Genomic DNA, 57671 nt, shown 5'->3' on the forward strand with positions numbered 1-57671 from the left:
GATCTTGCGATGTCGTCACCGGCGACATCGCCATATCCCTGGGCAGATCGGCGGTTGATCCGCCGACGCCGGATCAAACTCAGAGGTGACCAGGTGACCATCGCTGCATTGTCCCCCGATACCGCCAACAGGCGACACCTCGGCAGATTCGATTTGTCGACGCCGCTCTTCGTGCTGCTCGCAGTGGTTCTGTGTGTGCTGGTCCTGCTGCCTTTGTTCTGGCTGGGATACTACGCCCTCACCAACAAGGCCGGTTCACCGACCCTGGCGAACCTGGCCCGTCTCTTTACCGATGCCACAATTCGCCGGGCCTTCCTCATATCGCTGGGCATGGCTGGTTGCGTCGGCGTGTTCTCTTGCCTGGTGGCCACACCACTCGCCTGGCTCGTCGCGCGCACCGACATGCCGGGGCAGCGCCTGGTCCGCAGCCTGGTGACGGCATCCTTCGTGACGCCGCCATTCCTGGGTGCCATTGCCTGGGCGATGCTGGCCGCACCCAACAGCGGCATCCTTAACAACATCTACCGCTGGGCATTTGGCCTCGATCAATCGCAGGCGCTGTTCAACATCTACACCTTCACGGGACTGGTGTTCGCGGTCACCTGCTACTCGTTCCCCTTCGTCTTCACGCTTGTTGCCAACGCCTTCGACAAGGTGCCATCGGATCTCGAGGAAGCGTCGGCGATCCTCGGCGGCAAGCCAGGCACCACATTGCGGCGGGTGACCCTGCCGATGGTGCTGCCGGCGATGCTCGCCGGGTCTCTGGTCGCCATCGTCCAGGCCTTCACCATGTTCGGTTCGCCGGCTATCCTGGCGCTGCCGGCCGGGTTCCACGTTCTCACCACCAAGATCTGGAGCTTCTTCCAGTTTCCTCCACGGCTTGATCTCGCGGCAGCAAGCGCCGTGCCTTTGCTTGTGGTCACAATGCTCTTGCTGTGGGGGCAGAGATGGCTGCTTGGGCGCCGTGGCTACACCGTGCTCGGCGGCAAGAGCGGCACCCCCCGGCGTGTGAAGCTGGGCAACTGGAAATGGCTGGCGGGCGCATACGTGCTGTTCATCCTGTGCGTGACGATCCTGTTCCCCTACCTGGCCTTGCTCAAGGTGGCGCTGACCCACAACATTTCCGAACCGCTCAGCTGGAGTTCCTTGACGCTCCATAACTTCAATTTCGTGCTTTTCGAATTCTCCAGCACGCGGCTCGCCATCTGGAACACCCTGATCCTCGGCCTCGCGACGGCAACGATCGCGACCGGCATAGCCCTTGTCGTGTCCTATCTGGTTGCGCGCCGCGCGGTGCCGGGCGCCTCGCTGCTCGGCATGCTGGCGACCGCGCCGATTGCGATTCCAGGCATTGTGCTGGGCGTTGGTCTTTTCCTGGCCTACGCCAATCCGACTTTCGGCCTCTACGGCACGCTATGGATCCTGCTGATCGCATTCCTGACGATTGAGCTTCCGGCCGGTTACCAGCAACTGTCATCGGCCTTCCATGGCGTCCATCCGGAACTGGAGGAAGCCAGCCGGATTCTCGGCGCCACCCGCCTGAAGACCCTTTGGCAGATCACCGCGCCATTGTTGCGCACCAGCCTGATCGCGGCCTGGTGTTTCGTCTTCATCGGCACCATCCGGGAATTGTCGGCGACGGTCCTGCTGACGACGGCGCAGACCAAGCTGGTCTCGGTCATCATCTACGACCTCAACGAAAGCGGCGACTACGGCGCGATTTCGGTGCTTGGTATTCTGCTGCTGGTGGTTTCGTTCACTGTCGTCTTCATAGCCAACAAGGTCCCGGTTCTCGGCGGCGCGGCGCCCAGGAGTGGCAGTTGATAGGATACAGCTTGGTTCCACAGCAATTATCGGCGTTTCGCTTGACAAGAGGAAGTATCGTCTCAGTCATGGGCTCGATTGGACGCGTCGGCATCAATTCGATGAGGGAGACCAAACCATGGATGATGCGCAGGCAACGCGTCGGTGGCCATCGGGGCCGGACCAGGCAAGCGGCATATCCCGTGACGCATTGAACGGAATTTAGGCCCATGGCTAACGAAACCGAGAACATGCAGGGATTTTCGCCCATCGACTTTTTGCGCACGCGCTCGCTTGCCAATGTCGTGCAGCACGAAATAGAGCGAATGATTGTCGAGGGGGAATTCACACCCAACGAGAGGATCAACGAAAACGCCCTGGCCCAGCAACTCAAGGTCAGCCGGGGACCGATCCGCGAGGCGTGCAGCGCGCTGGCCGCTCTTGGCCTGATCCAGGTGATCCCCAATCGCGGGTTTTTCGTACGCGAACTCAGTGAAGACGAAGCCCGTGATGTCTCGGAGGCCCGTGCCTACATCTTCGCCTGCATGACCATGAGCGTTGCCGAGAGGATCACCGACGCCGAGGTCGCCAGGCTGCGCGTGCTCGTCGACCGCATGGACGCGCTGGCCAAGACCGGTGAGGTGAGCCAGTACTACCCGGTCAATCTGGAATTCCATTCCGAACTGGCCAGGATGTGTGGCAACGCACGCCTGGCGCAGATCTATCTCGGCCTCGCTCGTGAGCTTCATATCCAGCGTTATCGAGCATTGGCGAGTGGCGACGTGCTCGACATATCCAACCGCGAGCATCGGGCAATAGTTGAGGCTGTTGCCGCCCGCGATCCGCAACAGGCTTTCACGGCCGGGCGGGCGCATATCGTCAATGGCACCTCGCGAACGCGCAGGGCCAGCGTCGCTTTGCGCCACGGCTCCGACTGACCCCCACAGGGGCGACTCTCCACCCCATACCTGTAGTCGAGGTCGAGGACGGATACCGCGACAGCATTTTGTATGCCGGCGGTAGCGACTGTCCGACGAACTGAAAACTCGGTTGCCCTGTCGACAAAAAATTGTTGACAGTTTACCAAAACTGCCTTCCTACTCTTCTGCATCAGGCGGCCATGACATGGAGTCGAGCTTGAACTCGATGCCTGGTTGGGCCGCTACAATTTCGATGGAGAGGACTATCAATGCACGACACCGCACCTGCAGGTCTCACAAATTATGTGGCGGAATTCGTCGCGTCGGCCACTCCGGAAGATCTGCCGGACGACGTCGTGGCCCTTGGCAAGAAGTCGATACTGGACGGCATTGGGCTGGCTCTTTCAGGCTCGGTCGCGCAAAGCGGCGACCTCGTCCGCCGCCATCTCGATGAACTTGGACTGATGCCGGGCGCCGCGACAGTAATCGGAGCGGGCCGCAAGGTTGCACCGCGCTTTGCGGCATTCGCGAATGGTGTCGGCATCCATGCCGATGATTATGACGACACCCAGCTGGCCGTCGCCACGGATCGCGTCTACGGCTTGCTGACCCATCCCACGGCGCCGGCATTGCCCGCGGCCCTGGCCATTGGCGAACAGGTGGGCGCCTCGGGCAAGCAGGTCATGCTGGCGTATCATCTCGGCGTCGAGGTCGAGTGCAAGATCGCCGAGGCCATCGCGCCCCGCCACTATCAGACGGGATTTCACGCGACGGCCACCTGCGGAACGTTTGCCGCGGCCGCGGCTGCGGCGTGGCTTTTGCGTTTCGACGCGAAAACCACGGCTCGTGCGCTTTCGATCGCAGGCAGCCAGTCGGCTGGTTTGCGTGAGAATTTCGGCACGATGACCAAGCCGTTCCATGCCGGGCGTGCATCGGAAAGCGGTGTCGCCGCCGCACAGTTCGCCGCCCATGGATGGACTGCCACCGACAAGATACTGGAGGCCCCGCGCGGGTTCTTCCAGGCGGCCGGCGGCGGTTACGATGAGAACGCCATCCGCGGACGCCTCGGCGCTCCCTGGACGTTCGCCAACCCAGGCATCTCGATCAAGCCGCATCCCTCGGGGTCGTTGACCCATCCCGGCATGACTGAGATGGCGCGCCTCATCCGTGAGAATGACATCAAGGCCGGGGAGGTGAAGCACGTGCGCATCGGCACCAATTCCAACATGCCGAACGCCCTGATCCATCACCATCCGCATGATGAGTTGCAGGCCAAGTTCTCCATGGAATTCTGCATGGCCATCCTGCTGCTCGACGGCAAGGCCGGGCTTGGCGAATTTACGGATGCGGCAACGCAACGCGACGACGTCAAGGCCATGATCGACAGAGTGGATTTCGTCATCGACGAAAAGGCCGAGAAGGCAGGCTATCACAAGATGACAACGATCATCGACATCACGCTCAATGATGGCCGCGTCATCCATGGCGAGGCCGATTTCGGCAAAGGCAGCCCCGCCAATCCGATGAGTTATGAAGAGGTCGCCGACAAGTTCCGGGACAACGCGGCTCATGCCCGCCTTGCTCGTTCGGCAACCGACGAGGTCGTCGCGCTGGTGCGTGACCTCGAAGAACAGCCCTCGCTCGAACGCTTGATGGCCCTGGTCGCCAAGGCCGGCTGACGGTCTTCGTGGCGCTGCGGCGCAGCCGGCATTCAGAAAGGTTGGTTCGATGGCCCATCTCACGATCGGCATCCTCAATGGCGATGATATCGGACACGAAATCGTGCCCACTGCCGTGCGCATCGCCCGGGCCGCCGCGGCGCGAACGGGTCTCGACATCGACTGGCGACCGATGCCGATTGGCCGCTCGGCACTCGACACACACGGCTCGACGATGCCCGACGGCACGCTCGAGACGCTTTCGACACTCGATGGCTTCATACTCGGTCCGATCGGACATCGCGCCTATCCAAAGGTGATTGGCGCGATCAACCCGCATCCCATCTTGCGCAAGCACTTCGGCCTTTTCGCCAACGTCCGTCCGACCCGCTCGTTTCCCGGACTTGGCGCGCTGTTCGACGATGTCGATCTCGTCATCGTTCGGGAAAACAATGAGGGCTTCCAGCCGGATCGCAATGTGGTTGCTGGTTCGGGAGAATTTCGTCCAACGCACGATACGACCATTTCGGTCCGCGTCATCACCCGTGCCGGCAGCTATCGCGTGGCCAAGGCCGCACTCGAACTTGCCAGAACCCGGCGCAGGAAGCTGACGATCGTTCACAAGGACACCGTGTTCAAGCTCGGCTGCGGTATGTTCGTGGAGGAGTGCTACCGGGCCGCAGAGCAGTTCCCTGACGTCGCTGTAGATGAGGTGATCGTCGACACCTTCGCCATGCGGTTGCTTCGCGATCCCCAGACATTCGATGTCGTCGTCACCACCAACATGTTCGGCGACATACTGAGCGACGAGGCAGCAGGCCTCGTCGGCGGCCTCGGCATGGCGCCAGGCCTGTGTATCGGCGAAGGCAACATAGCCATGGCGCAGGCGGCGCACGGGTCTGCTCCCGATATTGCCGGAAAGGGCATCGTCAATCCCTATGCGATGGTCGAATCCACCCGCATGCTACTGGAGTGGCTCGGCCACAACCGCGGCATTGCCGAGGCGCTCGCCGCGGCGTCCATGATGGCGCAAGCCACCATTGCCGCGCTCTCGCGGCCCGAAACGCGCACGGGCGACATACGTGGGATCACCAACACCGAAGGAATGACCAGCGCCATCGTCGCTGCCATCGAGAAGGAATCTGAAAATGTCCTTGCATAAGATCGCTGTCATCGGCGGCGATGGTATCGGCCCGGAGGTGGTTGAGGCCGGCGTCAAGGTGCTGGAAACGCTGGCAGACGTCGAGCCAGGCCTTGCCTTCGATTTCAAGCGCTTTGACTGGGGCTCGGACTATTATCGCCGCAACGGCCGCATGATGCCGCAAGATGGTCTGGCTCAGATCGAGGGCTTCGATGCCATCTATTTCGGTTCGGTCGGTGATCCGAACCTTCCCGACGATATCACGCTCTGGGGTCTGCGTCTGGCCATCTGCCAGGGGTTCGACCAATACGCCAATGTGCGGCCGACGCGTCTCTTACCCGGACTGACGGGTCCGCTGCGGCCAGAGCTCGGCAAGCAGATAGACTGGGTGATCGTCCGCGAAAACAGCGAGGGCGAATATGCCGGCGTCGGCGGTCGCGCCCATCGCGGCCTGCCGATCGAGGTCGGCATGGATGTCGCCGTCTTTACCCGCACCGGCATCGAACGGATCGCCCGCTTTGCCTGTGACCTTGCCATGTCGCGCCCCCGCAAGCTGCTGACCGTGGTGACAAAGTCGAATGCACAGCGCCATGGCATGGTGCTCTGGGACGAAGTCGTGCGCGAAGTGGTGCGCGACCACCCTGGTCTGACTGTCGACTGGATGCTGGTCGACGCGATGACACAGCGCATGGTCAACAAGCCTGGCAGCATCGACACGGTCCTGGCGACCAACCTCCATGCGGACATCCTGTCCGACCTGGCTGCAGCACTTGGCGGGTCGCTCGGCATCGGCTCGACATCGAACATCGATCCGTCGCGCAATCGTCCGTCGATGTTCGAACCCATCCATGGTTCGGCCTTCGACATTACCGGCAAGGGCGTTGCCAATCCGCTTGGATCGTTCTGGACGGCGAGCTTGATGCTGGACCATCTGGGTGAGCAGGCTGCATCGCGACGTCTCATGGTTGCGATCGAAACCGTTACCGGTCGAGGAGAATTTCTTAGCCCGGATCTCGGTGGCGCAGCCAACACCGCCGAAGTAACGGCCGCTGTGATTGCCGCGCTTTCGGGCGTGAACAGTCCAGGATCCTGAGGCTTACCCGCACAGATGTGTTGTGGGCGCGGCGACTGTTCCGTCAACCACCGAGGCCGTCGCGGATCGCGCTGAAATAGCGGTCGGTTCCGACCTGTCCGCCCTTCAGCGCAACCTCCAGTCCGTCGATCGCCGCAAAGCGCGAATGGGCGACGCATAGCGGGGAGCCTGGCGAGGCAGGCAGCGGCATCCGCACCGTCAGCGCGTCGATGCCCATCTGGCCGAGCGCATGGCTCGATGTATCGCCGCCGGCGATGACCACGCGCCGCAGTTTCTGTTCGATCGTCAGTGCGCGAAGCAGTTCGCCCAGACCGCGGCCGAGCTTGTGGCGGGCGCCTTCCTGCCGGTCGATTTCGACGCCCCTGTCGGCGGCGGGGCCAAGCGCGGTGTAGAGGATGACGCTGCGCCCGGCTTGCAGGCTGGCGCGGCCGCTTGCCGCCGCACGCGCGATCACCTGCTCGGAAGCCTCCGAAACCAGTTCGACAGGATCGACCTCGATGCCGTCGAATCCGTCGCTCAGCGCATGCCGGATCTGTCGTTCGGTGGTCGGCGAGCAACTGCCCGATACGACGGCGATCCGGTCGGCAGCACCCGGCGGCGTGAAGCCTGGTCCAATGCTGACGATGTCATTCGAAGCCCATTCGGCCAGCAGCGCGTACTCGATGCCGGACGAGCCGACGACAAAGGAGCCGCCTGGCTTGCGGCTGCGCCAGATCTCTTTGCCGGCCAGTGCCTGGGTCCCGTGGCTATCGACGTCGACAAGCACGATGGCCGCGCCATTCGCCACGAGGCGATCGAATGCCTGCGACCGTGACGCGGATTGCAGGGTCGCTAGGTCAAGCAATCCCGAGGCAAGCCCGGTCTGCCGCGACAGGTGGATCAGCAGGTCGGATTCATCCATTGGCGTCGTCGGGTGGCGGCTCATCACCGGATGGCGGTCGATGCGGAAATATTGGTCGCGATAGGCGGCGAACAGGTGTCCAAAGGCGGTGTAGCGCTTGAGCTGCGGCGCGCCGACCAGCAGCGGCACGCTGTCCTGACTGAACACCGAGCGGCCGATGTCGATCGCCCGGCCGATGCTGCCGGTCGTTGGGCTGGAATCGAAAGTCGAGCAGACCTTGTAGTGGCAGATCGCGGCGTTCAGCGTCTTCAGCCAGGTGAAAGCGTCCTTGAGATGCGTGTCCATCCAGTGCGGCGTCTCGCTGCGGCTGGTGCCGGCCAATCCGATGGCCCGGCAATGTGGGAAACGCGAAAGTTGGGCTTCGTCCGGCTGGCGCATGAACAGCACCGTCTGCACGCCGCCGAGTTCGAGCGCTTCCATGACATCGGTCGAGCCGGTGAGATCGTCGCCATAGTAGCTGAGCAGCAGGTTCCGCATGGCGTCAGGCCGCCCTGCCATCGCCGAATTTTTCGATCGACCGCGCCAGTTCGGGATGAGTCAGGGCGAAGTCCGCCAGCGGAATGCCGTCTACCGCCGCTTGCCAGGCTTGCTGCACGGCGCGGACGCCGGCGCCCGGCCCGTCCGGATGGCTGACGATGCCGCCGCCGCAGAGATAGAGCAGATCGACCGTGCGGCCGGTTCGCTGGTAGGTCTCCGGCGCCTGCCCACCCCATTGGCCCGAGCCCGCCACGGGCAGGGCGCAATCATCGGGCGAGAAGATCGGCGTGGTCACCGCCTTGAAGGATTCGACGAAGGATGCATCCGGCTCCCAGTATTTCGAGGCGATGCCGTTGATCTGGAACTGGTCGACGCCGAGCAGCCGCCAGAATTGCTGCCAGACCTTGAAGTCCATGCCGAGGCCGGGGTGGCGGGTGAGGATGTCCCAGCCATTGCGGTGGGCGTGCAGCACCAGGCTGGAGCGCTTCCTCAGGAAGGCCATGCCGCCGAAGCCGATCGAATTGATGTTGACCACCGCACAATTGCCGCCGGCCTTCGCCACCAGATCGTGGTTGCGCATCATCTCGTCCGGGTCGGCATGCGAAATGCCGAAGGCATACATCACTTTCTTGCCGGACTTCTGCTCATGGTCGAGGATCAGCGGCATGATCGCCTTCACTCGCTCGGCCAGCGGCGAATAGGCCGGGCTCATCAGCTTCTCGTCGTCCTTGATGAAATCGACGCCAGCTTCGATCAGCTCGCCCACCATCGCCGCCGTCTCGTGCGGCCTCAGCCCCAGCGCCGGCTTGACGATGGTGCCGATGATCGGGCGCTCCTCGACACCAGTCAACCGGCGGCTGCCGGCGACGCCGAACTGCGGGCCTGGGTGCGCGCCGCGGAATTGCTCCGGCAGCTTCATGTCGACGATGCGAATGCCGGACAGCCCTTTGATCGAATAGGTACCGCCGATGGCGATGGTCATCAGCGCCACAAGGTCTGTGCCGATGGCGTCGAGCGGAAATGCGATGTCGACATCGGCGCGCTTGAACGGTCCATGGCCGGCTTCCGGAATGGAGGGGTGCATGGCGTCGGGCAGATGCCGGATCGCCAGAACGCGCGCAGCCACCCTGGCCTTCAGCTCCTCGGTCTCGCCGGGCAGCGCAACGAAGGTGCCGGTCGATTGGTCGCTGGCGATCTTGGCCGCCAGCACCTCGATGATGTCTGATGTTTCGATGCGATAGGTGAGGGTGATCATGGTCCGCCGTCTCAAGCCCGGGCGTTCGAAAAAGGTTCACCGATGCTCGAAATCTGGTATAATGAGTACATAAGTATTGCAAGAGATATCCGAGTGGAAGTTTGGTCGGGTCGACCCGACCGCAATTTCCGGGAATTGTGGCGGCAGTGTTAGATAGGCCGGATCAAGGGAGTGATTCGTGACGATGAACCGTTCCGAACCGATTGTCCGGCGTAAGCTTTCCGACGAGGTCTTCTTGCGGCTGAAGCGCCTGATCACCAGCGGCGAACTGATGCCGGGCGATGACATGCCCTCGGAGCGCGAACTGATGGAACGCTTCGAGGTTGGCCGTCCGGCGATCCGCGAGGCGATGCAGGCGCTGAGCAATATGGGGCTGGTGGCGATCTCGCATGGCGAGCGCGCCAAGGTGCTGCAGCTGACCGCCAAGTCGATCATCAGGCAGGTCGACGGCGCAGCCAAGATCATCCTGTCGTCGTCGAAAGACACGTTGGAGCACCTCAAGAACGCCCGCATCTTCTTCGAGCGAGGCATGGTCAGGGAAGCAGCCGAAAAAGCCACCGCCGAGGATGTGCAGCGGTTGCGCGCAACCGTTGCCGAGCAGCGCAGCTTTCGCGGTGATTCCGAAGCCTTCATATCCGCCGACATGAAGTTTCATACCCAGATCGCGGCGATTTCGGGCAACCCGATCTACGTCGCCGTCAGCGAGGCGATGCTGGGCTGGCTGAAGGAATATCACACCGAAATGCTGATCTGGACCGGCAAGGAAAAGTTCACGCTGACCGAGCATGAAGAGATCATCGGCCGCATCGAGAAGAAGGATGCCGACGGTGCCGAGAAGGCGATGATCAAGCACCTCGAGCGCTCGCGTGCGCTCTATGTGATGAACTCCGAAAAGTGAATCCGCAGGTTCAGCCGAACCGGGTGATCGCGTAGGGCGTCATCACCAGCTGGCCTCTGCCCAGCGCTGAAATGTCGACCGGCACGTCCTCCGCTGTCAGGTTCGCCAGCCACACGATGGTCTGACCGGAAGCGGAGCGCCCGGCCAGCGCCACCACCTTGGTCTCATCGCTCGTCGTTGCCGCAACATGTGCGAGGCCGGCCAGTTCGCAAAGCCCCTTGATAGCCCTGAAGATCGGCCGGGGTGATCCTTCCGCGACTGGCTCGCCCGGTCCCGCCAGCACGCCGAACGGCCCTGTCGAGCCGGAGAGCGTCAGCATCTCAAGCCCCGCCGGTGCGACGCGTGCCGCATAGCCGATCGTCCATGCGGCACCGAACAGGCCGGCATGGCGCGGGTCGCGGTCGGCCATGGCAATGCGCTGTCCCCGGGGATTGGACTTGGTCGCGCCGCCATAGGGGTTCTGACGCATGGCAATCGTCGACGGGCCGATCCGGTAGGGTGTTTCTCCGAAGATCGCTCGCACCGATTGGGTGATGAAGGGCAGCGTCTCCAGCGATTGCATGACGCTGAGATCGTTGGCCGCGTGCACGAGCGGGCAGGTGCAATGAGTGACGAAGTCGAGCAGGTCTGCCGGCACGCGTTTGCGGTTGAGTTCGGTGAAATAGCTGAACATGCCGCCGCCGAGGCGGATGTCGGGGAAGGCGCGGCGGGCGGTGGCATAGACGGTTTCCAGCGGCGGGCACTCCGGCCATGCGCTCCCCGGCGGCGTCGACTGCCGGTCGACCGAAGGCGAGACGGCGATGGCCGAAAGTTCTAGCCCTGCCTGGTGCACCAAGCTGGCGACGGCTGAAAATTCAGCCTCGAGATCGCCCACGCCGGCAACGACGCATTCGAGCGTCGTCCGGGCCGGGTAGGCTGCCGCGAGCCGGGCAAAGGATCGCAAGGCGTCGAGCCCATGGCCGCGCGTTGGATCGTAGTGAAACAGCAGCTGTTGCGGGCCGAGTGTCGACAGCGTCAACAGGGTCGCCGGTGCCGTCTCGACATCCTCGGGATAGATGACCATGCCGACATCGGGCAGCTTCCTCGGTCCGGCCTCGCCGAGCTTAACGCGGACCGGTTCGCTGGCCACGGCGGCAGCCGGTGCTTTGCCTTCACCGGTGATCAGCAGGCTGATTGTCTGGCGCAGGGGCTGGCCGGCCGGCAGCACATAGGGCCACGGCAAAGCGAGTGGCCGCACATAGGTCTTGTAAGAGGCATCCGACCAGTTGCGCTGGTCCTCCATTTCGAACACGTCGCCTTCCATCCGGCATTCGGCACTGACGCCCGGCCGCACCTCATGCGTGATCGCACGCAAATCCCTGAAGGGCTGCCACGGGTCGATCAGCAGCGGAAGCTTGGTCGCGACCGTGGTGCCGTCGGTGTGCTCGACCGTCACCGGGCTGCCGGCGAGGCCGGCGATCGGATGCAGGACGCAGAAGCCGCAGCGATTGGTTTCGAAATCGCTTTCGGGAAGGGCGCTGACGTCGAAGACCAGTTGGCCATCGGAGGAGCCCTTGATGGTGGCGCGGAAGCCGAGCCGGCTCGCGTCCGGCCCGGTGCAGCTTGCCGAATAGCGGATCGAGAAAGTGTCATCGCCCTGGTCAATGACAAGGTCGGTCAGTTCGGGCTCGTAAGTGCCCCAGTCGCGATCCCTGACGATGTAGGCGATGGCCCGCAGCACTTCGGTACCGCCATGGCGGACGGTGCGCAGATTGCCGTTGACGAAGTCGGCGCTGAGCGCACCGGCGCTCAGCCGGACCGGCTCGACCTCGGTCGCATCCGTGCCGTAGAGGTGAAAGGTGTCGGCAGTCATCTGAGCAAAGTGTCGAGCTGCACCGGCTCGCGGCTTGCAGCACCGGCGTAGGCGGCCTCGACCAGTGCGAAGGTCTTGACGTTGTCGGCGCCCGAGGTCGCGGGCTCCGTTCCCTTCGCCAGGCAGTCGACCCAGTGCTGCTGGATGGCAACGACGCTTTCCTGGATGTTGTGCCAGGGACGCGATGCCCAGGGCAGCAGCGGCGGCGAGACGTCGCTGACCGCCGTGCCGCTTTTGCCGGTGGCGGTGAGCCGATACCCCTGTGCCAGTCGGATCGTGCCATCGCTTCCGTCGATCTCGATCAGCGTTTCGGGAAACGGTTCGACGGCAAGCGTCGTGGCGTAGCTGCAGTCGACCACCGACGTGGCGCCATTGGCATGGTCCATCAGCATGGTCGCCACGTCCTCGCCGGCGATAGCAGGGTTGATGCGCGCCGTTCGCGTCGTGATCGTCGAGACGTCCCCCAGTAGGAAGCGGGCTGTGTCGAGGATGTGGATGCCGAGATCCTCGATGATGAAGCGCTTTCCCGTTGCCAGATAGGGCTGGCCGGAAAACACGTCAAAGGCGGAGCGGAACGAGATGCGCCCGAAGAACGGCGTGCCGATCTCGTTGCTGTCGAGTACGGCGCGCACTGCCTGGATTGGCGACTGCCAGCGAAAATTCTCGTGCACCATCAGCGGCACGCCGGCATCGGAGCATGCCTTCACCATCGCCTTGGCATCGGCAAGCGTTGGCGCGAACGGTTTCTGACAGATCGTCGGCACGCGGTGTTGCGCCGCCATCTCGACCAGCGCCCGATGGCTGGGCGCCGTGGTGGCGATATCGACGAAATCCAGGTTCTCGCCATCAAACAGGGCCATCGCGTCGGAGTAGCGCCTGGTAATGTCGAACTGGTCGCCGACGATCCTCAGCCGGTCGGGATCGCGGTCGCAAATGGCGACGATCGTGGCGCCAGCGATGTCGCGCCAGGCATGCATCTGATTGACGGCGAAGAAGCCGCAGCCGATCAGCGCTCCTCGCAATTCCACCATGCTCAGCCTGCCTTTGCCATCTGCATCAATGTCACGCGACTCTGCAGCCGGCGCTGCGCCTGGTCGACGACGACGGCGACAATGATGACCAGGCCCTTGATCACCATTTGCCAGAAAGAACTCACCCCCATCATCACCAACCCGTCCGAAAGAATGCCGATGACGAAGGCACCGACTATGGTGCCGCCAATCGTGCCGCGACCGCCCGACATCGAGGTGCCGCCGAGCACCGCCGCCGCGATGGCATTGAGCTCGAAACTTTCGCCCGTCGCCGGATGCGAGGCCATCAGCTCGGACGAGATGATCAGGCCGACGATTGCCGCGCAGAAACCGGAGAACATATAGACGAACATCTTCACCGTGTTGACACGGACGCCCGAAATTCGCGACGCCCGTTCGTTGCCGCCAACCGCGAAGATATGGCGGCCAAGCGGCGTGTATTTGGCGAGGTAGGCGGCCGCCAGCGCAACGAGGATCAGGATCCAGATCGCCACCGGCAGGCCGAGCAGCCGGCCGGCGCCGAGGAAGCCGAACCCGGTGGTGCCCAGTTCCGGCTTGCCGACAAGGTTGGGGAAGGTGCGTCCATCCGACGACAGCAGCGCCAGGCCGCGCGCGACATAGAGCACGCCGAGCGTGGCGATGAACGGCGCGACGTTCAGCCTGGTGATCAGCAATCCGTTGACGGCGCCGATCAGGATGCCGACCGCCAGCGTGATCAGCGCGATCTCGACGACATTGAAATAGATGGTGTAGCCGATCTGCAGGTCGATGCCGTTGAGCACGAGATAGCCGGCCACCATGCCGCACAGGCCGACGATCGAGCCGACCGACAGGTCGATGCCGCCGGTGATGATCACGAAGGTCATGCCCATGGCGAGGAACGCATTCAGCGCCACGTGCTTCGACATCAGGATCAGGTTGGCTGTCGACAGGAAATTCGGGGCCGCGATCGAGAAGAAGACCAGCACGGCGATCAGTGCGATGAAGGTCCTCGCCTTCATCAGCGTCAGCAGCAGCGAGCCGCTCGATGCGGAGGGAATAGCCGCCTTGGCCGGGATGTCAGTCATGGGCGGTGTACTCCGTGTGCGGGACCGGGCCGTGGCCAAGCGCCGAGGCGGCGACAAGCGCGGCCTCCGTCGCCTCGGCGCGATCGAACATGCCGGTCAGTTTTCCATTGCTCATCACCGCGATCCGGTCGGACAGCGCCATCACCTCGTCGAGGTCCGAGGTGGCGAACAGGATGCCCAATCCGTCGCGCGACAGTTTGCGCATGGTGCGGAAGACGTCGGCCTTGGCGCCGACATCGATGCCGCGGCTGGGCTCGTCCATCAGCAGCACCTTCGGGCCGGTGAGCAGCGCCTTGCCGATCACCACCTTTTGCTGGTTGCCGCCGGACAGCGACGAGACTTCCTGCGCCGGATCGGCAACCTTGATCGCCAGTTCCCGCACCATCTGCACCACCGCCTGCCTTTCGGGGCCGCCGCGGATATGAAACAGGCGGACAAACCGCGACAGGCTGGCCAGCGTCAGATTGCTGGCAACGGAGAGGATAGACACCAGCCCTTCGCGCTGGCGGTCTTCGGGGATCAGCGCCAGCCCGCGCCGGATGCGCCGCGTCGTGTCGCGCTCCTTGACCTGTTTGCCGGAAATGAAGATCGCTCCTGTGGCCTGGCCATGGCGGCCCATGATGCAGTCGAACAGCTCGCTGCGTCCCGCGCCCATCAGGCCGTAGATGCCGAGGATCTCGCCGGCGCGCAGCGACAGCGAGACGTGGTCGACCGCAAGACCGCCGGTCGCACGCGGCAGGCAGATGTCATGGGTGCGGAATATTTCTTCGCCTGGAACATGGCCATCGGCCTTGGCGAAATCCTTGGCGTCGGACCCAATCATCTGCCGTACGATCCACCGGGTGTCGACGTTTCTCATCTCCTCCTGGCCGGTGATTTGCCCGTCGCGCAGCACGGTGATGTAGTCGCCGATGCGGATCAGCTCCTCGAGCCGGTGCGAGATGTAGACGATGGCCACACCGCGCGCCTTGAGGTCGGCAATCACCTTGAACAGGATCTCGACTTCCGCGGAACTCAGTGCAGAAGTCGGTTCGTCCATGATCAGGATGCGCGCATCGAGCGAAACCGCCTTGGCGATCTCGACCAGCTGCTGCTGGCCGATGCGCAGATCCTCGACCAGCATGTCGGGCCGGATCCCGGCCTGCAGGCGTTCGAGAAATTGCGCAGCGCGGCGCTCCTGTTGCTTGCGGTCGATCTTGCGGAACCGGTTGGTGATCTCGCGGGTGGCGAAGATGTTCTCGGCGACGGTCAAATTGCCGAACAGGTTCAGCTCCTGGAACACCATGCCGATGCCGCGGTTCACCGCGTCGGCGGATGACGAGAAGGAAACTTCTTCCCCTTCCAGGAGGATCCGGCCGGCAGTGGGTCGTTCGACGCCGGCGATGATCTTCATCAGCGTCGATTTGCCTGCGCCGTTTTCGCCGACCAGCACATTGACCGCGCCCTTGCGCACCTCGAAATTCGCGCGCTTGACCGCGACCGTGCCGGAATAGACCTTGGAGACGTCCTCCAGCTTCAGAATGACATCGTGATCGCTCATGGCCGCGGCCCGATTTCTGCCTCCGCCGGCGTCACCAGCGGCAGGTCTTGGCTGCCTTCGAGCGTATAGGCGCCGAGAACCTTGGCGATGCGGCCTTCCAGCGCTTCACGCGGCAGCTTCGAAAGCACGGTCTTGTCGGCATACGCGTTGAACGCCTTGCCGAACTGGGCGAAGTCGATCTGGTTGGTGAAGTCGTTGAACTGGACGAAGTCGAGGCTGTCGCGCAGCGCCGTACCGCGCATGGCGGGACCGATCTGCACGCGTGCATCCGCCTTGCCGTCGCCGTCGACATCGATATCCATCGTCGCCGCGCGCGAGCCCGTGTTTGCGGCAACGATCTTGCCGTCAACACGAACCGCGAAGGTCCACGGCGAATTCGCCTGCTTGTTCGGGTTGCCGTATTTGGCGCCGGCAGCCGCCGGGTCGGCTTTCGCCAGGGCATGAACCTCGGGAAACGGTCCGGCTTTCTGCCTGAGATAGGGCACCACCTTCGCCGCCCACAACGCCTCGACCATCTTGTCGGGATTGAAGGCGGCAGCGCCGCCGCCATCACCCGAGGGGGTCGGCAGAACCTTGCAGCTGGCAAGGCTGATGCCGAGTGTCACGGCAAGGATCGGCCAGGTCGGCTTGTTCAGCATGGCGGTTTGTTGTTCAGCATGGCGGCCTCGGCATGATGGTCGGCATCCGCAGAAAATGGCGGCGAGGGACGAACCGAGATTCGCCCCTCGCTATTCATGTCACGCCGGCTCAGTTGGTCAGCGCGAAGGTTTCCAGCTTGGGGGCGTTGTCGCCATTGACCAAGAGGCAGTCCATCAGCTGCTTTTCCTTGGCCGGCGACTTCTTGTTCTTGATGAAGTCGTTGGCCTGCTCGACCGCCATCTGCGCCTGCGCAAAGGCCGGCTGCAGGACTGTCGCCTTGATGCCGCCCGCCGTGATTGAATCGCGTACGTCGTTCGATCCGTCGAAGCCGACGACAATGACGTCCTTGCGGTTTGCCGCGACCAGCGCCGCATAGGCGCCCATCGCCATCGTGTCGTTGCCGGAGATGACGCCCTTGATGTCCGGATTGGCCTGCAGGATCGATTCCATCTTGGCGTAGGCTTCGGTCTGGCTCCAGTTGGCCGACTGCTGGGCAACCATCTTCAGATCTGGATAGTCGTCGATGACGTCGTGATAACCCTTGGAGCGAATGCCGGCATTGGTGTCGGATTCCTTGCCGACGAGTTCGACGAAATTGCCCTTCTCTCCCATCAGCTTGACGAATTCCTGCGCGCCGAGCTGGGCGCCCTGGTAATTGTTGGAAACGATCTGTGCGACGGCAACGCCGGTGGCATTGATCTCGCGATCTATCAGGAACGAAGGCACGCCCGCGTCCTTGGCCTTCTGCACGGCGGCAACGGTGGCGTCGGCGCCGGCATTGTCGAGGATGATCGCCTTGGCACCGCGGCCGATCGCCGTGTCGATCAGCTCGGACTGCTTGTTGGCGTCGTCATCATGGACGAGCACCAGCGCCTCATAGCCGAGTTCCTTGGCCTTGGCCTCCGCGCCGACAGCTTCCGCCTTGAAGAACGGGTTGTCGTGCGAGGGCGTGATGATGGCAATCAGATCGGCAGCATAGGCTGGTGCGGCCGTGCCAAGCGCCAGCATGCCGGCAAAAGCCGCCAGTGTCATTCTGCGTGTCAGTTTCATGAAGTCCTCCCGTTTGAAAAAACAATTCAGGCCGCTGTCTGCATTTCAGACCGCGGATCGTCTCAGTTTCAAAAACCGTTTGTTTGCCGGCATCACCCGGGCCGTCGTGCCCCCGGCAGTCCTCCGCTGGTCCAGGCCACGAATTCCCTGCGAAGCCGTGGTCTGAGCTTAAGAAATAGCTAAGCCAACTGGTATGATGAGTCAATCACAAATTCAGATGATATGTACCTGATAAGCGCGTTTTCACGAGGGCGTCGACGGCCCAAACCCTCGCAAGCGCTGTTATCATCCAAGGGTCTCGGCCCTTCCGGCCGTTCCGCCTGAGCTTCGCTTCAGGTGATGCGCTGAATGCTGGCGGCAATCTCCTCCGGCTCAAAGACGCGCTTCCAGTCGTCGCGCATCAGCACCGGCTTTCCAAACTCTATCGCCTTGTTGCAGGCGTCGGAGAAGACGCCCTTGGTTTCGCCGAAGATGACAGCGCCGAGGACGTTCATATGGCCGAGCAGGAAATCGAGAGCCGCCTGTTTGTCGACGCCGCGCGCAACGACTTCATCGACGGCTTCCTTCATGACGACGAGCAGCGAGGCGCATACGGTCTCCGAAAGACCCGGCTCGAGCAGCGCCATCTGATCGACAGTGACGCGGTGCGAGCGCATCACCGGCGCCCAGATGATCTTGGCGATCGCCTCACCCTTGGCATAGTCCTCTTCCGGGCCCTGCATCAGCGCACTAACCATGTGCTGCTTGGCTTTGACGCCGCCGAAATAGTCCTTCTTGGCCGCCATGTCGGTTTCGTCGTTGAAGATCGGCGGATGACAGGGATGGGTGACGAAATAGGTCAGGTCCGGCCGCTTGGGCAGATGGCCGGCGAATGGTGCCGCGGCGTCGAGCACCACCACCATCGTGCCTGGCGCGAGTTTGCTCTCGATGCTTGCCGCGACCTTGCCGATATGTGTATCGGGAACGGCCAGGATCACCATATCGGCGCCTTTGAGTGCGTCATCGGCACTGACGGCATCGAAACCCAGCCCCGACTTCAGCCGCTCGCGGCCGGCCTCGCTGACCTCGACATGGCGTATCGTGTAAGGCGAGCCGCGAAAATTAGTCGACAGGCGGTAACCCATTTTCCCGCCGGCACCGAACAGTGCAATCGTCGTCATGTATCACTACTCCCAATGTCCAACGATGGATCAACCAATCGTCATGTTATCAACTGGTATAATCACTCTACCAAAGCTTGGCAATCTTCATCCGGCGTGGATGCCGATGATTCATGGACCATCCCTGGCCGGCATGCCTGGCGCTGGTCGAGGCTTGCTAGGAGTGCGCCGTCGCAGCGGCGCAGCTGGATGACGCAATCGGCGAGACAAGACCTCCGGGGTCTCTACTTGGCCCATTGCGGAACGTGCAGCAGGTCACGCAGGCGGATCGGCAAGCTGGACGAAGCGCCCAATTCGGCACAGCTTGCCTCCCAACGCCGGAGATACTCGGCGATCGGTAGACCGGTGCGGCCGGGCCAGCGGTTGAGTGCACCCAGCGCCTCGACGCAATCCGGCGCGCGGTCGTATTCGGCGAGGATGGTCACGGACATCGCCTGGGCGAATAGATTGAGGCCGGGTATTTCGATCTCGCTGCGATGGCCGGCGAACCACGCCGCGGCGTCGCTGGTGAGCCCCTGGCTGTCGGCAAGCGCGGTATAGCCTCGGATGATGTTTTCGCGATACTTGGCAATGGCATCGCCGAAGGCGTTGTCGCCGGCGAAGGGCGGGGCCTCCTTCCAGCTTTTCGCCAGACGCCCGAGCCCGCGCAGCGAATGGGCCTCCACCATTGCTTCCTCGAGCCACTGGCAGGGCGCCGCCGGCTTGGCGTCCGCCTGCCAGCTGTTGCAGAGTACATGGCCGAGCTCGTGGCCGAACTGGTAGGCGAGCTTCGACCAGTCACGCTCGCCGATATCGACGATGATCCAGGCCATGCTACTGCCGTCCGGATGCAGCCAGATCGCCGGCGTGCCGGAAGTGTGCTCGTCGACACGCAGCCGCGTCGGCTGGCGGTCGGAGAGCAGCCGGACGCCGTCAAGGCATGCATGCCGCATGCGCTCGACGACCTGATCTGCCGCGCCCTCCAGCATGCGGCCCCAGTCGCCGGCAAGCTCGATGGGTGCGGTGAGGAGGGTGGAGGGAGCGGCCATTGCAGGAGTAACGCCCCAGCAGGTCAACTTGGGCTGAGCAAATAGCATTGGTGCGCTTCCTGCGCCAAGGATGAAATCACGCCGTTTCATATTCGATCTGCCCTCCAAGCCCTTCTGATACCGCCTTTCAGCATGACGCTCGTCTTTGGCAAAATTCGGAAAGTCGCTTACCTTGCGATGGAACCAAGAGAGGCTATCGTCATGAATGCGGATCCTGATCGTATCGGCTCAGCCAGCCGCCTTTTCACCTCACATGGTACGACGTTGTTCGTCGATCCGAGCTCAAACGAACTCCGACATGGACCTTTTGAGGCCACTCCTTTCAATACTGTATTAATTCCAGAGGGCGGCGAATCAGATCCAAAACTCTCCGACGCATACTTCAATCAAGATATAGTTAGGCTTTCTTCATACTCAAATGGGTTTTCCTTCAAAAAGAATGATGGAAGTAACTATGACGATAGTATCAACTCATTTGCCCTCGTAATTTTTAACAGGAAGGAATTCGGGCTGAGGAAAAGCGGATTGTTCCTCAGCGCGGAACCGGATGGCCGCGTTTCGCTGTCGAGAACAGAGTGCAAAAGCTGGGAGCTGTTCCATTTTCGGCATGATGCTTCCGAGGTAAGCGGATCGATAGTTAGGCATCGAATTGACGGTCAGATAGTGAATTTCTTTATATCGAACCGAGCCGATTACATTCAATCGTTGCTGCTACGTGGAGATTTTTATGACCGCGAGGCGCTCAATCTCATCAGGCGTCAATGTCTACCGGAAAAAACATTCGTCGACATAGGTGCCAATATTGGCAATCACTGCATCTTCCTCTCAAAATTTTGTAATCCATCCGAGGTGATCGCGTTCGAGCCCAATCCAGCTGCGATAGCCATACTTAGGATAAATATGTCACTCAACGGATGTTCCAAAATCAATTTGGACCATCTTGGTTTGGCGCTGTCGTCAAAATCTGGGACAATGCGCGTACATTATCCATCAATCGGAAATATTGGTGGCGCTCAAATGTTGCCCGACGACCTTGGGGACGTAAAATGCATTCCCGGCGACGATCTTCTGTATCAGAAGCCGATTGGTTTCATTAAAATTGACGTCGAAGGTGCTGAATTTGAAGTGCTCAAGGGATTGAAGAATACAATCGAGCTCCGGCGGCCAAATCTGCTGGTCGAGGTTTGGCCTCAGGCTCGCAAGGAGCTCGAGGCCTGGTGCAGCGCTTTTCACTATATGATCCAGGAATCCCTACCTATGGATGACAACTACTTCTTGGTGCCCAAGGAACGGACTTGACCGCGGGAGTCGCATGGCAACGACCGCCGCCCGAATTGCATTTTTTGTTCCACTTCAGACCGACGACTGATCTGCCGGGCGCGGCACCCGCGTATCATCCGCCTGTCCCGTGGATTGTGCGCTGTTGGCGACCGTAAATCTCCACCTCGGAAAGATGGAGATACTCTTTGCGAGGGATCGAAATCCGAACGTAGCGTGCCTCCACAGGTAAGTCAGAGGACCACACCAGTGGCATTCCAGCGCTATATCCGCCGAAGATTTGACCGGGCTCAGTGCTGAATATCAGCTTCCAGAGATCGCCGTCATTCGAGCCTTCGACTACAATGGGCGACGTTCGGCGCTGCATCCATTCCGGAATACGGTCTCGGTTGAATATCCGAATGGCGAACACTTGAGAGGGTTCTTCAAGGTCTACCATCCACCACGGGGTTTCGATATTTTCAGTATGAAATCCAAGTGCTTTTGCTGGATTTCCATTTACTGCATTCCCTGCGTCTTCCTCCAAGGTCGATCCAACGGACCACTGGCTCAACGAACTTTGTGTCGCTCGCTTTTTGAGCGCGAGGTTGGGCATCGAAAGATCTATGGGAGGATGTCCATCGAATTGGCGAACTGGCTGATAGCCTCGCAGCCTACCAACTTCGAGATAGTGGTGCAGTGGATCCTCGAACCACCCTTCGCTTATCTCCATTGCAGCGTCGATGTATCGATGTGCGTACCAGATGGAATCGAAGGTGATGGCAGACCCCTGCGCGGTTCTCGACGGCAAGCCGCTGTCGTAATTTTCTCTCGGCACACGCAGGAATGGAGCGGAAGTCTTCAGCAGCGCAACCTGATTGCGCGATATCTCTTTCCATCTACCTGATATCCGGCGATGGTATTCCAGGCTCTGTTCCTCCGGGACTCCATAGTTCAACGGAAATAGAAAGTATCTATAACGAGGATCATCGATCGGCAGCAGATCGACCTCGCGATGATGCGCCGGGTTGTAGAAACCACTGAGCGGAAGGAAGATCGTCTGCGCTTGGGAAAGCCATGCCGCTAACCAGGAGAACGTGCTGACCGCAACGACAATGTTCTTTGCTGAACGAATCAAATCAAAGTCGGCCCTGGCTCCTTGGCTGTCGTAGAAGACAGCTTTTGGGAAGCGGGATCTAAGTTGTCGCACATACTCTGAATCGCCGAGCTGTCCGACAAACACCGGATTCAGTCCCGTCGAAGCGACCACATCCTCATAGAAATCTATTGGAAGAAGCGGATAGTGAGCTATGCCTTGTAGGATTTCGGCAGTTCGAATATTGATTAGTAGATCACCCTCGCCAATTTTCCGTTCTGGAGAACTGTATGGAAAAAGTGAGTGATAATCTTGAGGTAGGTCAAGGAACTCCATCCTTTGCAGATGGTCAGCCATCATTATTCGCACCGACTCGCTTCTGTTCGCAAGACGGCAAATCTCACCAACGTGAGGTCGAAAGGCATCCCAAGTCCACAAATCTATGTTATCAAGAAAAATCTGACTTTGCGTATCGTCTGGAATTTCAATCCCCCATTCCGGGATCGAAACGCCAACAACGCTGCATTGTTCAATGCGCTTAGACATTGCCAAAGCGCCAATATACTGAATCATCTTGTTCGCTACATTACCTCGATGCCTTAAGGCGATGACGCGCCTACGCGCAAAGTGGTGTTCTGGCGGCATCTGACTCATCTCGTTACACTTTCTGCGAAATTAGTAGTTTCTCTTCTCCACTTCAGTAAAAAATTGGGAAAATTTCGCATAGATTATCTTGAATGATCAACGGTTCCGGCACCAAGCACATAATAATTGACCAAATTGTCGATCTGAAGCGCGCGGTGCCGCGTCATATGCCTTGCTTTAACAAGACGCATTCCGGCAGATCTGATCTCGTCCACAGCGGGGCGGTTGCGGTCGTCCAGAATCCAATCCACCTTTTCCAGAAAATCCTCTCTCGCAGCAAAAATGCATGTTTCGTGATCTACGAAACCGAGTTCGTTCATTTCCTTTTCGATCAAGCGATCGGTCAAAAGCAATGAACCTGCCGATGCGATTTCAAAATTCTTGAGATGAATGTAGCGATAAGAATGGCCATCGCAAAAGCAGCAAAGGTATTTTGAGAGTTCCTCGTAGTATCGTACTCTAACAATGGCTGGGCTGTCGTCGTTGTATTCTCCCGCGTAGCCAGGATGATCCAATACGGCCACCTTGCTGGAGTCGAGACCGGCCGCATATTTCCTCAGAGGTCGATCCGCCGCGATGCTCCCCGACACGAGAACCTTGGAAATCGGGGTTTCATTGAACACGATACGCTCGAAGCCTTTGCAACCTTCCATCGCCGACGAATATGGAACCCAGTTCACTGCACGATGGGTGAAGTGGTTCTGAAACTCGTACGCATATGGGCTTATGACGACATCGGATGAAGCGACAAGGGAGCGCAGCAAAGTATCATAGCTTGGATTGTAACTTACAAGGTCATCTATTTTCAAAAACTTAAGTGCTGAAAAAGCATCGAGAGGTATGGATATGCCACCCTGGTAGGCTATCAAGAGAGCCGAATATGAGTTCAGGCGCTCTATTGTGCTTTCGGCGGCAAAGTTCGTCGATCTGCAATCTATGATGTCGAAGTCATAGTCTTCATTCAATAGCCGAACCAAATAGAAGTGCTCGTCTGCAAGATAGGACGATAGCCAGCCGATGTCGCAGATGACGGCCTTGCGGGGAGCGCGGGACAGCGTGTCTGCGGCAGCTCGAATGGTGGGATGGACGATGTGGCTTTGAATCCGGCTCTTGTCGAAATCGGCGTGGTCGGTTCGCCATTGGATCGTCTCCCGGCTGCTTTCCGTGCACCAGTTTTCCGAAGCGATGAACAATTCCCAAGTGCTGCAAACAGGGGCCCTGAGTTCCACGTGGCCATTAGGTATGGCCGACAGAAACAGGCCACCGGATCTCAGCGCCAGCAAACCACGTTCGAGGGGGATCAATTCGAGCGCGTCCGCATCTGCCGGCCGATTCTGCCGTTTCGCCTGTGAGGCGGTCAAACAGGCGTCATGAAAGCAAAGGACCGGTTCGGGCAAACCGATGCCGGCATTGAGCAACCGACCCTGCCGGTATCCGCCTGCCAAACGCATCTCCGGTTCAAAAAAGACGTTTGCCGGGACGCTTTCGACGGGGCCGTGTCGCAATTCGCCTGTAAGTTGGTCGACATACAGCACAGTGCCGAACGCTGTGAACAACCGCGCGGGTTTGAAAGACGGACCGCTCGTGTGGCTGCGCGCAAGCCGCAGTCGGTGTTTGATGAAAAAATCAACATTGTTCTTGAGCCGCTGATTGCCGGCATCCAGTTCGACCGCCTTTTGCCCCCATTCCACAGCTTGATCCATCGAATTGAGTTTCCATGCTGCCGTGGCGCCAAGCTCGTACAGCCGAGCCCCCCAGCAATGCGCTTCGTCCAGATAACTGCCGGTGCGGCGCGTCTTCTCGATCCCATTGCTGCAGGCCCAGAGCAGGTTCAGCCAGTCGGCCTTGCCATGGAACTCTTCGGCCATGTCCAGCCAGATTTCGCGCCGATGGGGGGCCTCCATCCGTGCTTTGTCCAGCCAGGACAATTTCTGCTCCGGTTGCATGCGCGCGATGTAGCGCATTGCCTCGGAGCGTTCTTCGCCCCATGTGCTTGTCGGCAATGCAAGGTAGTGCTCAAGCAGTTGGACGGCCCGCTCTGGCTGGTTGGCCCACATCAAGTCCCGTCCGAGCCAGAAGCATATTTGAGCGTCGCCGGGGTCCTCCTTATGTGCCACTTCCATCAGCGGCAGGTAGTTGCTCCTTGTTGGCTTGGCGAGGTCCTGCACCTCGAACATGACGATGTCACTGCTGTTCGTGGTGACTTCCCTGTCTCCGGTGAAGACCAGAGCCTCGTGGACGGGCCGCTTGAAGCGATATCCCCAGCGATGGTGAAAGTTCTTCGCCGGCCAGCTTCGCAGCGGTGTCGGGTCCTCGACACTCGATCTGTAGATCGTCTGGCAGTAAAGGGCTGTCGTCTCGGGGGTCCAGGCAGCCTCAAGTTTCGCCCGCCAGCCTGGCTCGAGAAACCGGTCCATGTCCATCGTACAGCATACATCAACGTCAGGCGGGATCAGGGCCATGGCGGCGTTGCGGGCGTCGTCGAAGCGCCACGGGCGGACTGCTATCCTGTATACTGTCACCCCCGCCTCGTTTAGTCGCTCCACTGTGCCGTCCGTGCTGCCGGTGTCGACCACAATGCGATAGTCGGCGCCGACGGCCGAATTGGCCCAGCGCTCCGCGTTTGCGGCTTCGTTCAAGGCGATGGTGTAGACCGCAACTTTCAAATCAAGCCCCTTCACTCAACGTGCGATGATACACCTCGCCTGGTGGACATGCCCGACGCGCCCTTGCGGATAGCCACCAGCCCACCGAGCAGCCTTGCCCGATTCAGCTCGTAGTGACTGTCGAAGAACAGGATCTCGGCGAACTGATCGGCAAGCGCGTTCACACCCAGCGGATCGACCGAGCGCGCGCTGCCATGCTGCTGGATCTCCCGCAGCAGGTTCTTGGTAAGCGTGATCTTGCCGGCGTCCTCGCCCGGCGGCTGCCAATCGAGATCCTCGATGAAGTACCAGCCACCCTCGGCGAGCAGCGGGAAGAACTCGCGGAGCGTCAACTGCTCGTCGAACGAGGCGTGGCTGCCGTCGTCGATGATCACGTCGAGCGATCCCCGTTCGAGCTTCGCAGCGACGCCGCGCAGATCGTCCAGCTTGGACTGGTTGCAGACGAACGATTTGAATCTTTCGTCGTTGAGCCGCGAAAAATCCGTCAGGTCGACACCGATCACCTGACAGAACGGAAAATAGCTCTGCCACAGGCTGACTGAAGGCATCTCGGTCTGGCTGCCTTCCCTGAAAATAGTGTATAGGCCGATTTCCATCAGCCGCCGCATGGACAGCCGTCGGGCCGACAGCAGGCGATCGTAGATCCTTGCGTAGCAATGGCGGTTGCCTGTGTGCCGGTTCTTGTCGGTGTTGAAGCGGTCGGCGAGACTTGTGAATGTGGGGAAACTGTCGAGCGGGCTGATCAGCTGAGAGATCAGCGGCGCCCCTTCGCCGCCCGGTTGAGCGTCGTTTCGCGCCGTCCAAAGATGGAGGCCGACTACGCGATCATCGTTCAGATAGTCAGCCAGTTCCGCTATCGGCTTCTCGAACCGGTCGATCTCAGTCCAATCGATCGTGTTGAAGAACATCGGGCTGAACACCCATTCTTGCAGTTCGGATCCCCTATTGGAGGCAATATAGTCAGACAGCAGCTTGGGGCCGATATCTCCAAACTCCTTGCCGTCGGCATGATGGAAACGTTCGATCGAAATCTCGTAGAGCGCCCTCAGGTGGCGGCTGTAGGCCTGGGCATACATGACGTTGCCGCAGATGAAGTGGCCCTTGTGCGCTCCCCGCCATTGCAGATTGAAGAAATGATCGCCGCGGAAGGGGAAGGGCCGCAGCATGACGACATCGCAATCCATCCATAGCCCGCCATGCTCGTACAGCACGGCGTAGCGGAAGACGTCGCTGAAATACCTGATCTCGGAGCCGGCGACGATCCGCTCGAACATGGCGCGCGGCATGACGTCGTCGGCATTGCGGATTTCGATCCCATGCGGGATGAGAAATTCGAGCTTCTCCGGTGCATAGCTCCATACCCGCACCGGATGGCCCGCCGCTCGCATCGACGCTGTTGCGGCAATCAGGGTAGGATGCTCGGCCTTGTCGGACATCACCTGATAGAAGCAGTTGATCTGGGGAAGTGCGGTATCGTCGCTGCCAAGGAAGGGATTGATCCGCGCGTCGAACTGGCGCGATCGTTCCTGCCGCTCCCGGGGAGAATCGACGTCGCGCAGAAACGGCGCAAGCTCATAGAAGAACTCCTCCGTTGACTTCACGCGGCCGGAGGCGATGGCTTCGACCAGCACCCCGCTTCTGTCCCCCGCCGCGCCATCACGGTCAGGCTTCATCCGCGTTTCCGTTGGAGGAGCGGTATGCGCTGAATAATCTGGCTGGAGCCGCGAGGCCGGCGACGACAGCGTCAGCCTGGACGCTGTGTCGGCCACACCCGATGGCAGGCTATCCACATCCTCCAGCAAGGCCTGGACCTCACCCGCATCGACGGTCGCGATCCAGGACTCGCTGTCGGCCACGCTGTAAGAAATCAGCAAACGCGCGTCATCCGGATGCCAGGCTAGACCTGCAGCGAATTCAGGGCCTTTTTTGTTGAAGAAGAACGGACGGCTCACTTTTCGCAGAACGCTTGTTTCGTCGAACCAGACGAACCGATGCATGCACCAATGGAGCTTCTCCGCAAACCTCCATTGCACTTCCTGAATCAATGTCAGCCAACCGCCGGCGAAAGCGATCAGTTGGGTTCCTCCCCCGAACTTATGGGTCGCGATCGCGGGAGACGTCTCAAGGACGGTCGCAGCATGCTCGTCCACTATCCGGAGGGAGTCACCGAAACAGATGAATTGCAGCTTCTCTCCGCCCGCGGCAGGCTTGACTTGCGGCATCCAGTTCTTCTCGTGCACCCGCGGTCCTGCCGGATGGAGCACGCGCCAGTCGGTCAGCCGGCTGGCGCCACCCTCGTCGATGCGCGCGATGACCTGTTCGCACTGACCGTCCGGTTTCAGTTCGCGCACGCACGAGACGCCCCACAGCGCATCGCGCCAGCCGAACGGGCGCATATCCTCAAGAACCCGGTCGCGCGTGAGTTTCGGCATGTCGGCCGGCGGCAAAATCTCGCTCGCGGACTGGATGGCGAGTTCATCGCTCAATCGGAGCAGGAAATTGCGCGTGTGAACCGGCACTCCGTCCGGCGTGTCGTATCGAAGGTTGTCTTCGGTCCGGGTGAAATTCACCGTCCGCTGCAACAGCACGATCTGGCCGCCCGACAGGGTCACCGACGGGTTTGACGGCCGATAGCCGTCGGGCGCCATGAAACCGACCGGACGCGCGCTGAAGGACGGCATCACCGTCTTGGCGGGCTGCACATAGAAGAACAGGTTCGACCACGCCAATTCCCTGGGGCCATCGGCGATGGTCCGGTTCAGCGCCAGCCAGTTGCACGCCGCGAAGCCGCGGTCCTTGCGCACGGGATCGCGCGCGTAGTTTGCCGCGATCGCGTACTCCTCCAGCAGGCCTGTCGTGTAGGCGTAGTCCTCGATAAACAGGATGTCCTGGTCGGGTCGCTTGATCGCCAGCCCGGCTTCCGAAAACAGCACGCTGGCGTCATTCATCCCCTTCTCGCGGTAGAACCGCGCCAGGTCATAGAGCGGCTCGGCACGTTGCGGCCGCTGATTGAAGGCGGCAAGCGCCTGGCCGATGAAGCCAGCCTCGTCGCCGAGCGTGCGCAGACAGCGCGCCTCTTGCAGCCGGGCGTTCCACGCCTCCTCGTCCCAGCCGCCCATCGCGGCGCGCTTGGCGTAAGCCACCGCGGCCTCCGCCGTCCGCCCGGCGTCGCGGTAGGATTGCGCCAGGTAGAACCAGTAGCGCTGATTATCCGGATCCTTTTCAAGCGCCTCCAGCAAAAGCCTGGCATCGCGCTCGAATTTGTCCACCCGGTTCGAGCCGCTGGCGTGGTCCTTGTACCAGGCGCTGCGTAGTTCCTGCACGCCGCCGGGCACGTCGAGATATTCGTGTGTTACACCACGGTAGCGTGCGCCCGCATCGCGCCTGACAATGCGCGTGTTCCAATAGGCGAGGCCGGAATCCGAGCGTTGCAGCAGCCGGTAGCCCGGACCGTCGAGCCCCTCGCGGAAGCCCGTATCCTCGACCATCAGTTCCATGTCGGCGTCGTCGAACAGCAGATAGTCATAAGCGAGCGGCGAGGCGTAGGCGTGATCGAGCGCGGCGTTGCGCGCCTGCTCGAAATTGTGGAATGGAAATTCGTGCAGCTCGCCTGGCAGGTTGCGGGCGGCGAAGAACGATTTGACGAAATCCTGTGTCCCGTCGGTCGAGCCGGTATCGCCGATGACCCAGCAGTCGATGTGGCTGGCAACTGCGCCGAGACAGCGCTCGAGGTTTGCCATCTCGTTCTTGACGATCATGTTGAGACAGAGGCGCTTGCCGCTTGTCATATGCTGACTGTCTGCTCCCCGGATAACTGCGGGTCGAGGCGGTCACTTTTATGCCGTCGTGCCGTCTGGGGCAGCGATCCGCTCCGATGCGGATTTGTCCGACCTTCGTGCCCCATGTGCAATACCCCCCTGCCTCGGCCATTCGCATGACCCGTGTGCAAAGGATAGTTCGTCCCTTCCTTTGCAAACGCGACCCCCACGCTATCCATTGTTAGCTAGCGCTGTCCGCCGCCGCAAGGGTCTCGCCGTCCCGCTGAACCAGCCGTTGGCGAGCAAACGCTCCGTTCGGGTCGATCGCTCACTTCGCCGTGATGTCGAGGGCACGACGCGAACCAGGGGGCACCTTTAAGCCTCGGATTTTTCGACGCGTTTGGCCCACGAGCGCCATGTAGATGTCGACCGAAAAGTAGTTGCCCGTGATCAACAATTAACAATTTGTTAACAAGGTTATTTACAACTTGCTAATTTTAGATTTTACTAATGTCTTGTGCATGGGAGGGTAGCCGTGGACCGGGCAGGAGGCCTGTCGGTCTGCGCAGTCTGTCAGCCTGGAGAGTGTCTGGAGCAAGTCACTTCGTGCGTGAGGGCGCATAGAGTGTGCGGTGGCGTGCAAGTGAAGACGTCGTGACGCCTTGAACTCAAGGCCAGCGTTTTCCCAACCCGATGTTCCCTCGCTAGCAGTCGGTTCCCTCGCAAGTCGTCGTCGAGAAATCGAGACACGCGTAACGGGAGTTGGCTGTGGTAGGTGTGATACCGCGTATGAAACGATGCGGCCGCGACGCGGGCGCCCGCTTCGATCACCCCCTCAATCATCCGCAGCCGGCCGCCGGCAGGGAACGCCCACGTGCCTGCGGGCCTCTCAATCACCTCAGCGAAGACAAGTGGCGCGCCGTTCGATCGAGCGTGACGAAGAGGCCGTCAAGCCTTGCCCGCCCGCCTCGTAGACCTGCCCGTCATACGCGGATGCGCGCGGGGCCGATAGCAGCCGCGAACGGCTTCGGCGAGCGCGTGCGCTCGGAGGCAATTGAAACCAGCGATTGAACCTAAGGGTACGAACAAGAGAAGCAGGTGGCCCAGCCGCCGCCGACCGAGGAGAACAACGATGAGCTACATAGCAGGGTTTGCGGTCATGGAAGTCGCCGTTAGAGGCGTCTTACCTATCGGCGATACGACCGAAAACGTGCCTTATTTTATTCTGGACACGGCCAAGAACGCCATCGTCGGTCAGGTCGTTCTTCCCAAAGCCGTCAAGCGAAGCCTCGCCGTCGCTCTCACTGTCAAGGTTCCAGCCGCAGCCGGCTCATTTGCGATTGGCACGTTTGAAGATGGCGGGAATTTCCAGGCCTGCAGCTTCCTCCGCGTAGAGAGCCCTGCTGTCAAACATCCCGACGGCGCCGTCGGCCCGTCCGGAAGATGACGGCGCCCGTGCTCCTTCTCCCCACGACCGCTCGCCGGCCAAGCCGGTGGGCGGTTTCCCCTTGAATCGAATTCGAAGCCAACAGGAGCCAGTCATGGCCCGTGCCTCTGAAATTCTCTTCGTGGATCCTTCAGTCTCCGACCTCGAGACGGTTCTCGGCAATTTGCGACCGCAGGTCCAGGCTGTCGTGCTCGATGGCCGCCGGCCGGCCGCACAACAGATCGCTGCCGCGCTCGCAGGGCACGAAAGCCTCGATGCGATCCATATCATGGCACATGGCGCGCCTGGCCGGGTTGGCTTCACGTCCGGAGAGTGGTCGACCGGGACGTTGAAGGAAGCGGCTGACGATTTTGGCGCGATCGGCAGGGCGCTTGCCGCGGACGGCGAGCTGCGGCTGTGGAGCTGCGAGACGGCGTCAGGGGATGCGGGCGAGACCTTCGTGGCGGCGCTGGAAGAGGCCGTCGGCGCGGACGTCCGTGCATCGAGATCGCTGATTGGTGCAGCCGCCTTGGGCGGCTCCTGGGAACTGTCCGCACGTGCAAGCGCGCCCGTGCCGCCACTGACCCCAGATGGAATGGCAAATTACGCCGGCGTGCTTGCGGTTGATCTGACGATCACTGGCAACTTGACCATCCAGAACGGCTCCTCAACTATTAACACCTACTACTTAATCGATACAACATTAAGTCCTCATGTTTTGGTTGGCAGCTTTCCGCTTCCACAATCGGGTCACAACGTTGCCAGCGAATTTGCTATAACGATAACAATACCGGATCCAACTCATACCTATCAAATTTATGACAGCGGCTTCAATTTGTTCGGCACACTTACGCCTGGCGTCGGCAATTCTTACGTTTTAACGGACGGCCCTGTCTTTGGTCCTGCCAACGGCAACGGGGGCAATCAATTCGATACGGGTACTTTCAGCACCAGTACAGTTGGCGCGACGGGCCCGGCAGGCCCGACCGGCGCTACGGGAGCGACCGGCGCGGGTGCGACCGGGGCCACGGGTGCAACTGGAGCGACGGGCGCGACAGGAGCTACTGGCACAGGTGTGACCGGAGCCACAGGTGCGACCGGCGCGAGCGGCCCGACCGGTGCGACTGGCGCGAGCGGCCCGACCGGTGCGACTGGCGCAAGCGGCCCGACCGGTGCGACTGGCGCGAGCGGCCCGACCGGTGCGACTGGCGCGAGCGGCCCGACCGGTGCGACTGGCGCGAGCGGCCCGACCGGTGCGACTGGCGCAAGCGGCCCGACGGGTGCGACGGGCGCGAGCGGCCCGACGGGTGCGACTGGCGCGAGCGGCCCGACGGGTGCGACTGGCGCAGGCGGACCCACAGGTGATACCGGCGCCACGGGTGCAACGGGTTCGACTGGCGCAGGCGGCTCGACCGGAGCCACGGGCGCGAGCGGCTCGACGGGAGCGACTGGCGCGAGCGGCTCGACGGGAGCGACTGGCGCAGGCGGAGCCACAGGTGATACCGGCGCCGCAGGTTCCACTGGCGCCACGGGTTCTACAGGCGCGACGGGCGATACCGGAGCGACTGGCTCGACCGGCGCCGCCGGTTCGACCGGAGCGACTGGTTCGACAGGTGCGACTGGCGCGACGGGCGACACCGGAGCCGCGGGCTCTACTGGCGCAACCGGAGCCACAGGTGCGACCGGCGCCACGGGTGATACCGGAGCGACTGGCTCGACCGGCGCCTCCGGTTCGACAGGTGCGACTGGCGGCACAGGTGCAACAGGAACCACGGGTGCAACGGGCTCTACCGGAGCGACCGGCTCGACTGGTGCCACCGGTGATACCGGAGCCGCGGGCTCCACCGGCGCAACCGGAGCCACAGGTGCGACCGGCGCCACGGGTGATACCGGAGCGACTGGCTCGACCGGCGCCTCCGGTTCGACAGGTGCGACTGGCGGCACTGGTGCAACAGGAACCACGGGTGCAACCGGCTCTACCGGAGCGACTGGCTCAACTGGTGCCACGGGTGATACTGGAGCGACTGGCTCGACCGGCGCCTCCGGTTCGACCGGAGCGACTGGTTCGACAGGTGCGACTGGCGACACTGGTGCAACAGGAACCACGGGTGCAACGGGCTCGACCGGAGCGACTGGCTCGACCGGCGCAACCGGCGACACCGGAGCGACTGGCTCGACCGGAGCAACTGGCTCGACAGGTGCGACTGGTTCGACTGGTTCGACTGGCGCAACTGGCTCGACTGGCTCGACTGGTTCGACTGGAGCAACCGGCTCGACCGGAGCCACCGGCTCGACTGGTGCGACTGGCTCGACTGGTTCGACCGGAGCAACCGGCTCGACCGGAGCCACCGGTTCGACCGGAGCGACAGGCTCAACCGGCTCGACTGGCGCAACCGGCTCGACCGGAGCCACCGGCTCGACTGGTGCGACGGGTTCGACTGGTTCGACTGGCGACACCGGTTCGACCGGAGCGACAGGCTCGACTGGTGCGACAGGCTCAACCGGCTCGACTGGAGCAACCGGCTCGACCGGAGCCACCGGCTCGACTGGTGCGACTGGCTCGACTGGTTCGACCGGAGCAACCGGCTCGACCGGAGCCACCGGTTCGACCGGAGCGACAGGCTCTACCGGCTCGACTGGCGCAACCGGCTCGACCGGAGCCACCGGCTCGACAGGTGCGACGGGTTCGACTGGTTCGACCGGCGCAACCGGCTCGACCGGAGCCACCGGCTCGACTGGTGCGACGGGTTCGACTGGTTCGACCGGCGCAACCGGCTCGACCGGAGCCACCGGCTCGACTGGTGCGACGGGTTCGACTGGTTCGACTGGAGCGACTGGTTCGACTGGAGCAACCGGCTCGACCGGAGCCACCGGCTCGACGGGTGCGACTGGCTCGACTGGTTCGACCGGCGCAACTGGCTCGACAGGTGCGACTGGCGACACTGGTGCAACGGGTTCGACTGGCTCGACTGGCGCCACCGGTTCGACGGGAGCGACAGGCTCAACCGGCTCGACAGGAGCAACCGGCTCGACTGGAGCCACCGGCTCGACTGGAGCGACGGGCTCGACGGGCTCGACTGGAGCAACCGGCTCGACTGGTGCGACTGGCGACACTGGTGCAACGGGTTCGACTGGCTCGACTGGCGCCACCGGTTCGACCGGAGCGACAGGCTCGACCGGTTCGACTGGAGCAACCGGCTCGACCGGAGCCACCGGCTCGACTGGTGCGACTGGCTCGACTGGTTCGACCGGCGCAACTGGCTCGACGGGTGCGACTGGTTCGACCGGCGCAACTGGCTCGACAGGTGCAACTGGTGATACCGGCTCGACCGGAGCCACCGGCTCGACCGGAGCGACGGGCTCGACCGGCTCGACTGGAGCAACCGGCTCGACTGGAGCCACCGGCTCGACCGGAGCGACAGGCTCGACCGGCTCGACCGGAGCGACAGGTTCGACGGGTGCCACCGGCTCGACCGGAGCAACTGGCTCGACCGGTGCAACTGGTGATACCGGCTCGACTGGAGCCACCGGCTCGACCGGAGCGACAGGCTCGACCGGCTCGACCGGAGCGACAGGTTCGACGGGTGCCACCGGCTCGACCGGAGCAACTGGCTCGACCGGTGCAACTGGTGATACCGGCTCGACCGGAGCGACGGGTTCGACCGGCTCGACTGGAGCAACAGGCTCGACCGGAGCCACTGGCTCGACTGGTGCGACCGGCTCGACCGGAGCAACTGGCTCGACCGGTGCAACTGGTGATACCGGCTCGACCGGAGCGACGGGTTCGACCGGCTCGACTGGAGCAACAGGCTCGACCGGAGCCACTGGCTCGACTGGTGCGACCGGCTCGACTGGTTCGACCGGAGCGACAGGCTCGACAGGTGCAACTGGTGATACCGGCTCGACCGGAGCGACGGGCTCGACTGGTGCGACGGGTTCGACCGGCTCGACTGGAGCCACCGGCTCGACCGGCTCGACCGGAGCGACAGGTTCGACGGGTGCCACCGGCTCGACCGGAGCAACTGGCTCGACCGGTGCAACTGGTGATACCGGCTCGACCGGAGCAACTGGCTCGACCGGTGCAACTGGTGATACCGGCTCGACCGGAGCGACGGGCTCGACTGGAGCGACGGGTTCGACCGGCTCGACTGGAGCAACCGGCTCGACTGGAGCGACGGGCGATACCGGAGCGACTGGCTCGACCGGAGCAACTGGAGCCACGGGTGCGACCGGCGATACCGGAGCGACCGGTTCGACTGGCGCCACCGGCGACACCGGAGCGACAGGGGCAACTGGAGCCACGGGTGCGACCGGCGATACCGGAGCGACGGGTTCGACCGGCGCCACCGGCGCCACCGGAGCGACTGGAGCAACCGGAGCCACGGGTGCGACCGGCGATACCGGAGCGACGGGTTCTACCGGAGCCACCGGCGACACCGGAGCGACTGGAGCAACCGGAGCCACGGGTGCGACCGGCGATACCGGAGCGACGGGTTCGACCGGCGCCACCGGCGACACCGGAGCGACTGGAGCAACCGGAGCCACGGGTGCGACCGGCGATACCGGAGCGACGGGTTCTACCGGAGCCACCGGCGACACCGGAGCGACTGGAGCAACCGGAGCCACGGGTGCGACCGGCGATACTGGTGCGACCGGCTCGACCGGCGCCACCGGAGCGACCGGAGCAACTGGAGCCACGGGTGCGACCGGCGATACCGGAGCGACCGGCTCGACCGGCGCCACCGGTGATACCGGAGCAACCGGAGCCACGGGTGCGACCGGCGATACCGGAGCGACCGGCTCGACCGGCGCCACCGGTGATACCGGAGCGACCGGAGCAACCGGAGCCACGGGTGCGACCGGCGATACTGGTGCGACTGGTTCTACCGGAGCCACCGGCGACACCGGGGCGACTGGAGCCACTGGAGCCACGGGTGCGACCGGCGATACCGGAGCGACGGGTTCGACCGGCGCCACGGGTGATACCGGAGCGACTGGAGCAACTGGAGCCACGGGTGCGACCGGCGATACCGGAGCGACGGGTTCGACCGGCGCCACCGGCGACACCGGAGCGACTGGAGCCACAGGTGCGACCGGTGATACCGGAGCGACCGGTTCGACCGGAGCGACTGGCGACACAGGTGCAACGGGCTCTACCGGAGCCACCGGCTCGACAGGAGCCACCGGTTCGACCGGTGCTACTGGCTCGACAGGTGCGACTGGTACGGCTGGTGCGACAGGTGCGACCGGAGCCACTGGCTCGGGCGGTGGAACAGGTGATCATGACCACGACCATGGCAATAACGGCTTTGGCAATGGAGATCAGGATGCACCTGGTGGTTCCGGGAACCATAACAATGGCGAAAACGGCCCTGGTCACAAAGCCAACGTCACCTCCACCTCGCTCGGCCTCAAGGACACTGCAAAATTCCTGCAGTCGGGCTCGACACATGGCAACAGTGATCACGACAGCCATGCGTCGTTCCGCAACCTGATCGGCCTGGCGTCTACATCGGTGTCGACAGATCTGCTCAATGTCCTCAAGACGATGAGCGGATTTGGCCAGAACCACAACAAGCCGTCGGGGGCGAGCTCGGATCTCACCTCGGACCAGACCAAGCATGGCGCCGGCTACGCCAGCGACGATCATTCCATCAAGACGACCCTGAAGGATCTCTTGAAGCCGCATGAGTAAGTAAGGAATGTTAAATGGACCACGTCCGGAGACTGGTCCAGGTTTGAAAAAGGGGCGCGCGGACTTCGCTGGAAGTTCGCGCGTTTCCACTTCTTGTCGGTGCGGCATCGTCTTGCGGAAAGCCCTCCGCCGGCCATCTCTGGCTTCCAGCGAGGGCAGCGGATCGGCCTGGCGAGGCGATTATTTTAGTAAGTCGGCGCAAACGGAAATGAAGCCGCCAAGCCTGCGATTTTCAAAAAGAATCTGCGCGGCTTCGGCTCTTCGATACTGGCCAAGTTTGGCCATCTTGTTCCTGGCCATTCACCAAATCTCCACTTTATAGTTTACAAATCCCTAATTTTCGATTTTACTAATGTGTGACACGGGGTGTGTCCGTAGGTCGCGCGGTAGGGTTGCCGACGTCCTGCGAAGTTTTGGGGAAGGATCTGGGGGTCGTTAAGCCACATCGCGGGCGATGATGGAGGCGCGTTCTTTGAGCGCGCCTTGAAAGCCGCGTCAACGTTGCCCGCCCACGGAGGCGGACAGGTTTCCCGTTCCAGAGTTCCCTCGCGTTTGGACGCCGATCCGTCGGCGTGACCAGTGGCGGGAGTGTGTCGTGGGTGGGGTGAGATTGCGTGCGAGTTGGGTCCGGCGCGGAGCGATTTCCGGCGTCGATAGGTCCGCAATCCGACAGCGGCGACGGACCGCCGCAGCCGGCGGCTGGCAGCTTGGCCGCCGCTGTTCCGCCCTCCATGAAAATCTCAGCACCGCGCGGCCTGCCCGCGCGCCCGACCCCGTCGTGCCGGGCGTCGCCGGCGGATGCTCTCAGCTTGAACCCAGTTGGAACCAACGGGATCTCGCCATGGCCAGCGCCACCGAACTCGTTTTCGTCGATCCCTCGGTATCCGATCTAGGCAAGATCCTCGGCAATTTGAGGCCAAGGGTCGAGGCGATCGTGCTTGATGCCAAATCCCCGGCCGCGCGCCAGATGGCACGGGCGCTCGAAGCTCGTGACCGCCTCGACGCCGTGCACGTGATCGCGCACGGCGCGCCCGGGCGGGTGTGCTTCGCGGCCGGCGATTGGTCGGCGCGCACGCTGCAGCACGATGAGGCCGATCTCGCCACGATCGGCCAGGCATTGGGTGGCTCCGGCGAGCTGCTTCTGTGGAGCTGTGACGCGGGCGCCGGCGCTGCCGGAACCGATTTTGTCGATGCGCTGGCGCGCGCGGCGGGGGCGCCGGTTGCGGCCGCCACCGACCTGGTTGGGTCGCCGACGCTCGGCGGACGATGGAAACTGACAAGGAACACCGCGGCGCGGGCGCCGCTGACGGAGGAGGGTATCATGGGCTACGCAGCAGTGCTTGCCGCGATCGAGATCACGATCTCCGGCTTGATCCCAACCGGCATGACGGGCGGCTCGACGACCTACTTCGTGGTCGACAGGGACCACGGCACGATCGTTGGCAACCTCAATCTGCCGAACATAGCCAACAACGCCTTCCGGATCGCCGTCAGGGTGCCGGGCGGAGCGACGAGCCTCGACGTCGGCGTCTTCGACGAAAGCGGCAAGTTCACCTCGGCTGGCTTCACCGTGGATGTGCCCGCGCGTCCATCCGGCGCCGTCGGGCCGAAGGGGTGAGCCATGCTGAAGGACCTCACATCAGATCCCTTCCATAGCCCGGCCGCCACGCCGGGCCTTTGCGCATCGACACGGCAGGTTTCGCCCGCAGACCCTCAGGGCGGGCATGCCATGACCTTCGAGCCCGAAGTCCTGTTTATCGACCCTGCCGTCACCGACATACCCGCCATCCTTGCCGGGCTGCGGGCCGGCGTGCAGCCAGTGCTCCTCGACGCCGCGCGGCCGGCGGCCGCACAGATGGCGACGACGCTGGCCGGTCGCCAAGGCCTTGCGGCAGTGCACATCATCGCCCACGGTGCGCCTGGGCGCGTCGCCTTCGCGGCCGGCGAATGGTCGCGCGAAACGCTGGCGCGCGACGCCGGCGACCTGGCCGCGATCGGCCGGGCCCTGGCCGAGGACGGCGATCTGCGGCTGTGGAGCTGCGAGACGGGTCGCGGCGCGGCGGGGCACGCGTTTGTCGAACAGTTGGAAGAGGCAGCTGGCGCTTTTGTAGCGGCGGCGGCCGGGCGCGTCGGCGCGTCGGCGCTGGGCGGCGCCTGGGAGATCGTGCGGAGCAAGAATGAGCTTGTACTGCTCCCCCCGATTTCGAGTGCGGCTATTGCCGCATACACGGGGGTGTTGTCATCAGAACTCACCATCGGAGGGACAATCTCCAATGGTTCTACGCAGAGTACTAATATTTTTTATGTAGTAGATACGACAAGCAATTTAATAGTTGCCAGCTTTACTTTGCCAAATAGGACTAATTCAGGATTCAATGGTTTTTCTGTCACTTTTACCGTTCCAAACGCCACCGACACGTATGCGATTTACACGTCTGGAACGACAATTTCCGGCAGCTCGTTTGCTTTTGTTGTAACGTTGACTGGAGCGATTAGCGCCACAAGCAACGGCGACACTTTCAGCTCCTTCTCCTTCGCCAGTAACACCGGTCCTACCGGCCCCACCGGCCCTACCGGCGCGGGTGCGACTGGCGCTACAGGTTCAACTGGCGCTACGGGTGCAACCGGCGCCACGGGTTCGACCGGCGCGAGCGGCGCGACTGGCTCGACAGGTGCGACCGGCTCGACAGGTGCGACCGGCGCGACTGGTACGACTGGCGCTACGGGATCGACTGGCGCCACAGGTTCAACTGGTGCGACCGGCGGCACTGGTGCGACTGGCTCGACCGGTTCGACCGGCGCCACAGGTTCGACTGGCGCCACCGGAGCCACAGGTGCGACCGGCAATACGGGCGCCACTGGTTCCACAGGTGCGACTGGTGATACGGGCGCCACAGGTTCGACCGGAGCAACCGGAGCCACAGGTGCGACCGGCGATACCGGTGCAACTGGAGCCACAGGTGCGACTGGCGATACCGGTGCCACGGGTGCTACTGGCGCAACTGGCGCAACTGGCGATACCGGCTCGACTGGGGCAACTGGAGCCACAGGTGCGACTGGCGATACCGGTGCCACGGGTGCTACAGGTGCGACTGGCGATACGGGCGCAACGGGTTCGACAGGCGCCGCTGGCAATACTGGCGATACCGGAGCCACAGGTTCGACCGGAGCAACCGGAGCCATAGGTGCGACTGGCGATACGGGTTCGACAGGCGCCGCTGGCAATACTGGCGATACCGGAGCCACAGGTTCGACTGGAGCAACCGGAGCCACAGGTGCGACCGGCGATACGGGCGCCACGGGTTCTACTGGCGCGACCGGCAACACGGGAGCCACAGGTTCGACCGGCGATACGGGAGCTACGGGTTCGACTGGAGCAACCGGAGCCACAGGTGCGACCGGCGATACGGGCGCCGCCGGCTCGACTGGGGCAACTGGCGATACGGGAGCCACAGGTTCGACTGGAGCAACCGGAGCCACAGGTGCGACCGGCGATACAGGCGCCACGGGTTCGACTGGCGCAACCGGCGATACCGGAGCCACAGGTTCGACTGGGGCAACTGGAGCCACAGGTGCGACTGGTGATACGGGCGCCACGGGTTCGACTGGCGCAACCGGCGATACCGGAGCCACGGGTTCAACCGGCGCCACTGGCGATACGGGTTCGACTGGGGCAACTGGAGCCACAGGTGTGACCGGCGATACCGGCACCACGGGTTCGACCGGCGCAACCGGCGATACGGGAGCTACTGGCTCGACTGGAGCAACCGGAGCCACAGGTGCGACCGGCGATACCGGCACCACGGGTTCGACCGGCGCCACTGGTGATACTGGCGCTACGGGTGCAACCGGCGCGACCGGCGATACGGGCGCCACCGGTTCCACTGGCGCAACCGGCGATACCGGAGCTACGGGTTCGACCGGCGCGACCGGAGCTACAGGTGCGACCGGCGCCACGGGTTCCACCGGCGCCACCGGCGATACGGGCGCAACAGGTTCGACGGGAGCCACAGGCGATACTGGCTCTACCGGTTCGACTGGGGCAACTGGAGCCACAGGTGCGACCGGCGATACCGGCGCTACTGGCTCTACCGGTTCCACAGGTTCGACTGGGGCAACAGGCGCCACTGGCGCGACCGGCGATACGGGCGCCACCGGCTCGACTGGGGCAACTGGCGATACGGGAGCCACAGGTTCGACTGGAGCAACCGGAGCCACAGGTGCGACCGGCGATACCGGCGCCACGGGTTCAACCGGCGCCACAGGCGATACGGGAGCTACGGGTTCGACTGGAGCAACCGGAGCCACAGGTGCGACGGGCGATACCGGAGCCACGGGCTCTACCGGTGCCACAGGCGATACGGGCGCCACAGGTTCGACGGGAGCCACAGGCGATACTGGCTCTACCGGTTCGACTGGGGCAACTGGAGCCACGGGTGCAACCGGCGATACCGGAGCTACGGGTTCGACCGGCGCAACCGGTGCGACCGGCGATACCGGCGCCACGGGTTCCACAGGCGATACCGGCGCGACTGGCGATACCGGAGCTACTGGCTCGACCGGTGCAACCGGAGCCACAGGTGCTACGGGTTCCACCGGCGCGACTGGTGATACCGGCGCGACGGGCTCTACGGGTTCAACCGGAGCGACGGGCGATACCGGATCGACGGGCTCTACCGGTGCCACTGGTTCGACCGGGGCAACCGGAGCCACAGGTGCGACCGGCGATACGGGTTCCACTGGCGATACCGGCTCGACCGGAGCGACGGGCTCGACTGGTTCGACCGGCGCAACTGGCTCGACGGGTGCGACTGGCTCGACAGGTGCAACTGGCGACACTGGTGCAACGGGTTCGACCGGCTCGACCGGAGCTACCGGCTCGACTGGTGCGACTGGCTCGACTGGTTCGACCGGAGCGACAGGCTCGACGGGAGCCACCGGCTCGACGGGTGCGACTGGCTCGACTGGTGCGACTGGCGATACCGGCTCGACCGGAGCGACAGGCTCGACCGGAGCAACTGGCTCGACAGGTGCGACTGGCGATACCGGTGCAACTGGCTCGACGGGAGCAACTGGCTCGACAGGCGCCACTGGCGATACGGGTGCGACTGGCGACACTGGTGCAACGGGTTCGACCGGTGCGACCGGCGATACCGGAGCTACTGGCTCGACCGGTGCAACCGGAGCCACAGGTGCTACGGGTTCCACCGGCGCGACTGGTGATACCGGCGCGACGGGCTCTACGGGTTCAACCGGAGCAACCGGCGATACCGGCGCGACGGGCTCTACCGGTGCCACTGGTTCGACTGGGGCAACCGGATCCACAGGTGCGACCGGCGATACGGGTTCCACTGGCGATACCGGCTCGACCGGAGCGACGGGCTCGACCGGAGCGACGGGCTCGACTGGTTCGACCGGCGCAACTGGCTCGACAGGTGCGACTGGCGACACTGGTGCAACGGGTTCGACCGGCTCGACCGGAGCAACTGGCTCGACGGGTGCGACTGGCTCGACAGGTGCAACTGGCGATACCGGCTCGACCGGAGCCACCGGCTCGACTGGTGCGACGGGCTCGACCGGCTCGACTGGAGCAACCGGATCGACAGGTGCGACTGGCGACACTGGTGCGACGGGTTCGACCGGCTCGACCGGAGCGACGGGCTCGACTGGTTCGACCGGCGCAACTGGCTCGACAGGTGCGACTGGCGACACAGGCTCGACAGGTGCGACTGGCGACACTGGTGCAACGGGTTCGACCGGCTCGACCGGAGCAACTGGCTCGACGGGTGCAACAGGCTCGACAGGTGCAACTGGCTCGACTGGAGCCACGGGTTCGACCGGTGCAACCGGCGCTACGGGAGCAACGGGTGACACCGGAGCCACTGGAGCTACCGGCGCGACGGGAGATCCAGGCGCTACGGGTTCGACTGGTGCGACCGGCTCTACCGGCGCTGCAGGCTCGACCGGTGCAACTGGCTCTACAGGTGCCACGGGTTCAACCGGCTCAACCGGCTCGACTGGAGCAACGGGTCATACCGGCGCCACGGGTTCGACGGGCGCGACCGGCCATACCGGCGCGACGGGCTCGACTGGTGCGACTGGTCATACCGGCTCTACGGGAGCAACCGGCGCGACCGGCGATACGGGCGCAACTGGTTCGACCGGAGCCACAGGTTCAACGGGAGCCACAGGCTCTACGGGTGCCACAGGCTCTACGGGTGCCACAGGCTCGACGGGCGCAACCGGTGCCACAGGTTCGACTGGAGCAACCGGCGATACTGGAGCGACGGGCTCTACCGGTGCCACAGGTTCGACTGGGGCAACTGGAGCCACAGGTGCGACCGGCGATACCGGAGCGACGGGCTCTACCGGTGCCATAGGTTCGACTGGGGCAACTGGAGCCACAGGTGCGACCGGCGATACCGGAGCGACGGGCTCTACCGGTGCCACAGGTTCGACTGGGGCAACTGGGGCTACAGGTACGACCGGCGATACCGGTGCCACGGGTTCGACTGGGGCAACCGGAGCCACAGGTGCGACCGGCGATACGGGTTCCACCGGCGCAACTGGTGATACCGGAGCAACCGGCTCGACTGGAGCGACTGGCTCCACAGGCGCCACGGGTTCGACTGGTGCCACAGGTGCGACTGGCGATACCGGAGCGACGGGCTCGACTGGAGCAACTGGCTCTACCGGTGCCACGGGTTCGACTGGCGCAACAGGTTCGACCGGAGCAACTGGAGCCACAGGTGCTACGGGTTCGACCGGAGGAACCGGCTCGACTGGCGCCACTGGCTCGACCGGCGCAACTGGCTCTACAGGTGCTACGGGTTCGACTGGTGCGACCGGGCACACCGGTGCAACCGGCTCGACCGGCGCCACTGGTTCGACGGGTGCGACTGGTCATACCGGAGCAACCGGCTCGACCGGAGCAACGGGTTCGACTGGTGCGACCGGCCATACCGGCTCGACAGGCTCTACCGGTGCGACTGGCTCTACCGGGGCAACCGGAGCAACGGGTCATACTGGTTCGACTGGTGCGACTGGCCATACCGGCTCTACCGGAGCAACCGGCTCTACCGGAGCAACGGGTTCGACGGGCGCGACCGGCCATACCGGCTCGACTGGCTCTACCGGTGCGACTGGCTCTACCGGGGCAACCGGAGCAACGGGTCATACTGGTTCGACCGGCGCCACTGGTTCGACTGGTGCGACTGGCTCTACCGGGGCAACCGGAGCAACGGGTCATACTGGTTCGACCGGCGCCACTGGTTCGACTGGTGCGACTGGTCATACCGGCTCTACCGGTGCAACCGGCTCGACCGGAGCAGCGGGTTCGACGGGTGCGACCGGCCATACCGGTTCGACAGGCTCTACCGGTGCGACTGGCTCTACCGGGGCAACCGGAGCAACGGGTCATACTGGTTCGACCGGCGCCACTGGTTCGACGGGTGCGACTGGTCATACCGGCTCTACCGGTGCGACTGGCTCTACTGGGGCAACCGGAGCAACGGGTCATACCGGCTCGACCGGCGCCACTGGTTCGACGGGTGCGACCGGCCATACCGGCTCTACCGGTGCGACTGGCTCTACGGGGGCAACCGGAGCAACGGGTCATACTGGTTCGACCGGCGCCACTGGTTCGACGGGTGCGACTGGTCATACCGGCTCTACCGGTGCAACCGGCTCGACCGGAGCAACGGGTTCGACGGGTGCGACCGGCCATACCGGCTCGACAGGCTCTACCGGTGCGACTGGCTCTACTGGGGCAACCGGAGCAACGGGTCATACTGGTTCGACCGGCGCCACTGGTTCGACGGGTGCGACTGGTCATACCGGTTCGACCGGAGCAACCGGCTCGACCGGGGCAACCGGCGCGACTGGAGCAACGGGAGATCCAGGCGCCACGGGTTCGACGGGTGCGACCGGCCATACCGGGGCAACCGGCTCGACCGGAGCGGCGGGCTCGACCGGTTCCACAGGTGCGCCTGGTCCGACTGGTGCGACCGGTTGGGGCGGTGATCATGACAAGTACGACCAGCATGGTCACCATGGCCATCATGGCAACAACGGCAACGGCAACAACGGCAATGGCAACGGCCACGGCCACGACAACGACCACAAGAACAGCAGCAATTCAGGGAAGGGACACAACAAGCATGACCACGATGGCAAGCCGGGTAACGGTCACGCCGGCAAGGTCACGTTCGAGTCACTCGGGCTCAAGGACGCTGCGAAATTCCTACAGTCGGGCTCGACACATGGCAACAGTGATCACGGCAGCCATGCGTCGTTCCGCAACCTGATCGGCCTGGCGTCCACATCCGTGACGACAGACCTGCTCAATGTCCTCAAGACGATTAGCGGATTTGGCCAGAACCAGAACAAGCCGTCGGGGGCGAGCACGGATCTCAGCTCGGACCAGACAAAGCATGGCGCCGGCTTCGCCAGCAACGACCACACCGCCAACACCCTGAAGGACCTCTTGAAGCCGCACGAGTGAGCAAGAACCTTGAAGAGAGACGACCGACAGAAAAGCGTGCGCGCGGATCTCGCGGGAGAGCGGATTCGCGCGTTCATCATCTCAAGACAAGGAGTGGCATGAGAGTCGCGCGGCCGATCAGTTCGGAGTACAGTGGGGCATTGCGGGAAACCGGGGCTGAAACGCCTCGGCCCGGGCATTGTTGAACCTCGCCCTGCGTACCGGATGAGAAGTCCATGGTGAACGTCCCTGTGAATGCCGAAAACCAGCCGGTCCCGATCCGTGCCGGCACCGAAGCCGAAGTCGCGACGGGCAGGGCGGACGGCGAAAACGCGGCCAGGATTCCCGGCGGACCCGCCGAGTTCGACCGGATCCAGCCGCGCCTCAAGGCGATGCTGCGGGTCGCGCGCTATCATGGCGTCGAACTCGACCCCAACGAGTTCAGGGCGGCGGTCCCAAGCCCGGTCCCGAACGCGGCTGACCTCTCGCAATGGGCCCAGAACGGCGGCATGTGGTCGCGCGCGCTTCGCATCCGCTGGTCGCATCTCCTGCGCTTCGAGCACACGGGGCCGGTCGTCCTGCTGTTCAATGACGGTGGCGCGGGTCTGCTCACCGGGGCCAGCCCGGAGCGGAAGGTCGTCTTCCTCAAGAGCGCGGGCGCGCCCGACGATGACGAAGCCATCGCCATCGACGAATTGCGGCTGTCGCAGGTGTGGACGGGTGAGGCGGTGTTGTTGCGTCCGGCGCGATCCTACATCGCTGCCGATGCGCCTTTCACGCTGCGCTGGTTGATCGACCTGGTACGGTTAGAAGGCCGTTCCATGCGTGACATCGGTATCGCCTCGTTCACGCTCAGCATCCTTACCGTTCTGCCGCCGATCATCGTCATGACGCTGGTCAACAAGGTGCTGCAGTTCAACAGCGTTTCGACCCTAGTGCTGCTGTCGGCCATAATCGCCGTCCTGTTCGTTTACGAGACGCTCCTCGGCCACGCCCGAAGGCTGATCATCAACGTCGTCGGCGCCCGGCTGGACACCAAACTGAACTTGCATGTCTTCAGCCGGCTCCTGCGCCTGCCACTCGACTATTTCGAGCGTCATCCGGCCGGCCAGACGATGTACCACCTCGCGCAGATCTATCGCATCCGCGAGTTCCTGACCGGAAAACTCCTCAGCACGTTCCTCGATCTCATCACGCTCTGCGTGCTGATCCCGGTGATGTTCTACATCAACGCCACGCTCGGCTGGATCGTGCTTGCCTGCGCGGGCGTGATCATGCTGATCATCTTCGCCTTTCTCGCGCCACTGCGCCGCAGCTACCAGCAGGTGGTCGAAGCGGAGACCTGGAAGTCGGCGGCGCTCGGCGAAACCGTCGTCGGCATCAAGACGGTGAAGGCGCTCGGTCTGGAGCCGCAACGCAAGGCGCTTTGGGATGAGCGGGTGGCGGACGCGGGCAGGGCCCGCCTTGCCTTCGGGCAGCTTGCCAACTGGCCGCAGACGCTTGTCACGCCAATCGAGCGTGTCATGGTCCTCGGAACCATGTTGATCGGCGCTTATCTCGCGATGAGCGACACCTCTGGCTACATGATCGGCAGCCTGTTCGCATTCATGATGATCGCCCAACGCGTCGCGCAGCCTCTCGTTGGTCTTGCTCGACTGGTCGAGGACTTCGAGGAGGTAGGGGCGGCAATCGGCGAGGCAGGATCCGTCCTCAACCGACCCCTGGAAAGCAGTTCGAATTCGACCGGCCTAAGGCCGAAGCTCGTTGGCGAGATCAGTTTCCGTGACCTGACCTTCTCCTACCTCGGCACCAAGACGCCGGCGCTCGACCGGGTCAGCTTCGACATTCCGGCAGGGACGATGTTCGGCATCGTCGGGCGCAGCGGTTCGGGAAAATCGACGGTTGCGAGGCTGCTGCAGGGGATCAATCGCGATTACAGCGGTTTTCTCAAGCTGGATGGCGTCGACCTCAAGGAAATCAACCTGCGTCACCTTCGCCAGGGGCTCGGCGTGGTCCTCCAGGACAATTTCCTGTTCCGCGGGTCGATTCGCGACAACATCATCGCCGGGCGCCCCGGCCTGACCCTTTCGGATGCCATGCGAGCCGCCCATCTTGCCGGCGCCGAAGAGTTCATCGAACGCATGCCGAACGGCTATGACACCTATATCGAGGAAGGGTCGCCCAACCTGTCGGGCGGTCAAAAGCAGCGGCTGGCGATCGCGCGCGCGCTCATCCACAATCCGACCGTCCTGATCCTCGACGAGGCGACCAGCGCGCTTGACCCGGAGAGCGAGGCGGTGGTCAGCGCCAATCTCATGCGCATCGCCAGGGGCCGCACGATGATTATTGTCTCGCACCGGCTTGCCTCACTGACCGAGTGCGACCAGATCATGGTCATGGATCAAGGGAAGGTCCTCGATGTCGCGCCGCACGCGACCCTGCTCGAACGATGCGCGCTCTACCGCCAGCTTTGGTTGCAGCAGAACCGACATCTCGACAGCCGTCACGGTCGTTTGGCCGCCGTGCCGCCGCGACTTGTTTGAGCATCGGCTTCGGGGCGCCCCATGAGCAGCATCAGCATCACCCAATCCAGCCTTCCCGCCCGCCGGCGCCGGACAGAACCGAGCGATCCGACGATGCCCGCCATCCTGGAATTCCAGTGGCCGTCGACGGCTATCGCCAATGCGCCTGTTCCGCGAATGGCGCGCAGCATCGTCTACATCATCTTGAGCATGGTCATCGCCCTGATAACACTTGCAGGGATCATACCGGTCGATCAGGTCGTCACCACCAGAGGGCTCGTGGTCTCGCAATCGCCAAACATCGTGGTGCAGCCGCTCGAGACGGCCATCGTGCGCTCGATCGAGGTACGCGAAGGACAGCGCGTGCGAGCCGGTCAAACGCTTGCGCGCCTCGATGCGACCTTCGCCTCGGCTGACCTCACCGCGCTGGCGACACAGGTTTCGACGCTTGAGGCCGAAGTGGCGCGGTTGAAGGCGGAGGCCGACGGCAAGCCCTTCAACTATGACGGCCTGGACCCGAGCTGGACCTTGCAGGCGTCGATCTATGATCGCCGCAAAGCCGTCTACGACGCCAAGCTGGCGAGTTTCGACCGGCAGAGCGATGAACTCAGTTCCGTGATCTCGCGTTCCCAGTCCGATGCTGACGGCTACCGCCAACGGCTGGCCGTCGCGGCCTCGATCGAACAGATGCGCAAGCAACTGGAAGAAAGACAGGTGGGGAGCCGCCTCAACACGCTTATGGCCGAGGACAACTCGGCGGAAATGTCCCGGGCGCTCGGCAACGCCTTGCAGACATCGGAAGCCGCCAAGCGACAGCAGGCGACGGTGTCCGCCGACCGCGATGGCTACATCCAGAGCTGGCGCGCCGAAGTCTCGCAAGGCCTGTCTGAGGCGGGATCGCGCATGTCGGACGCCCGCGAGCTTCTCAACAAGGCAAAGCTGCGCAAACAGCTGGTCGAGCTGAAGAGCGAGGCGGATGCCATCGTCCAGTCGGTAGCCAAGGTCTCCGTCGGCTCGATCCTGCAGTCCGGCGACCGATTGATCACGCTGGTGCCGGACGACGCGGTGCTGGAAATCGAGACGAACATTGTCGGTCGCACCAGTGGGTTCGTCCACGTCGGCGATCCGGTGGCCATCAAGTTCGACACCTTTCCATATTCGCAATATGGCCTGGCTCATGGCACTGTGCGCGCGGTCAGCCCGGATTCCTTCTCGGCTCGCGAACAAGCGCGCGACCCGAACAGCTCGTTGGCCATGCTGCCATCGGACACTGACCTGTTCTATCGCACGCAGATTTCCATCGACCAGGTCGCCCTCCATGGCGTGCCCGCCAGTTTCACGATCAGCCCCGGCATGCCGGTGACCGCCGACGTCAAGGTCGGCCGCCGCACCGTGCTCAAGTACATTCTCGGCGCCATGCTCCCCGTAGGCCAGGAAGCGATGCGGGAGCCATAGGCTTGGGTGCCGTGCCGCGACAAACGGAGGTATGAGTTCTCGCATCGATGGCAATCCTTGACCGGCTGACTGCCCTTGCCCCGCCGGCGCTGGTGTTGCGCCGGGCGATAAAGCTTTCCGACAGCGGCAAGCCTTCAGAAGCCTTTCCGCTGATGGCAATTGCCGCGCGCGCCGGCATCACCGAGGCCGAATACCGGGTCGCTCGTTGCTATCTCGAAGGTTTGGGTGTGCCGCCGAGCCGGTCGGAAGGCGCGCGCTGGCTGCGGCGGGCGGCCGATCACGGCAGCCCCGATGCGCAGTCGCTTCTCGCCGCGCTTTACGTGGCTGGACTGGCGACACAGGAGCCCGACGGCAATCGCATCGGATCGGAAAGCCTGTTCGAGCGGGATTCCTCGCGGCAGCCGGAATTCGCGCCGGCGCTCGGTCTCGCGAAAAAAGCAGCCGAAGCCGGCTCCGCGACCGGGCAGGCAATCCTCGGCTATATCCTCAGCAGAGGCCCCGAAGCGATGCGCGACCTCGATGCGGCGCATGGCTGGTATGAGAAGTCCGCGGCCGCCGGCTGCCCCGAGGGATGCCTGGGCCTTGCTCTTTCGCTCGCCCGGCGCAGGCAACCTGGGCAGGCGGACAAGATTGCCGCCGAGGTTCGACGCGCTGCCGACGCGGGCCTGCCCACCGCAATCTACCTCCTTGGGGTGCTGACCGAGCATGGGCGTGGCGTGCCGGTCGATCGAGCGGCAGCGGCGCGACTGTATCAGCTCGCTGCCGAGAAAGGCCTTCCCTCGGCCCAGTTCCGGTTGGGATTGGGGCTCATCGATGGTGGCCTTGCGGGTCAGGATATCGCGGCCGGCGAGGCGTGGCTGCGGCGCGCCGCATTGGCGGGAAATATAGAGGCAGCCTTCCGTCTCGGCGATCGCTATGTGAAGAGTTCGCAGCCGGACTATGCGGAGGCCGCGACGTGGTATCGACGCGCGGCCGATGCAGGCCATCAGGCCGCCGCCCGCGCCTTGGCATCGCTCTATCTGTCGGGAAACGGTGTCGCCCAGGACGTCGAGGAGGGAGCGCGCTGGCTGCGCACGTCCGCAAATGCGGGAAATCAGGAAGCGCAGGTCGACTTTGCCAATCTGGTCCTCGAAGGGGCAGGCGAGCCTGACGACCGCGACCGCGCCAGTATTGCCGGATGGTTCGAGGCGACCGCCTCGTCGGGCGATCTGGTTGCAGCCTTCAACCTCGGGCTCTGCTTTGCCCAGGGCGTCGGCGTGCGAAAGGACGAGGAGCAGGCGGCGCTATGGGTGAGGCGCGCGGCCGAAGGCGTGGCCGAGGCGCAATATGCGTATGCGCGTATGCTACAGGATGGGCGCGGCGTGGCCGCCGACCAGAAACAAGCGCGCCTCTGGTTTGAGCGGGCGGCCAACGCCGGCATGGTCGACGCGCAGGTGGCGCTTGCCGAAATGCTCCTCAATGGGCGCGGCGGCGCATCCTTGCCCGTGGCTGCGGCGCAGTTGTTCAAGCGGGCAGCCGCCGCCGACCACGTCGGGGCGATGTTTGCGATCGGCGCCCTGTACGGGAGCGGCCAGGGTCTGTCACTCGACCCGGCGGCAGCGCAGAAATGGTTCACGGCCGCCGCCGAGCGGGGACATGGCCAGGCCCAACTCATGCTCGGGCGCTATCTTTCCAATGGCCTTGCCGGCGACCACGACCCGGCAGCCGGTCGCCTGTGGTTCGAGCGAGCGGCTGCACAAGGTGTTCAGGAAGCCGTCGACGAACTCGCCGAGTTCGCCTCGATTTGAGGCAGGTGTGGCGGTCGCTACAGGATTGCCACACGACGCGCTTACCGGATCGGCGTCTCGCCGCGAAACAATGGCTGGTGCGCCCGCATCAGGGTGGCGATCCGGTCGGCTACCTTTCGCACCGGCGGGGCGTGACGCTCCTCGTGATGGGTGACGATCCACTGGTCTGTTTCGAGTTCGGGGATAGGGTGGGCGACGCGAACCAGCCGCGGATCGCTGTCACCGACGAAGCACGGGAAGACCGAAAGGCCGGCGCCGGCGGCCACCAGTTCGCGCACCGAATGGGTGTTGTTGCCGCGCACCGCGATGCGGTCGCCATGATGGGCTTGCAGCCAGCGCGCCGAAGCAATGTTTGCCCCTTCGCCGGTGACGCCGACGAACAGCCCGGCGGCGATGCCGTTGATCAGGTGGCGTCCGGAATAGATGGCGTGGGCGACCTTGCCGCTTAGACGGCTGGCCAGCCACTGTTCGGTCGGGCGCTCGCTTCGGATGCCGATGTCGGCGGCACGGCGTCCGATATCGACCCTGTCGGTGGTGGTGACGAGTTCCACCCTGATGCCGTCATCGACCGTCCAGATCTCGCCGATATGGGCGGAAACGAAGGCCGAGGTCCATGGCCCGGCCGAGACGCGGACAATACGGTCGGGCAGGCTTCCCTCGCGCCAGCGGGTCAGCGACTGCATTGCCGCCTCGACCTCCTCGGCGCGCCGCAGCAGTTCTTCGCCGACCGGGGTCAGTTGGTAGCCGGTCTGCTGGCGCACGAACAGCGGTTCGCCGATCTGCTTTTCGAGCGCGGTGACGCGTCGTCCGAGGGTGGCCGCGCTGAGCCGCGTGGTTCTTGTCGCCGCGCTCAGGCCACCCAGCCGCGCAACGTCGAGAAACAACCTTAGATCGTCCCAGCCGATATCCATTTTGCAGAAATGAAAAACTCCTTGCGACCCTGGCTGTAGCGCGAAGCAGGCATCATACGCAAGTATGCAGGCCTTGGAGGCGTTGGATAATCGTGCCTGGCGGGACCGTGCCCAAGCACCTCGGCTGGCCAGCAAGCCAGTGCAATCCCTTCGATCGCGCATGCGCTTGGCACGGATGCTTTGCGCTTTCGACCAACCATGCGCACTGGCCATCCACGCGCCAGAGGAGACAATCATGTTGGATGAACTTCGACGCCGTTTCGCCCGCTGGCGGGCCTATCGCCAGACGCTTGCGCGCTTGAGGCATGTGTCGGACAGCACGCTGGCGGATGCCGGCATTTCCCGCCAGGAGATCCGCAAGCGCGCCCGCCAAGCCAGCCAGCGTCTTTGAGATCGTGGAGGCGGGCATTCGTCGAGACCGCCTGGTGCGGTTCCACCGTTTCAGGCAAGACGCAGAACCGCTCTATCGGCTACCGAGCGGCGCTCAAGGTACCGGTGCGCCGGCTTCGATCAGCCCGGCCTGCTTGAGATCGGCCCACAAAGCCGGCGGAATGTCCTCGCGCAGGTAGGCCAGATTCTGTTTCAACTCGTCGGCTGATCGCGCGCCCGGAATGACGCTTGATACGAGAGGATGGCCGAGCGGGAACTGAAGCGCGGCCGCCGGCAGCGACACCTTGTGACTGATGCAGATCGCCTCGATGCGGCGGACGCGCTCGAGCACCGGCTCAGGCGCCGGCCTGGTGTTGAAGGTTGCGCCCTTGACGGCGCCGGTGGCCAGGATGCCGGAATTGTAGGGCCCGCCAATGATGATCCTGGTGCCGCGTTGCTCGCACAGCGGCAGCAAGGTCGCCAGCGGCTCCTGCTCGAGCAAGGTGTAGCGGCCGGCGAGCAGGAAATAGTCGAACGCACCCGCCACGACGAAGTCGGACAGCATCTGCCATTGGTTGATGCCGACGCCGACCGCCTTGATGACGCCTTGCGAACGCAATTCGTCGAGCGCCGGATAGGCGCCGTCCATCGCTTCCCTGAAACGGCTTCTGGCATAGGGATCCTCGCCGGGGCCGAAATGAATGGCTTCGTCCGGATCATGGATCGAGACCATGTCGACATAGTCGGTGTCGAGGCGCTTCAGCGTTCCTTCGAGCGAGCGCATCACGGCGTCGCGCGAATAGTCGAACTCGGCGCGGAATGAACCGGGCTGGTCCCACAGCGCCGGCTGAAGCTCCTCGGGCGGGATCGGCACGAGGTCGTAGCCGATCTTCGACGAGATGACGATGTCCGCGCGGGGTAAGGATCGGACCGCCAGCCCAAGCCGGGTCTCGCTGACGCCAAAGCCATAGACGGGTGCTGTGTCGAAATAGCGGATGCCATTGTCATAGGCCGCGTGCACCGTCTGGACCGCGGCGTCGGTGTCGACGGCGCGGTACATATTGCCCAGCCCGGTGCCGCCGAGCCCGATCGTCGTCACCTTCAGGCCGTTCTTCGCGACAGCCCTGAATTCGATTTCAGCCATTTTCTCTTCCTGTGATCGCTGCTGTTCTTCGTGCCGGCCAAGCGGCTTCCCGCACCGCGCTCGGGCAGCGAAAAGCCCGTCGTGTATCCGGTGTCGAAAAAGCATTGACACAAAAGTTGTCATATAACAATGTAACCAGACGACAAATGTGGGCAAGCCCGCAAAACGAAGAGGGAGGAACCAAGTGGACGACGAAGCGAAAAATCAGATGGAGACGGTCAATGCCGCCATCAGCCGGCGCAGTGCCTTTGCGCTGGCCGGCAAACTCGGCCTCGGTGCCGCCGGCATGGCCAGCGGAATGGCGGGTGCCGGACTTGCCGGCGGCGTCAGCGCCGCGAAAGCAGCGGATACATCGGCCGGCCTGCCGAAGAAGCCCTACAAGTTCCACTTCGTCTGCCATGTGACGCTGGACCAGTTCTTTACCCCGACCGTCTATGGCATCCAGGACGCCTGCGCGGCCTTCGGCTGCAGCTACCAGTGGACTGGTTCGCAGAAGAACGTCGTCTCCGAGATGGTCAGCGCCATGCAGACCGCGATTGCGCAGAAATCGGACGGCATTGCCGTCTGCCTGGTCGATCCGACCGCCTTCGATGCCGCAACCGACATGGCCGCCCAGGCCGGCATCCCGGTCGTCGCCTTCAACGCCGACGTGCCGGTCGGCAGCCCCAACAAGCGGCTGTCCTATGTCGGCCAGCCGCTCTACCAGTCGGGCTACAACTCGGCGCTGAAGTGGCTGAAGCTGATCCCCAAGGGCGGCCACGTCATGCTGTCGATCGGCGTGCCCGGTTCGCTCAACACGCAGCCGCGCCTCGATGGCTACATCCAGGCGATCAAGGACAGCGGCAGCGGCGTCACTTACGATGTCGTCAACACCGGTCCGGATCCGGCAACCGAAATCTCACGCGTCGAGAGCTACTATCTCAGCCACAAGGACGTGAAGGGCATGTTCGGCACCGGCGGTTCCGACACCTATGCCTGCGGTTTCATCTCCAACAAATATGGCCTGGTGAAAGCCGGCGGCGCCGTGGCCGGCTTCGACCTCTTCCCGCAGACGCTGGACTTCATCAAGTCCGGCGACGTCAACTTCACTACCGACCAGCAGGCCTATCTGCAGGGCTTCCTGCCGGTCCAGCAGATGTATCTCTACAAGCTGTCGGGCGGTCTCGTCGGTCCGGCCAACAGCGACACCAGCCAGGCCTATGTGACCAAGGACAATGTCGACGCCTATGTCGGCAAGTCCCGCTTCGAGGGCCGCAGCGACGTCGAGCCGACCTGACGCAGTTCAGCCAAGCGAAAACTCCTGCCCTCGCCACGTCATTGTCCGATGACGTAGCGAGGGCGCCGCTGACTGCCGCCGGCTTGCCCGTCGCCGATCCCCGCCCAGAATTCGAAATCAGGAAGACAAGAGTGCCGCCAATCGCAATCGCAAAAGCCGGGAAGGGCGCCGTTGGCGTCAAAGTCCCGCAGACGATGACGGAGAGGCTGCTCATCCTGCTTTCCCGTTATCGCGAGGCCAGCATCGCCGTCGTCGCCATCGTGCTTGTGGTCTATTTCCAGGTCGGCAGCGATGGCGGATTCCTGTCGCCGCAATTCATGAGTGTCGTGCTGCGCGACACCGGCCGGCTTGGCCTGATCGCCGCTGCCGAAGTCATGCTGATGATCACCGGCGAGATCGACCTTTCGCTGAGCGCCATCTTCTCGATCGCGCCCTATGTCATGGCGCTGATGTCGGTCACCTGGGCCGTGCCGCTAGCCGTCGGCGCCGTTGTCGGCGTCTTGATCGGCGTGCTGGTCGGCGCCATCAACGGCATCATCACGGTGCGTTTCCGCGTGCCGTCGCTGATCACCACGGTCGGCATGCTGTTCTTCCTGCAGGGCATCGTCGTCTCGATCTACAACAGCCAGCCGATCGTGGCGCCGGTCGAGCAGCCCTTCAACGCGATCTTTGGGCAGAGCCTCTACCAGCCGTCGGATGCGCTCCTCTCCTGGCATGGCGTGACCGCCTTCACGCCCTTCCTGTGGGCGGTGCTGATCGTGCTGGCGCTGGCACTGGCGCTCAACCGCACCACCTTCGGTCTGCACACGATTGCCACTGGCAGCAACATCATCGGCGCGCGCGAAATCGGTGTGCGGACCGATCGCATGAAGATCTACAATTTCATGATCGCCGGCGGCTGCGCGGCCTTCGCCGGCATCATCAACACCGCCCAGTTTACCTCAGCCGACCCGCAGGCCGGCAGCCCGTTCCTCACCTTGCAGGCGATCGCCGCGGCAGTCATCGGCGGCACTTCGCTGCTGGGTGGCTCCGGCACCGTCATCGGCGCGCTGATCGGCGCGTTCGTGGTCGCTTCGCTCAACAACGGCCTGGTGATGATCGGCGCCCAGGCCACCGTTTCCGACGTCTATCTGGGCGCCGCCATCATCGCGGCGATGATCCTGAGCATCCAGGTCGACCGGCTGCGCACACGGAGGCGTCTATGAACACGCAGACCATTCCGCCGCTCGCGCCCGATGCGCCCGTCGTCCTAGAAATGTCCAACATCTCCAAGAGTTTCGGTGCCGTCACAGCACTGGTCGACGTCTCGATCAAGCTGCGCCGGGGCGAGGTCCTGGCGCTGGTCGGCGACAATGGCGCGGGCAAGTCGACGCTGATCAAGATCCTGTCAGGATTTCACCAGCCCGATACCGGCACGATCGTCTCGCAAGGCAAGGAGGTGCGTTTCGCCTCGCCGCGCGACGCGCGCGCCCAGGGCATCGAAACCGTCTACCAGGACCTTGCGCTGATCGGCGATCTCAGCGTCTTCCACAACATGTTCCTCGGCCGCGAATACCACAAGCGCATCCTGGGGCTGAACCTGCTCGACAACAGGAAGATGCGCGAACAGGCTCAACTCTACCTGGACACGCTGGGCATCTCGATCCCCAGCGTCAACAGCACCGTCGACCTCCTGTCGGGCGGACAGCGCCAGTGCATCGCCGTTGCCCGCTCGATCTATTCGTCGCCCAGGATCCTGGTGCTGGACGAGCCGCTGGCGGCACTCGGCGTCCGCGAAAGCGCGCATGTCCTGGGCCTGATCCAGAACCTGCGCCAGCAGCGCCAGGTCTCGGTGATCCTGATCGTCCACAACTACAACCAGATCTTCGAAGTCTGCGACCGCATCAACTTCCTGCATTCGGGCGAGGTCGCGCTGGACGCCTCTACGGCCGACACCAGCGAGGAAGAATTGATCCGCATCGTCAAGTCGGGCCTCGGCCGCAAGGCGATCGACGCCGCCGCGGCCGAAGTCCGGCCCGGAATCGTATGAACCCACCCAACGCCACGGCTGCCAAAATCTCTGCCGGCCAAACTGTCCAAGCCGATTTGCCGGCCCCTCACACGGAGTACTCGTTTTGACGTTCTCACCGACCGAGCTGACCAAATCCCTTGGCCGCGGGCTGCTTTCCTTTCCGTTGACCTTCTTCGACGATGCCGGCGCCTTCAACGAGAAAGGCTATCGCGCCCATGTCGCGCAGCAGGGCGCTGCCGGAGCGAGCGGGCTTTTCGCCGCCGGCGGCACGGGCGAGTTCTTCTCGCTGACGCTCGAGGAGTACAAGCGTGTCGTGCGGGCAGCGTCGGATGAGGTTCCCGACCATCTGCCGCTGCTGGCGGGCGTCGGCTACGGCACGCATATGGCGGTCGAGTTCGCCAAGGCCGCCGAGGCCAACGGCGCCGACGGCCTGCTGGTGCTGCCGCCCTATCTGGTCAAGTCAGAGCAGGAAGGCCTGCGCCGGCATCTGACCGCCATCTGCCGCTCGGTCGGTATCGGCGTCATCGCCTACAACAGGGACAATGCGGTGCTGACGCCCGAGACCCTCGACCGGTTGGCGCAGGACTGCCCGAACCTGATCGGGCTCAAGGACGGCGTTGGCGACATCGAGCTTCTCACCGCCTTGCGCTACCGCATGGACGACCGCCTGATCTTCATCGGCGGCATGCCGACAGCCGAAGTCCATGCCAGTGCCGCCGCGGCAATAGGCATGACCACCTATTCGTCGGCGATCTATAATTTTGCCCCCGAGATGGCGCTGCGTTTCTTCAACGCCTTGCGTGCCGGCCATATGGCCGAGGTCGGCGATCTCATCCGCAGCTTCTTCCTGCCCTATCTCGCCATCCGCAACCGGCGCGCCGGCTATGCCGTCTCGATCGTCAAGGCTGGCGCGCGCATTGCCGGGATCGACTGTGGACCGGTCCGGTCGCCGCTGCTTGACCTCACAGTGGATGAAGAACGGCAGCTCGCGGCGCTCATGCAGTCCTGCCGCATGCCGGTTGGAGAGCTGGCGTGAGATCAGGGAATGAAGGTCAGGCGCGACGCCGTGCTACGAGCTGACCGAACCGTCGACCATGCGGCGATAGCGCTCGCGGCCCGCCTCCAGATGCTCGCGCAAGGTGAAGCGGGCGGCTTCGACATTGTGCCGCTCGATGGCTTGGTAGATGCGTCGATGCTCCGTCTGGACCTGTTCGAGATAAAGCCGCCGCTGCTCCGGCGTCTCAGTCCGCGGGCGGATCGACTGGCGCGGAATGATGACGGGTCCCAGAAAATGCATGAAGCGCTCGAAATAGGGATTGCCGGTGGCCGAGGCGATCGCCCGGTGGAAGGCAAAATCCGGCTCGATGGCGCTGTCGCCGGCCGCGATCGACGCGTCGATGGCGACAAGGCAATCGCGCATGCGGGCAAGGTCGTCGTCGCTGCGCTTCTCGGCGGCGATGCCGGCGGCTTCGAGTTCCACGGCGAGACGCAGCTGCAACACGTTCTGGACTTCCGTCAGCGAACGAAGTTCGTCGGAGACGATGCGAAATGTGGTGTTGGCCTCGTGGTCGGCGACGAACACACCCGAACCCTGGCGGCTGACGACCAGCCCTTCCGAACGCAGCGACGCCATCGCCTCGCGTATCACGGTTCGGCTG

35 protein-coding genes (1 of these 35 cut by a window edge) are annotated in these 57671 nt (G+C 63.2%); 19 read left to right on the plus strand and 16 right to left on the minus strand.

The features are described 5' to 3' along the window. Positions 1-93 precede the first annotated feature (93 nt). From CGZ66_RS00740 to CGZ66_RS00760, 5 genes are all read left to right on the plus strand, one after another. A complete protein-coding gene (locus CGZ66_RS00740; RefSeq protein WP_245330953.1) occupies positions 94-1824 on the plus strand; it encodes an ABC transporter permease in 1731 nt (576 codons plus the stop codon). 209 nt (positions 1825-2033) lie between these two features. Continuing rightward, positions 2034-2741, plus strand: a complete 708-nt coding sequence (locus tag CGZ66_RS00745; protein WP_095080510.1) for an FCD domain-containing protein — start codon at positions 2034-2036, stop codon at positions 2739-2741. Between the two features lie 251 nt (positions 2742-2992). After that, positions 2993-4402, plus strand: coding sequence for an MmgE/PrpD family protein (locus tag CGZ66_RS00750; RefSeq protein WP_095080513.1), 1410 nt, complete (start codon positions 2993-2995; stop codon positions 4400-4402). A gap of 49 nt (positions 4403-4451) precedes the next feature. Continuing rightward, complete coding sequence (locus CGZ66_RS00755; RefSeq protein WP_095080515.1) at positions 4452-5543, plus strand: isocitrate/isopropylmalate dehydrogenase family protein; 1092 nt, start codon at positions 4452-4454, stop codon at positions 5541-5543. Further along, a complete protein-coding gene (locus CGZ66_RS00760; protein WP_095080517.1) occupies positions 5530-6615 on the plus strand; it encodes a tartrate dehydrogenase in 1086 nt (361 codons plus the stop codon). Before CGZ66_RS00755 ends, CGZ66_RS00760 begins: the two co-directional genes overlap by 14 nt. 43 nt (positions 6616-6658) lie before the next feature. Here CGZ66_RS00760 and CGZ66_RS00765 read toward each other — a convergent pair whose 3' ends face one another. Both CGZ66_RS00765 and oiaX read right to left on the minus strand, forming a co-directional pair. Then, complete coding sequence (locus tag CGZ66_RS00765) at positions 6659-7993, minus strand: four-carbon acid sugar kinase family protein (RefSeq protein WP_095081052.1); 1335 nt, start codon at positions 7991-7993, stop codon at positions 6659-6661. A gap of 4 nt (positions 7994-7997) precedes the next feature. Then, positions 7998-9248: a 3-oxo-isoapionate-4-phosphate decarboxylase OiaX gene (gene oiaX / locus CGZ66_RS00770; protein ID WP_095080519.1), complete on the minus strand. Its 1251-nt coding sequence runs from the start codon at positions 9246-9248 to the stop codon at positions 7998-8000. A gap of 184 nt (positions 9249-9432) precedes the next feature. On the opposite strand from oiaX, the gene CGZ66_RS00775 reads away from it, so the two are divergent. After that, a complete protein-coding gene (locus CGZ66_RS00775) occupies positions 9433-10146 on the plus strand; it encodes a transcriptional regulator NanR (RefSeq protein WP_095080521.1) in 714 nt (237 codons plus the stop codon). Between the two features lie 10 nt (positions 10147-10156). Here CGZ66_RS00775 and apnL read toward each other — a convergent pair whose 3' ends face one another. From apnL to CGZ66_RS00815, 8 genes are all read right to left on the minus strand, one after another. Then, the gene (apnL, locus tag CGZ66_RS00780) at positions 10157-11998 is read right to left on the minus strand and encodes a D-apionate lactonase (protein ID WP_095080523.1); all 1842 of its coding nucleotides are present in this window, start codon (positions 11996-11998) and stop codon (positions 10157-10159) included. Further along, complete coding sequence (locus CGZ66_RS00785) at positions 11995-13029, minus strand: Gfo/Idh/MocA family protein (protein ID WP_095080525.1); 1035 nt, start codon at positions 13027-13029, stop codon at positions 11995-11997. The genes apnL and CGZ66_RS00785 overlap by 4 nt, the downstream gene beginning before the upstream one ends. Positions 13030-13031: 2 nt before the next feature. After that, on the minus strand, positions 13032-14096 hold the full coding sequence (locus CGZ66_RS00790; protein ID WP_095080528.1) for an ABC transporter permease: 1065 nt from the start codon (positions 14094-14096) through the stop codon (positions 13032-13034). Further along, complete coding sequence (locus tag CGZ66_RS00795) at positions 14089-15636, minus strand: sugar ABC transporter ATP-binding protein (protein ID WP_095080530.1); 1548 nt, start codon at positions 15634-15636, stop codon at positions 14089-14091. Before CGZ66_RS00795 ends, CGZ66_RS00790 begins: the two co-directional genes overlap by 8 nt. Then, entirely contained in the window at positions 15633-16274 is a 642-nt protein-coding gene (locus tag CGZ66_RS00800; protein WP_095080532.1) for a DUF2291 family protein, read from the minus strand. The genes CGZ66_RS00795 and CGZ66_RS00800 overlap by 4 nt, the downstream gene beginning before the upstream one ends. 109 nt (positions 16275-16383) lie before the next feature. Continuing rightward, on the minus strand, positions 16384-17325 hold the full coding sequence (locus tag CGZ66_RS00805; protein WP_095080533.1) for a D-ribose ABC transporter substrate-binding protein: 942 nt from the start codon (positions 17323-17325) through the stop codon (positions 16384-16386). Between the two features lie 332 nt (positions 17326-17657). Further along, a complete protein-coding gene (locus CGZ66_RS00810; RefSeq protein WP_095080535.1) occupies positions 17658-18485 on the minus strand; it encodes a phosphogluconate dehydrogenase C-terminal domain-containing protein in 828 nt (275 codons plus the stop codon). A gap of 224 nt (positions 18486-18709) precedes the next feature. Then, the gene (locus tag CGZ66_RS00815; protein ID WP_095080536.1) at positions 18710-19561 is read right to left on the minus strand and encodes a hypothetical protein; all 852 of its coding nucleotides are present in this window, start codon (positions 19559-19561) and stop codon (positions 18710-18712) included. A gap of 84 nt (positions 19562-19645) precedes the next feature. Here CGZ66_RS00815 and CGZ66_RS00820 point away from each other — a divergent pair, with 84 nt between their 5' ends. Continuing rightward, positions 19646-20812: an FkbM family methyltransferase gene (locus CGZ66_RS00820; protein ID WP_095080537.1), complete on the plus strand. Its 1167-nt coding sequence runs from the start codon at positions 19646-19648 to the stop codon at positions 20810-20812. Positions 20813-20906: 94 nt separating this feature from the next. Here CGZ66_RS00820 and CGZ66_RS00825 read toward each other — a convergent pair whose 3' ends face one another. The 3 genes from CGZ66_RS00825 to CGZ66_RS00835 all read right to left on the minus strand — a co-directional run bounded on the left by CGZ66_RS00825 (position 20907) and on the right by CGZ66_RS00835 (position 28965). Next, positions 20907-22520 carry a discoidin domain-containing protein gene (locus tag CGZ66_RS00825; protein ID WP_095080539.1) on the minus strand — a complete coding sequence of 538 codons (1614 nt, stop codon included), beginning with the start codon at positions 22518-22520 and terminating at the stop codon, positions 20907-20909. A 74-nt stretch (positions 22521-22594) separates the two neighbouring features. Continuing rightward, entirely contained in the window at positions 22595-25177 is a 2583-nt protein-coding gene (locus CGZ66_RS00830; RefSeq protein ID WP_167391935.1) for a glycosyltransferase family protein, read from the minus strand. Positions 25178-25188: 11 nt separating this feature from the next. Then, positions 25189-28965 carry a glycosyltransferase gene (locus CGZ66_RS00835; RefSeq protein WP_095080542.1) on the minus strand — a complete coding sequence of 1259 codons (3777 nt, stop codon included), beginning with the start codon at positions 28963-28965 and terminating at the stop codon, positions 25189-25191. Between the two features lie 1102 nt (positions 28966-30067). Here CGZ66_RS00835 and CGZ66_RS00840 point away from each other — a divergent pair. The 7 genes from CGZ66_RS00840 to CGZ66_RS00885 all read left to right on the plus strand — a co-directional run bounded on the left by CGZ66_RS00840 (position 30068) and on the right by CGZ66_RS00885 (position 50302). Then, a complete protein-coding gene (locus CGZ66_RS00840) occupies positions 30068-30382 on the plus strand; it encodes a hypothetical protein (RefSeq protein ID WP_143748632.1) in 315 nt (104 codons plus the stop codon). A 94-nt stretch (positions 30383-30476) separates the two neighbouring features. Further along, the gene (locus CGZ66_RS40250; protein ID WP_143748633.1) at positions 30477-36056 is read left to right on the plus strand and encodes a DUF4347 domain-containing protein; all 5580 of its coding nucleotides are present in this window, start codon (positions 30477-30479) and stop codon (positions 36054-36056) included. An 841-nt stretch (positions 36057-36897) separates the two neighbouring features. Continuing rightward, positions 36898-37674 (plus strand): DUF4347 domain-containing protein, encoded by a 777-nt coding sequence (locus tag CGZ66_RS00855; protein ID WP_095080545.1) that lies wholly within the window; start codon positions 36898-36900, stop codon positions 37672-37674. A 111-nt stretch (positions 37675-37785) separates the two neighbouring features. After that, entirely contained in the window at positions 37786-44559 is a 6774-nt protein-coding gene (locus tag CGZ66_RS41300) for a DUF4347 domain-containing protein (protein WP_206073644.1), read from the plus strand. A gap of 215 nt (positions 44560-44774) precedes the next feature. After that, complete coding sequence (locus CGZ66_RS00875) at positions 44775-47081, plus strand: peptidase domain-containing ABC transporter (RefSeq protein ID WP_095080547.1); 2307 nt, start codon at positions 44775-44777, stop codon at positions 47079-47081. A 21-nt stretch (positions 47082-47102) separates the two neighbouring features. Continuing rightward, positions 47103-48515: an HlyD family type I secretion periplasmic adaptor subunit gene (locus CGZ66_RS00880; RefSeq protein WP_095080548.1), complete on the plus strand. Its 1413-nt coding sequence runs from the start codon at positions 47103-47105 to the stop codon at positions 48513-48515. 47 nt (positions 48516-48562) lie between these two features. Beyond that, entirely contained in the window at positions 48563-50302 is a 1740-nt protein-coding gene (locus CGZ66_RS00885; RefSeq protein ID WP_095080549.1) for a tetratricopeptide repeat protein, read from the plus strand. 41 nt (positions 50303-50343) lie between these two features. On the opposite strand, the gene CGZ66_RS00890 is transcribed toward CGZ66_RS00885, so the two are convergent. Further along, entirely contained in the window at positions 50344-51450 is a 1107-nt protein-coding gene (locus tag CGZ66_RS00890; protein ID WP_095080551.1) for a LysR family transcriptional regulator, read from the minus strand. Between CGZ66_RS00890 and CGZ66_RS38935 the strand changes: the two genes are divergently transcribed. Then, the gene (locus CGZ66_RS38935; RefSeq protein WP_143748634.1) at positions 51449-51604 is read left to right on the plus strand and encodes a YjiS-like domain-containing protein; all 156 of its coding nucleotides are present in this window, start codon (positions 51449-51451) and stop codon (positions 51602-51604) included. The two genes, CGZ66_RS00890 and CGZ66_RS38935, sit on opposite strands and share 2 nt — an antisense overlap. Positions 51605-51697: 93 nt before the next feature. Here the strand turns inward: CGZ66_RS38935 and CGZ66_RS00900 are convergent, their stop codons facing one another. Then, complete coding sequence (locus CGZ66_RS00900; RefSeq protein WP_095080552.1) at positions 51698-52726, minus strand: aldo/keto reductase; 1029 nt, start codon at positions 52724-52726, stop codon at positions 51698-51700. A gap of 184 nt (positions 52727-52910) precedes the next feature. Between CGZ66_RS00900 and CGZ66_RS00905 the strand changes: the two genes are divergently transcribed. The 4 genes from CGZ66_RS00905 to kdgD all read left to right on the plus strand — a co-directional run bounded on the left by CGZ66_RS00905 (position 52911) and on the right by kdgD (position 57049). After that, complete coding sequence (locus tag CGZ66_RS00905) at positions 52911-54002, plus strand: sugar ABC transporter substrate-binding protein (RefSeq protein ID WP_095080553.1); 1092 nt, start codon at positions 52911-52913, stop codon at positions 54000-54002. Positions 54003-54133: 131 nt separating this feature from the next. Next, positions 54134-55207: an ABC transporter permease gene (locus CGZ66_RS00910; protein WP_095080554.1), complete on the plus strand. Its 1074-nt coding sequence runs from the start codon at positions 54134-54136 to the stop codon at positions 55205-55207. Next, positions 55204-56031, plus strand: coding sequence for an ATP-binding cassette domain-containing protein (locus CGZ66_RS00915; protein WP_095080556.1), 828 nt, complete (start codon positions 55204-55206; stop codon positions 56029-56031). Before CGZ66_RS00910 ends, CGZ66_RS00915 begins: the two co-directional genes overlap by 4 nt. An 85-nt stretch (positions 56032-56116) precedes the next feature. Beyond that, positions 56117-57049 carry a 5-dehydro-4-deoxyglucarate dehydratase gene (gene kdgD, locus CGZ66_RS00920; RefSeq protein ID WP_095080557.1) on the plus strand — a complete coding sequence of 311 codons (933 nt, stop codon included), beginning with the start codon at positions 56117-56119 and terminating at the stop codon, positions 57047-57049. Positions 57050-57082: 33 nt separating this feature from the next. Here the strand turns inward: kdgD and CGZ66_RS00925 are convergent, their stop codons facing one another. Beyond that, positions 57083-57671 carry the 3' portion of a FadR/GntR family transcriptional regulator gene (locus tag CGZ66_RS00925; RefSeq protein WP_095080558.1) on the minus strand. The gene runs 143 nt beyond the window's last position, so 589 of the gene's 732 nt are visible here — the last part of the coding sequence; the start codon falls outside the window, past its right edge; the stop codon is at positions 57083-57085.

It is taken from the genome of Mesorhizobium sophorae (genome assembly GCF_002270415.1).
Classification (GTDB): domain Bacteria; phylum Pseudomonadota; class Alphaproteobacteria; order Rhizobiales; family Rhizobiaceae; genus Mesorhizobium; species Mesorhizobium sophorae.

What these genes read in the sequence shown, in the direction of transcription:
- CGZ66_RS00820 (WP_095080537.1), top strand. Translation starts at nt 19,646, where the DNA reads ATGACGCTCGTCTTTGGCAAAATTCGGAAAGTCGCTTACCTTGCGATG.
- CGZ66_RS00755 (WP_095080515.1), top strand. Translation starts at nt 4,452, where the DNA reads ATGGCCCATCTCACGATCGGCATCCTCAATGGCGATGATATCGGACAC.
- CGZ66_RS00825 (WP_095080539.1), bottom strand. Translation starts at nt 22,520, where the DNA reads ATGAGTCAGATGCCGCCAGAACACCACTTTGCGCGTAGGCGCGTCATC.
- oiaX (WP_095080519.1), bottom strand. Translation starts at nt 9,248, where the DNA reads ATGATCACCCTCACCTATCGCATCGAAACATCAGACATCATCGAGGTG.
- CGZ66_RS40250 (WP_143748633.1), top strand. Translation starts at nt 30,477, where the DNA reads ATGGCCCGTGCCTCTGAAATTCTCTTCGTGGATCCTTCAGTCTCCGAC.
- CGZ66_RS00760 (WP_095080517.1), top strand. Translation starts at nt 5,530, where the DNA reads ATGTCCTTGCATAAGATCGCTGTCATCGGCGGCGATGGTATCGGCCCG.
- CGZ66_RS00790 (WP_095080528.1), bottom strand. Translation starts at nt 14,096, where the DNA reads ATGACTGACATCCCGGCCAAGGCGGCTATTCCCTCCGCATCGAGCGGC.
- CGZ66_RS00885 (WP_095080549.1), top strand. Translation starts at nt 48,563, where the DNA reads ATGGCAATCCTTGACCGGCTGACTGCCCTTGCCCCGCCGGCGCTGGTG.
- CGZ66_RS00855 (WP_095080545.1), top strand. Translation starts at nt 36,898, where the DNA reads ATGGCCAGCGCCACCGAACTCGTTTTCGTCGATCCCTCGGTATCCGAT.
- CGZ66_RS00900 (WP_095080552.1), bottom strand. Translation starts at nt 52,726, where the DNA reads ATGGCTGAAATCGAATTCAGGGCTGTCGCGAAGAACGGCCTGAAGGTG.
- CGZ66_RS00800 (WP_095080532.1), bottom strand. Translation starts at nt 16,274, where the DNA reads ATGCTGAACAAGCCGACCTGGCCGATCCTTGCCGTGACACTCGGCATC.
- CGZ66_RS00915 (WP_095080556.1), top strand. Translation starts at nt 55,204, where the DNA reads ATGAACACGCAGACCATTCCGCCGCTCGCGCCCGATGCGCCCGTCGTC.
- CGZ66_RS00745 (WP_095080510.1), top strand. Translation starts at nt 2,034, where the DNA reads ATGGCTAACGAAACCGAGAACATGCAGGGATTTTCGCCCATCGACTTT.
- CGZ66_RS00765 (WP_095081052.1), bottom strand. Translation starts at nt 7,993, where the DNA reads ATGCGGAACCTGCTGCTCAGCTACTATGGCGACGATCTCACCGGCTCG.
- CGZ66_RS00875 (WP_095080547.1), top strand. Translation starts at nt 44,775, where the DNA reads ATGGTGAACGTCCCTGTGAATGCCGAAAACCAGCCGGTCCCGATCCGT.
- CGZ66_RS00880 (WP_095080548.1), top strand. Translation starts at nt 47,103, where the DNA reads ATGAGCAGCATCAGCATCACCCAATCCAGCCTTCCCGCCCGCCGGCGC.
- CGZ66_RS00775 (WP_095080521.1), top strand. Translation starts at nt 9,433, where the DNA reads ATGAACCGTTCCGAACCGATTGTCCGGCGTAAGCTTTCCGACGAGGTC.
- CGZ66_RS00785 (WP_095080525.1), bottom strand. Translation starts at nt 13,029, where the DNA reads ATGGTGGAATTGCGAGGAGCGCTGATCGGCTGCGGCTTCTTCGCCGTC.
- CGZ66_RS00815 (WP_095080536.1), bottom strand. Translation starts at nt 19,561, where the DNA reads ATGCTATTTGCTCAGCCCAAGTTGACCTGCTGGGGCGTTACTCCTGCA.
- CGZ66_RS41300 (WP_206073644.1), top strand. Translation starts at nt 37,786, where the DNA reads ATGACCTTCGAGCCCGAAGTCCTGTTTATCGACCCTGCCGTCACCGAC.
- CGZ66_RS00835 (WP_095080542.1), bottom strand. Translation starts at nt 28,965, where the DNA reads ATGACAAGCGGCAAGCGCCTCTGTCTCAACATGATCGTCAAGAACGAG.
- CGZ66_RS38935 (WP_143748634.1), top strand. Translation starts at nt 51,449, where the DNA reads ATGTTGGATGAACTTCGACGCCGTTTCGCCCGCTGGCGGGCCTATCGC.
- apnL (WP_095080523.1), bottom strand. Translation starts at nt 11,998, where the DNA reads ATGACTGCCGACACCTTTCACCTCTACGGCACGGATGCGACCGAGGTC.
- CGZ66_RS00750 (WP_095080513.1), top strand. Translation starts at nt 2,993, where the DNA reads ATGCACGACACCGCACCTGCAGGTCTCACAAATTATGTGGCGGAATTC.
- CGZ66_RS00795 (WP_095080530.1), bottom strand. Translation starts at nt 15,636, where the DNA reads ATGAGCGATCACGATGTCATTCTGAAGCTGGAGGACGTCTCCAAGGTC.
- CGZ66_RS00810 (WP_095080535.1), bottom strand. Translation starts at nt 18,485, where the DNA reads ATGACGACGATTGCACTGTTCGGTGCCGGCGGGAAAATGGGTTACCGC.
- CGZ66_RS00805 (WP_095080533.1), bottom strand. Translation starts at nt 17,325, where the DNA reads ATGAAACTGACACGCAGAATGACACTGGCGGCTTTTGCCGGCATGCTG.
- CGZ66_RS00840 (WP_143748632.1), top strand. Translation starts at nt 30,068, where the DNA reads ATGAGCTACATAGCAGGGTTTGCGGTCATGGAAGTCGCCGTTAGAGGC.
- CGZ66_RS00890 (WP_095080551.1), bottom strand. Translation starts at nt 51,450, where the DNA reads ATGATTGTCTCCTCTGGCGCGTGGATGGCCAGTGCGCATGGTTGGTCG.